51 protein-coding genes and 6 pseudogenes (1 of these 57 cut by a window edge) are annotated in these 57,671 nt (G+C 54.7%); 23 read left to right on the top strand and 34 right to left on the bottom strand.

Annotated features, from left to right (window positions below; genetic code table 11):
* Together narX and narL are read left to right on the top strand one after the other, a co-directional pair.
* A protein-coding gene (gene narX, locus PU683_RS12700; protein ID WP_277171970.1) for a nitrate/nitrite two-component system sensor histidine kinase NarX crosses the window boundary here: on the top strand, nt 1-853 show its 3' portion. The gene continues 950 nt to the left of window position 1, outside the view; 853 of the gene's 1,803 nt are visible here — the last part of the coding sequence; its start codon lies off the left edge, out of view; its stop codon occupies nt 851-853.
* The gene (gene narL, locus PU683_RS12695; RefSeq protein ID WP_277171968.1) at nt 846-1,496 is read left to right on the top strand and encodes a two-component system response regulator NarL; all 651 of its coding nucleotides are present in this window, start codon (nt 846-848) and stop codon (nt 1,494-1,496) included. Before narX ends, narL begins: the two co-directional genes overlap by 8 nt.
* On the opposite strand, the gene PU683_RS12690 is transcribed toward narL, so the two are convergent.
* Complete coding sequence (locus PU683_RS12690) at nt 1,497-2,909, bottom strand: YchO/YchP family invasin (protein WP_277174288.1); 1,413 nt, start codon at nt 2,907-2,909, stop codon at nt 1,497-1,499.
* Nucleotides 2,910-3,104: 195 nt separating this feature from the next.
* Here PU683_RS12690 and PU683_RS12685 point away from each other — a divergent pair, with 195 nt between their 5' ends.
* The 4 genes from PU683_RS12685 to PU683_RS12670 all read left to right on the top strand — a co-directional run bounded on the left by PU683_RS12685 (nt 3,105) and on the right by PU683_RS12670 (nt 6,382).
* Entirely contained in the window at nt 3,105-3,620 is a 516-nt protein-coding gene (locus PU683_RS12685) for a YbhB/YbcL family Raf kinase inhibitor-like protein (protein WP_277174287.1), read from the top strand.
* A 71-nt stretch (nt 3,621-3,691) separates the two neighbouring features.
* Nucleotides 3,692-4,045, top strand: a complete 354-nt coding sequence (locus PU683_RS12680) for a DsrE/DsrF/TusD sulfur relay family protein (protein WP_277171966.1) — start codon at nt 3,692-3,694, stop codon at nt 4,043-4,045.
* A gap of 108 nt (nt 4,046-4,153) precedes the next feature.
* Nucleotides 4,154-5,938: a methyl-accepting chemotaxis protein gene (locus PU683_RS12675; RefSeq protein WP_277171964.1), complete on the top strand. Its 1,785-nt coding sequence runs from the start codon at nt 4,154-4,156 to the stop codon at nt 5,936-5,938.
* Nucleotides 5,939-6,136: 198 nt separating this feature from the next.
* Nucleotides 6,137-6,382, top strand: coding sequence for a DUF1883 domain-containing protein (locus tag PU683_RS12670; RefSeq protein WP_277171962.1), 246 nt, complete (start codon nt 6,137-6,139; stop codon nt 6,380-6,382).
* A gap of 9 nt (nt 6,383-6,391) precedes the next feature.
* On the opposite strand, the gene PU683_RS12665 is transcribed toward PU683_RS12670, so the two are convergent.
* Nucleotides 6,392-7,090, bottom strand: coding sequence for a gamma-glutamylcyclotransferase (locus PU683_RS12665; RefSeq protein ID WP_277171960.1), 699 nt, complete (start codon nt 7,088-7,090; stop codon nt 6,392-6,394).
* A gap of 171 nt (nt 7,091-7,261) precedes the next feature.
* Entirely contained in the window at nt 7,262-7,492 is a 231-nt protein-coding gene (chaB, locus tag PU683_RS12660; RefSeq protein ID WP_277171957.1) for a putative cation transport regulator ChaB, read from the bottom strand.
* Between the two features lie 274 nt (nt 7,493-7,766).
* Between chaB and chaA the strand changes: the two genes are divergently transcribed.
* Entirely contained in the window at nt 7,767-8,861 is a 1,095-nt protein-coding gene (gene chaA / locus PU683_RS12655) for a sodium-potassium/proton antiporter ChaA (RefSeq protein ID WP_277171955.1), read from the top strand.
* A 43-nt stretch (nt 8,862-8,904) separates the two neighbouring features.
* On the opposite strand, the gene kdsA is transcribed toward chaA, so the two are convergent.
* Genes kdsA through hemA form a run of 6 tightly spaced genes read right to left on the bottom strand, consistent with a single transcriptional unit; the run spans nt 8,905 to nt 14,219 of the window.
* On the bottom strand, nt 8,905-9,759 hold the full coding sequence (gene kdsA, locus PU683_RS12650; protein WP_277171953.1) for a 3-deoxy-8-phosphooctulonate synthase: 855 nt from the start codon (nt 9,757-9,759) through the stop codon (nt 8,905-8,907).
* Nucleotides 9,760-9,785: 26 nt separating this feature from the next.
* Complete coding sequence (sirB1, locus tag PU683_RS12645) at nt 9,786-10,595, bottom strand: invasion regulator SirB1 (protein ID WP_277171951.1); 810 nt, start codon at nt 10,593-10,595, stop codon at nt 9,786-9,788.
* 3 nt (nt 10,596-10,598) lie between these two features.
* Nucleotides 10,599-10,991, bottom strand: a complete 393-nt coding sequence (sirB2, locus tag PU683_RS12640; protein ID WP_023478628.1) for an invasion regulator SirB2 — start codon at nt 10,989-10,991, stop codon at nt 10,599-10,601.
* Nucleotides 10,992-11,006: 15 nt separating this feature from the next.
* A complete protein-coding gene (gene prmC / locus PU683_RS12635; protein ID WP_277171949.1) occupies nt 11,007-11,837 on the bottom strand; it encodes a peptide chain release factor N(5)-glutamine methyltransferase in 831 nt (276 codons plus the stop codon).
* On the bottom strand, nt 11,837-12,919 hold the full coding sequence (prfA, locus tag PU683_RS12630; RefSeq protein ID WP_277171947.1) for a peptide chain release factor 1: 1,083 nt from the start codon (nt 12,917-12,919) through the stop codon (nt 11,837-11,839). The genes prmC and prfA overlap by 1 nt, the downstream gene beginning before the upstream one ends.
* Nucleotides 12,920-12,962: 43 nt before the next feature.
* On the bottom strand, nt 12,963-14,219 hold the full coding sequence (hemA, locus tag PU683_RS12625; RefSeq protein ID WP_277174286.1) for a glutamyl-tRNA reductase: 1,257 nt from the start codon (nt 14,217-14,219) through the stop codon (nt 12,963-12,965).
* 200 nt (nt 14,220-14,419) lie between these two features.
* Here hemA and lolB point away from each other — a divergent pair, with 200 nt between their 5' ends.
* From lolB to dauA, 4 genes are all read left to right on the top strand, one after another.
* On the top strand, nt 14,420-15,043 hold the full coding sequence (lolB, locus tag PU683_RS12620) for a lipoprotein insertase outer membrane protein LolB (RefSeq protein WP_277171945.1): 624 nt from the start codon (nt 14,420-14,422) through the stop codon (nt 15,041-15,043).
* A complete protein-coding gene (ispE, locus tag PU683_RS12615) occupies nt 15,040-15,906 on the top strand; it encodes a 4-(cytidine 5'-diphospho)-2-C-methyl-D-erythritol kinase (protein WP_277171943.1) in 867 nt (288 codons plus the stop codon). Before lolB ends, ispE begins: the two co-directional genes overlap by 4 nt.
* Before the next feature lie 123 nt (nt 15,907-16,029).
* Nucleotides 16,030-16,977, top strand: a complete 948-nt coding sequence (gene prs / locus PU683_RS12610) for a ribose-phosphate diphosphokinase (protein WP_007371855.1) — start codon at nt 16,030-16,032, stop codon at nt 16,975-16,977.
* 133 nt (nt 16,978-17,110) lie between these two features.
* Nucleotides 17,111-18,763 (top strand): C4-dicarboxylic acid transporter DauA, encoded by a 1,653-nt coding sequence (dauA, locus tag PU683_RS12605; RefSeq protein WP_277174285.1) that lies wholly within the window; start codon nt 17,111-17,113, stop codon nt 18,761-18,763.
* On the opposite strand, the gene PU683_RS12600 is transcribed toward dauA, so the two are convergent.
* The gene (locus PU683_RS12600) at nt 18,749-19,804 is read right to left on the bottom strand and encodes a MerR family transcriptional regulator (protein WP_277171937.1); all 1,056 of its coding nucleotides are present in this window, start codon (nt 19,802-19,804) and stop codon (nt 18,749-18,751) included. The two genes, dauA and PU683_RS12600, sit on opposite strands and share 15 nt — an antisense overlap.
* Nucleotides 19,805-19,919: 115 nt before the next feature.
* On the bottom strand, nt 19,920-20,195 hold the full coding sequence (gene ychH, locus PU683_RS12595) for a stress-induced protein YchH (protein ID WP_042711688.1): 276 nt from the start codon (nt 20,193-20,195) through the stop codon (nt 19,920-19,922).
* 272 nt (nt 20,196-20,467) lie between these two features.
* Here ychH and pth point away from each other — a divergent pair, with 272 nt between their 5' ends.
* The 3 genes and pseudogenes from pth to PU683_RS22440 form a co-directional block, all read left to right on the top strand.
* The gene (pth, locus tag PU683_RS12590) at nt 20,468-21,052 is read left to right on the top strand and encodes an aminoacyl-tRNA hydrolase (protein WP_023478596.1); all 585 of its coding nucleotides are present in this window, start codon (nt 20,468-20,470) and stop codon (nt 21,050-21,052) included.
* Between the two features lie 125 nt (nt 21,053-21,177).
* Nucleotides 21,178-22,269, top strand: coding sequence for a redox-regulated ATPase YchF (gene ychF / locus PU683_RS12585; protein ID WP_277171934.1), 1,092 nt, complete (start codon nt 21,178-21,180; stop codon nt 22,267-22,269).
* 202 nt (nt 22,270-22,471) lie between these two features.
* Nucleotides 22,472-22,608, top strand: a pseudogene (locus PU683_RS22440) (tyrosine-type recombinase/integrase); the annotation flags it as partial.
* Nucleotides 22,609-22,695: 87 nt separating this feature from the next.
* Here the strand turns inward: PU683_RS22440 and rdrD are convergent.
* From rdrD to rdrA, 3 genes are read right to left on the bottom strand one after another with little or no spacing between them, the layout of a single operon-like run.
* On the bottom strand, nt 22,696-23,433 hold the full coding sequence (gene rdrD / locus PU683_RS12580; protein WP_277171932.1) for an antiviral RADAR system accessory protein RdrD: 738 nt from the start codon (nt 23,431-23,433) through the stop codon (nt 22,696-22,698).
* A gap of 11 nt (nt 23,434-23,444) precedes the next feature.
* Nucleotides 23,445-26,147 (bottom strand): antiviral RADAR system adenosine deaminase RdrB, encoded by a 2,703-nt coding sequence (gene rdrB, locus PU683_RS12575; RefSeq protein ID WP_277171930.1) that lies wholly within the window; start codon nt 26,145-26,147, stop codon nt 23,445-23,447.
* Nucleotides 26,147-28,861, bottom strand: coding sequence for an antiviral RADAR system adenosine triphosphatase RdrA (gene rdrA, locus PU683_RS12570; protein ID WP_277171928.1), 2,715 nt, complete (start codon nt 28,859-28,861; stop codon nt 26,147-26,149). The genes rdrB and rdrA overlap by 1 nt, the downstream gene beginning before the upstream one ends.
* A gap of 578 nt (nt 28,862-29,439) precedes the next feature.
* Between rdrA and PU683_RS12565 the strand changes: the two are divergent.
* Nucleotides 29,440-30,627: pseudogene (locus tag PU683_RS12565) on the top strand (tyrosine-type recombinase/integrase).
* 271 nt (nt 30,628-30,898) lie between these two features.
* Here the strand turns inward: PU683_RS12565 and PU683_RS12560 are convergent.
* The 9 genes and pseudogenes from PU683_RS12560 to PU683_RS12515 all read right to left on the bottom strand — a co-directional run.
* A complete protein-coding gene (locus tag PU683_RS12560) occupies nt 30,899-31,339 on the bottom strand; it encodes a GNAT family N-acetyltransferase (RefSeq protein WP_277171926.1) in 441 nt (146 codons plus the stop codon).
* 201 nt (nt 31,340-31,540) lie between these two features.
* Nucleotides 31,541-31,752: pseudogene (locus PU683_RS22435) on the bottom strand (RHS repeat-associated core domain-containing protein); the annotation flags it as partial.
* A gap of 16 nt (nt 31,753-31,768) precedes the next feature.
* Entirely contained in the window at nt 31,769-32,242 is a 474-nt protein-coding gene (locus tag PU683_RS12550; protein ID WP_277171924.1) for a hypothetical protein, read from the bottom strand.
* A 364-nt stretch (nt 32,243-32,606) separates the two neighbouring features.
* Entirely contained in the window at nt 32,607-33,149 is a 543-nt protein-coding gene (locus PU683_RS12545) for a HEAT repeat domain-containing protein (RefSeq protein ID WP_277171922.1), read from the bottom strand.
* Nucleotides 33,149-33,373: a hypothetical protein gene (locus PU683_RS12540; RefSeq protein ID WP_277171921.1), complete on the bottom strand. Its 225-nt coding sequence runs from the start codon at nt 33,371-33,373 to the stop codon at nt 33,149-33,151. The genes PU683_RS12545 and PU683_RS12540 overlap by 1 nt, the downstream gene beginning before the upstream one ends.
* A 170-nt stretch (nt 33,374-33,543) precedes the next feature.
* A pseudogene (locus tag PU683_RS12535) lies at nt 33,544-34,527 on the bottom strand (RHS repeat-associated core domain-containing protein); the annotation flags it as partial.
* A gap of 235 nt (nt 34,528-34,762) precedes the next feature.
* Nucleotides 34,763-35,437: an SMI1/KNR4 family protein gene (locus tag PU683_RS12525; protein WP_277171915.1), complete on the bottom strand. Its 675-nt coding sequence runs from the start codon at nt 35,435-35,437 to the stop codon at nt 34,763-34,765.
* Between the two features lies 1 nt (nt 35,438).
* Nucleotides 35,439-36,400 (bottom strand): annotated as a pseudogene (locus PU683_RS12520) (type VI secretion system Vgr family protein); the annotation flags it as partial.
* Nucleotides 36,401-36,959: 559 nt separating this feature from the next.
* Nucleotides 36,960-37,115, bottom strand: a pseudogene (locus PU683_RS12515) (IS3 family transposase); the annotation flags it as partial.
* Between the two features lie 537 nt (nt 37,116-37,652).
* On the opposite strand from PU683_RS12515, the gene PU683_RS12510 reads away from it, so the two are divergent.
* Entirely contained in the window at nt 37,653-38,276 is a 624-nt protein-coding gene (locus PU683_RS12510; RefSeq protein WP_277174283.1) for a glutathione S-transferase family protein, read from the top strand.
* Nucleotides 38,277-38,359: 83 nt separating this feature from the next.
* Complete coding sequence (locus PU683_RS12505) at nt 38,360-38,509, top strand: hypothetical protein (RefSeq protein ID WP_277171913.1); 150 nt, start codon at nt 38,360-38,362, stop codon at nt 38,507-38,509.
* A 199-nt stretch (nt 38,510-38,708) separates the two neighbouring features.
* Here the strand turns inward: PU683_RS12505 and PU683_RS12500 are convergent, their stop codons facing one another.
* The gene (locus tag PU683_RS12500; protein ID WP_277171911.1) at nt 38,709-40,142 is read right to left on the bottom strand and encodes a glycoside hydrolase family 32 protein; all 1,434 of its coding nucleotides are present in this window, start codon (nt 40,140-40,142) and stop codon (nt 38,709-38,711) included.
* Between the two features lie 17 nt (nt 40,143-40,159).
* Entirely contained in the window at nt 40,160-41,401 is a 1,242-nt protein-coding gene (locus PU683_RS12495; RefSeq protein ID WP_277171909.1) for an MFS transporter, read from the bottom strand.
* A 224-nt stretch (nt 41,402-41,625) separates the two neighbouring features.
* Here PU683_RS12495 and PU683_RS12490 point away from each other — a divergent pair, with 224 nt between their 5' ends.
* The 3 genes from PU683_RS12490 (at nt 41,626) to PU683_RS12480 (ending at nt 43,735) form a co-directional block, all read left to right on the top strand.
* A complete protein-coding gene (locus tag PU683_RS12490) occupies nt 41,626-42,633 on the top strand; it encodes a LacI family DNA-binding transcriptional regulator (protein WP_277171907.1) in 1,008 nt (335 codons plus the stop codon).
* Between the two features lie 39 nt (nt 42,634-42,672).
* Nucleotides 42,673-43,152: a hypothetical protein gene (locus PU683_RS12485; RefSeq protein ID WP_277171906.1), complete on the top strand. Its 480-nt coding sequence runs from the start codon at nt 42,673-42,675 to the stop codon at nt 43,150-43,152.
* A gap of 61 nt (nt 43,153-43,213) precedes the next feature.
* Complete coding sequence (locus tag PU683_RS12480; protein ID WP_277171904.1) at nt 43,214-43,735, top strand: SMI1/KNR4 family protein; 522 nt, start codon at nt 43,214-43,216, stop codon at nt 43,733-43,735.
* Nucleotides 43,736-43,793: 58 nt separating this feature from the next.
* Here PU683_RS12480 and PU683_RS12475 read toward each other — a convergent pair whose 3' ends face one another.
* The 4 genes from PU683_RS12475 to ycgZ all read right to left on the bottom strand — a co-directional run bounded on the left by PU683_RS12475 (nt 43,794) and on the right by ycgZ (nt 45,244).
* Nucleotides 43,794-44,102, bottom strand: coding sequence for a monooxygenase (locus tag PU683_RS12475; RefSeq protein WP_277171901.1), 309 nt, complete (start codon nt 44,100-44,102; stop codon nt 43,794-43,796).
* Between the two features lie 121 nt (nt 44,103-44,223).
* On the bottom strand, nt 44,224-44,499 hold the full coding sequence (locus PU683_RS12470) for a biofilm development regulator YmgB/AriR family protein (RefSeq protein ID WP_277171900.1): 276 nt from the start codon (nt 44,497-44,499) through the stop codon (nt 44,224-44,226).
* 37 nt (nt 44,500-44,536) lie between these two features.
* Nucleotides 44,537-44,845: a hypothetical protein gene (locus tag PU683_RS12465; protein ID WP_277171898.1), complete on the bottom strand. Its 309-nt coding sequence runs from the start codon at nt 44,843-44,845 to the stop codon at nt 44,537-44,539.
* A 159-nt stretch (nt 44,846-45,004) separates the two neighbouring features.
* Nucleotides 45,005-45,244 carry a regulatory protein YcgZ gene (gene ycgZ / locus PU683_RS12460; protein ID WP_023478790.1) on the bottom strand — a complete coding sequence of 80 codons (240 nt, stop codon included), beginning with the start codon at nt 45,242-45,244 and terminating at the stop codon, nt 45,005-45,007.
* Nucleotides 45,245-45,542: 298 nt separating this feature from the next.
* Between ycgZ and PU683_RS12455 the strand changes: the two genes are divergently transcribed.
* Both PU683_RS12455 and PU683_RS12450 read left to right on the top strand, forming a co-directional pair.
* Nucleotides 45,543-46,763: a diguanylate phosphodiesterase gene (locus tag PU683_RS12455; RefSeq protein ID WP_277171894.1), complete on the top strand. Its 1,221-nt coding sequence runs from the start codon at nt 45,543-45,545 to the stop codon at nt 46,761-46,763.
* 91 nt (nt 46,764-46,854) lie between these two features.
* Nucleotides 46,855-47,589 (top strand): MerR family transcriptional regulator, encoded by a 735-nt coding sequence (locus PU683_RS12450; protein WP_277171892.1) that lies wholly within the window; start codon nt 46,855-46,857, stop codon nt 47,587-47,589.
* Nucleotides 47,590-47,598: 9 nt separating this feature from the next.
* Here PU683_RS12450 and PU683_RS12445 read toward each other — a convergent pair whose 3' ends face one another.
* A complete protein-coding gene (locus tag PU683_RS12445; protein WP_277171890.1) occupies nt 47,599-49,422 on the bottom strand; it encodes a glycoside hydrolase family 15 protein in 1,824 nt (607 codons plus the stop codon).
* Between the two features lie 106 nt (nt 49,423-49,528).
* Here PU683_RS12445 and PU683_RS12440 point away from each other — a divergent pair, with 106 nt between their 5' ends.
* Complete coding sequence (locus PU683_RS12440) at nt 49,529-51,922, top strand: phosphoketolase family protein (RefSeq protein ID WP_277171888.1); 2,394 nt, start codon at nt 49,529-49,531, stop codon at nt 51,920-51,922.
* Nucleotides 51,923-52,459: 537 nt separating this feature from the next.
* Here the strand turns inward: PU683_RS12440 and PU683_RS12435 are convergent.
* The 4 genes from PU683_RS12435 to PU683_RS12420 are packed head-to-tail and all read right to left on the bottom strand — an operon-like array spanning nt 52,460 to nt 56,914.
* A complete protein-coding gene (locus tag PU683_RS12435) occupies nt 52,460-53,695 on the bottom strand; it encodes an MFS transporter (RefSeq protein WP_277171886.1) in 1,236 nt (411 codons plus the stop codon).
* Nucleotides 53,696-53,717: 22 nt separating this feature from the next.
* Nucleotides 53,718-55,253, bottom strand: coding sequence for a DHA2 family efflux MFS transporter permease subunit (locus PU683_RS12430; protein WP_277171884.1), 1,536 nt, complete (start codon nt 55,251-55,253; stop codon nt 53,718-53,720).
* Nucleotides 55,254-55,263: 10 nt separating this feature from the next.
* Nucleotides 55,264-56,436, bottom strand: a complete 1,173-nt coding sequence (locus PU683_RS12425; protein WP_277171882.1) for an HlyD/EmrA/EmrK family protein — start codon at nt 56,434-56,436, stop codon at nt 55,264-55,266.
* Between the two features lie 22 nt (nt 56,437-56,458).
* The gene (locus PU683_RS12420; protein WP_277171880.1) at nt 56,459-56,914 is read right to left on the bottom strand and encodes a MarR family transcriptional regulator; all 456 of its coding nucleotides are present in this window, start codon (nt 56,912-56,914) and stop codon (nt 56,459-56,461) included.
* Nucleotides 56,915-57,671 lie beyond the last annotated feature (757 nt).

Here is a 57,671-nt window from a genome sequence, read left to right as displayed (position 1 = left end):
GCGCGACGGTAAGCTGATTGAATCGACCGGCATTGGCTCGACGCTCAAATGGCGGCTGGCGGATGCCCATATGCAGTATGGTTTGCTGCTGGCGAAGCTGCCGCCGGGTCGCCATTTAAGCCACGATCAGCAGCAGCTGGTTGACACCCTGGTCGAACAGCTCACCGCCACGCTGGCGCTGGATCGGCATCAGGATCGCCAGCAGCAGTTGATGGTAATGGAGGAGCGCGCGACCATTGCCCGCGAGTTGCACGACTCGATTGCCCAGTCCCTCTCCTGCATGAAGATGCAGGTCAGCTGTTTGCAGATGCAGGGTGACGAACTCCCTGAGAGCAGCCGGCAGCTGCTAAGCCAGATTCGTAACGAGCTCAACACCTCCTGGGCGCAGCTGCGCGAGCTTCTGACCACCTTCCGCTTACAGCTGACCGAGCCGGGTCTGCGCCCCGCACTGGAGTCCAGCTGTCAGGAGTACAGCGGGCGTTTTGGTTTCGATGTGCGGCTGGATTATCAGCTTCCGCCCCGCATCGTTCCGGCGCATCAGGCCATCCATCTGCTGCAGATCGCCCGCGAGGCGCTGAGCAATGCCCTGAAACACTCCGGCGCTACCGCGGTCAGCGTCGCCGTGCAGCAACAGGAAAACCGTGTCGTACTGCGCATCAGCGATAACGGGTGCGGTATCCCGAACAATGCGGAGCGGACCAACCATTACGGATTAATTATTATGCGTGACCGCGCGCAAAGCCTGCGCGGCGACTGCCAGGTGCGTCCCGGAGCCTCCGGGGGGACTGACGTTGTCGTGACCTTTATCCCCGAAACGTTTCTCTCATCCATGCAAGGAGATAACCATGAGTAATCAGGATCCGGCAACTATCCTGCTGATCGACGACCATCCGATGCTGCGTACCGGTGTAAAGCAGTTAATTAGCATGGCCCACGACATCACCGTCGTCGGCGAGGCCAGCGACGGGGAGCAAGGTATTGAACTGGCAGAGTCGCTGGACCCGGACCTGATCCTGCTCGATCTCAATATGCCGGGCATGAACGGGCTGGAAACTCTCGACAAGCTGCGTGAGAAAACCCTGTCCGGGCGCATTGTGGTGTTCAGCGTCTCCAACCATGAAGAGGATGTGGTCACTGCCCTGAAGCGCGGCGCTGACGGCTACCTGCTTAAGGATATGGAGCCGGAAGATTTGCTGAAGGCGTTGCAGCAAGCGGCGGCAGGAGAGATGGTGCTGAGCGAGGCGCTGACACCGGTGCTGGCAGCCAGCCTGCGCGCCAACCGGGCGACGACCGATCGCGATATCTCCCAGTTAACACCGCGCGAGCGCGACATCCTGAAGCTGATCGCTCAGGGGCTGCCGAACAAGATGATTGCCCGCCGTCTGGATATCACCGAGAGTACGGTAAAAGTGCACGTTAAACATATGCTGAAAAAGATGAAGCTCAAATCCCGCGTTGAAGCGGCTGTCTGGGTGCACCAGGAGCGGGTTTTCTGATCACTGCACGGCTGGCAGCGACCAGTCCGTACCGCCATCCGTTGCCGGTGGGATCACCGGCGCGGTCAGTTTCAGCACAATCGTGTTGGACTCCACTTTCTGCCCCTTCTCATCCTCCACCAGCACCGAGAGCGCCCAGCTATTGCTCGCCCCTTCGCTGCTGTCCCAGCGCGGCATAATCAACGTCCAGCCATCACCGCTGCGCGCATTCACCGGCGGCGTCAGGCTCAAGGCCTGAGTATCGCCCTGCCAGGTCAAGCTGCGAATACCGTGCGTGCTGTGAATTTGCAGTTTAAGTGCCACCGTCTCGCCCGGTTGCAGATTCCAGGGCGGGGTCGCCAGGAAGACAGAGAGGGTTTTGCGCTGGCGATACTCAAACACCGGCAGATTGTTGCGCGTCGGGCTATCGTAGCGGCTGCCACGCAGTGAGCGGCTGACGGCGACTTCAGAAGGAGAGAGTTGCTTATGCAGCGGCACGCCAAAGCGATAATTGAGTTTTAACCCCAGATCGTTCTGGCTTACCCCGCTCTCCCCCTGGCGATGTTCAGCGGTGATGGTTACCAGTGGCACCGGGGTGTAATTCACCCCCAGTTTGACGGCGACCGGGTTGTGATAGCCGTTGCCGCTATCAAACAGATCGACATTGTCGCCAAAATACTGCTCCACGCTGACACTGGTGTTGACGTATTGATAGAACGGCAGCCGCGCCTGCGCCGTCACATCATAGCCACGCGCCATGCGCTGCTGCTGTGTCGCGCTGTCATAGCGCCAGTGGCTCACCGGCTGGTAGTAGTTGGCCGACAGACGCAGAAACTCTCCCCACGCCTCCGCGCCAAACCCGGCGCGTCCGGTATTCTCTTCCAGCTGGCTGTCGTAAAAGGTGTTGTAGCCGAGCAGCCAGTCGCCAGCGATCCAGCGCTGCCCGAGCCCGACATTGCCAATAAGCCCACTGTCCCGTTGCGTCAGACCCAGCTGGCTCCAGCTCAGATAGCGGTTGTTGTCCTGTAATGGCACAAACCAGTTGCCGTGGCTACCGTTGAACTGCCCTTCATTATCCACTTTCAGATCGACGGTGGCGTTGCCCCACGGCGAAAGCCAGGATTCCACCTGCTGATTGACCTCTCCGCTCACCACATCACGCAGCTGTCCGAAGGCGAACTGGCGCGCCTGCTGACCGGCGCTGAGATCGCTATCGGTCATGCTCGCCTCACCAAACGCTTTCGCCACCTCAGCGAAGTGTTTCTCCTGCGCATCCGTCTCTGGCGCCATACTGAGATCCGGCAGGCCGTCGCCATTGTTGTCGAACGGGTTTTCCGCCTGCTGCACATATTTGCTCTGCAGCGCATGGGCGTCGCCTCCCGCCACTAACAGGGCAAGAAGGGAGAGAAGTGGAGAGGTAAAGGAGCGGCGCATCACGACGTAAATGGGGTTCCTGGGCTGATTTTGTGAAGTAAGTCACTTAGTCTAGCGGTTTTATCCCACGATTACAGCCACCGGCGATATATCAGGAAAATCCCTAATCGACACGCCTCGCTACGGCTACAGTTAATGCATCCTTGTCACGAGAGACGCGTCATGAAAACAAAAATAACGCTGCTGTGCGGCTGGATGCTGCTCTGCGGGGCGCAGGCCAGCGCCACTCCCCTCTTCGCCCTGCAATCTCCCGCCTTTGCCGATAACGCAATGATGGAGAAAAAATTCGCCGGTAACGCCAGCAACAACCCCAACTGCACCGGCGAAAACCTCTCTCCGGCGCTGGTGTGGAATAACGCCCCGCCCACGACCCAGAGTTTTGCACTGATCGTCCATGATCCGGAGGGGGCGCGCGGGCTGGGCGTGACGCACCTGGTGGCCTATAACATCGCACCCTCCAGCGCTGGCTTTGCGCAAAACGATCTGCGCGACGGTAAAGGCTTTACCGGCGGGAAAAACACGCCCGGCAATTTCCGCTGGCATGGCCCCTGCCCACCGCCGGGCAGCGGCGCGCATCACTACACCTTCACCCTGATCGCCACCTCGCTGCCACCCACGTTGGAAGAGGGGCTGACCCGCGAAGAACTCTTCAGCAAGCTCAAAGGCAACACGCTTGCCGCCGCCGGGCTGATTGGCCGCTTCGGGCAGTGATTTTACCTTTGCGCCGCCCGCGCGGCGCAGTAGCATAGCCCTTTTCGCTACGGTTAATCGAAGGAGTGACAATGCAAAAGGTTGTGATCATCGCCAATGGGGCGGCGTACGGAAGTGAATCGCTGTTTAACAGCCTGCGGCTGGCGATTGCGCTGCGCGAGCAGGAGGAGCCAGTGGAACTGAAGCTCTTTTTAATGTCCGATGCGGTAACCGCCGGGCTGCGCGGCCAGAAACCTGCCGAGGGCTACAACATTCAGCAGATGCTGGAGATCCTCACCGCCCAGGGGGTGCCGGTTAAATTATGCAAGACCTGCGCTGACGGCCGCGGCATCAGCGCCCTTCCGCTGGTCGAGGGGGTGGAGATTGGTACCCTTGTCGAGCTGGCGCAGTGGACGCTGGCAGCAGACAAGGTATTAACTTTCTAATGGAACGCCGGGTTTAATACAATTTTCTTATGCATCGCTTTGTGTCATCAAGTTTGCCTGCTGTGTTGCCGATAGCCCCTTAAGACAAACACAGCAGGTACAATAAAAATGTTCACATCGATTAAAGCCCGGATTATGGCGGCGACGGCAGGTTGTCTTACTGTCGCTTTGCTGCTTAACACCATCATCAACTACCAGGTTACGCGCCAGCACAACCAGCAAACCCAGCAGGATATTCTCTCCAGCACCCGCGACAGCCACGGCATTGCCATTGCCGACTGGGTCGCCAGCAAAACCGCGATGATCGCCTCCCTGCAAAGCGTAGCGTTAACGGACGATCCGGTGCCGGTATTTACGCAAATCGCCCGCGCCGGCGGGTTTATCAACGTCTATGTTGGCTACGCCAGCAAAACCGCCAAATTCTCCGATCCCGGCGGCGTACCGGCGGATTACGATCCGACCATTCGCCCGTGGTATCAGCAAGCGGTGAAAGCCGATGCGCCGGTCGTTACCGCTCCCTATGTTGATGCCAGCACCGGACAACTGGTGGTGACCTTCGCCGTGCCGGTGAAAGAGAACGGCACGCTGAAAGGGGTGGTCGCCGGGGATGTCTCGATGGCGAGTGTCGTCGCTAACGTGCGCGGCATCAGCCCGACACCGCACAGCAGCGGTATGCTGCTTGCCAGTGATGGCTCGGTCATTGCCGCTGCCGACGAAAAGCTGACGATGAAACCCTTCTCTGACGCCATCCACGGCGTCTCCTTTGCGGAACTGAATAGCGGAAAAACCGTCTCTGGCGAGTATGCCGGTGATGAGAAGTCGCTGTTAGCCAGCCGGGTGAAAGGAACCGACTGGCTGCTGGTGGTCGCTCTCGACGGGGATGACGCCACCGCCGGTCTGCGCGCGCAGTTAAAAGCCTCCGCCGTCTCGCTGATTGTGCTAGTGATAATTGCCGGGGCATTGATGCAGTGGATGGTCGCAGCCCTGCTGAAACGTCTTTTGGTGATCCGTGATGCGATGAACGCTATCAGCAGCGGCACTAACGACCTCTCCCAGCGTTTGCCGGAGAGCGGCAACGATGAAGTGGCGCAGATCGCCCATGCCTTTAACGCCTTCAGCGACAAGCTGGCGGTGGTGATGGTGAAACTGCGCGACTCCACCCACTCGGTGCAGCTGGCAGCGCAGGAGATTGCCGCAGGCAACCAGGATCTCTCCGGGCGCACCGAGCAGGCGGCATCCAGCCTGCGTGAAACGGCCAGCGCCGTAGAGCAGATCACCGCATCGGTTGCCCAATCGACCGATGCCGCAGCGCAGGCCAATAGCCAGGCGCACGTCGCATCGCAAGCCGCTTCGCGCGGCGGCCAGGTGGTGACGCAGGCTATCAACACCATGCAGTCGATAGAAGTCGCTTCGGCGAAGATTGGCGATATCACCAGCGTCATTGATGCCATCGCCTTTCAGACCAATATCCTGGCGCTTAACGCCTCGGTGGAAGCGGCGCGCGCCGGTGAACAGGGGCGCGGCTTTGCGGTGGTCGCGGGTGAAGTACGTAATCTCGCCAGCCGCAGCGCGCAGGCGGCGAAGGAGATTAAGACATTGATTGACTCCACCACCGACAGCGTCGCCACCGGCTCGCGCTATGTACGGCTGGCGGGCGACAGCATGACTGATATCGTCACCAGCATCGACAGCGTGTCGGTGATCATGCGTGAGATCACTGTCGCCACCAGCGAGCAGATGAAAGGGATTCAGGAGATCAATCATGCGGTGATTAATCTCGATCGTATGGTGCAGCAGAACGCCGAACTGGTCGTCGAGTCGACCGCCGCGGCCGGGGCGCTGCGCGCGCAGGCGGGTGAGCTTGCTGACACCGCCGAACATTTCCGCATTTAATCTTTTACCGGCGCGTGAAGACCACGGTTTCTCGCGCCGGATCTCCCCCCTCGCCGCAGATTGTTATTTTTGTTTAATCCTTACTTCTTTTGTTGATCAAAATCAGCATCTGGCCGACGGTCGTTTGGTGTGATGCACGGAGTGTTTTGTGAACAACATCACGCAGGGATGGCGTTATTCAAATGACGGGGTTAAAAAATGGCGGTAGTAAAAGCAAGTTTAAAACTGTTTGGCGGGGATACGGTGGTGGTTCGCTGTTCTGAAAACTGTCATATCCATCTGATGTGTGAGAAGAGCCGCAGGCCGGATGCGCAGGCGGATATTCTGAGCGTGCAGAACCGCGCCAGTGCCTATCTTTCGGTGCCTTATAGCGGCATCTGGAGCGTGCTGATCGACAGTCACAGCCAGTCGCTGGAGCACTCGATCAGCTACGTTGCGGCGTAAACAATAATCTCAGCAGGCAAAACCAGGCACCATTTCCGGGCCTGGTTTATCTCCCTCCAGCAGCATACGCACTCTTCCCACCAGTTCATTCAGGCAGTCATCATGCATACCGAGCTTAATCAGCTCCTGTTCAAGCGAGAAGAGGTACTGGGCATTAGTGCCAAGCGGGCCGCTGGCGGCAGCGATCAGCGGAGCGATGGTTTGCGCGCGGGTATCGGGCTCATAGAGCGGGTGGCGCGGATCCATAGTAAACACCAGCGCATTAACCACACGGCCATCATCAAGCGAGAGCTTGCACCAGCTCGGCAGATAGCAACCGGTGATCATCTCCCGCTTCCACAGCAGCGTGAGATCGTCGTGCAGGGTCTCTTGCGAGAGTCGGTAAGCCACGCCGGTGGTGCGCCCGCCCTCTTTCAGTGCAAGCATACGCCCGGGCTGGCACGCGGTACCGCGTCCGGCGGTCAGGCGCAAACAGAACGCACGATGCCAGCCGGCCAGCGTACCCGGGCAGGATTCATCAAACTCCAGCGCCGGGTTCCACATCAGCGAACCGTAGCCAAAAATCCACACCGGACCATCATCAGGCCGACAGGCCAGCGTCGCCGCCAGCGAGGACGCCCGCTGTTCAGCTGACCACAACAACGACTCTTCTATGTCGCCAAATGCCGTTTTGCAATCGGCCGTTCGCAAGAAATCACGCGTTAACATCTTCTACCTCCGCCACTGCCTGCGTCCTTGCGACTGCTTTACTGCTGCCTTCCCGACATACGCCGTCGCGTCAACGCAGCGCCATATGACGATATGCAATTCACGCGCCGCATGCAACAGCATCAATCCATCGAATAAAGCTATAAATGGCGAAGGTGGCGCCGCGACGCGCTATTTCTTCTTATGCCACTTCTCATCCTCTCCCTTTTCATACTCATTTTTGACCGCTGCCCAGGCGACGCGGTGCGCCGTCTCTTCGCGGCTGGCATCACCGCGGCGGTCATCTTTATCTTTATATTGTTCCCAGGCGCTGTTAAACGCCTCTTTATAGATCTCCTGCGCGTGGGCCGGAAGAACGTGCTGCACGCTGTCTGGCAGGTCGGATTTCGATTTATATGGCATTTGCTGCTCCTTTTCTGGCTAAAGGGTTAAGTCTGGTTGACAACACGCCTCTGCGCCAGGCATACAGGATAAATGACTTTTTAAATAAACTATCCTTATGTTTATATTGCACTATTACCAAGAAACAGCCATTTTTACGCCCTTTAAATAAAAAATTTTTCACTGCCGTAAAAATAGGTAAAAAGAACCGCGATAACGTCACTTTTTTGCTATTTTAATAACCTTTCGTTCTTTATCTATACTTCAACACACCTGCCCTCTGAGGAGAATCATAATGACAACAACCCACGAGGCGGTTAAAACCCGCCACAAGGAGACCACCCTCATTTTCCCGGTGCTGGCGCTGGCCGTGCTGCTCTTCTGGGGAAGCTCGCAGTCGCTGCCGGCGATAGTCGGTATCAATGTGCTGGCACTGGTCGGCATTTTAGCCAGCGCCTTTAGCGTGGTACGCCACGCTGATGTGCTTGCCCACCGCCTGGGCGAACCCTTCGGCTCGTTAATTCTGAGCCTCTCCGTTGTTATCCTCGAAGTGAGCCTCATCTCGGCGCTGATGGCGACCGGCGATGCCGCGCCGACGCTGATGCGCGATACGCTCTACTCCATCATCATGATTGTGACCGGTGGGCTGGTGGGTTTCTCGCTGCTGTTGGGGGGGCGTAAATTCGCCACGCAGTATGTCAATCTCTTCGGTATCAAGCAGTATCTGATCGCCCTCTTTCCGCTGGCGATTATTGTGCTGGTCTTCCCGATGGCGCTGCCGGAAGCCAACTTCACCACCGGCCAGGCGCTGCTGGTGGCGCTTATTTCGGCGGCGATGTATGGCGTGTTTCTGCTGATCCAGACCAAAACCCATCAGAGCCTGTTTGTCTATGAGCATGAGGATGACGGCGACGACCCGCACCACGGTAAGCCATCGGCGCACGGCAACCTGTGGCACACCGCGTGGCTGATTATGCATCTGATTGCGGTGATTGCAGTGACCAAGATGAACGCGCAGCCGCTGGAAGCGCTGCTGACGGAGGTGAACGCACCGGTGGCCTTTACCGGCTTCCTCGTCGCGCTGCTGATCCTCTCGCCGGAAGGACTGGGCGCATTAAAAGCGGTGCTGAACAATCAGGTGCAGCGCGCGATGAACCTCTTTTTCGGTTCGGTGCTGGCAACCATCTCGCTGACCGTACCGGTGGTCACGCTGATTGCCTGGATCACCGGCAATAAGCTGGTGTTCGGCCTCGATGCGCCGGAGATGATTGTGATGGTGGCATCACTGATGCTGTGCCAGATCTCCTTCTCGACCGGGCGCACCAATGTGCTTAACGGCGCAGCGCATCTGGCGCTGTTTGCCGCCTACCTGATGACCATCTTTGCCTGAGTGATGCAGAGACAAAAAACCCCGCTTTCGCGGGGTTTTGTTTTTACGCTTCGGTGTTGAGTTCGTCGAAGCTTTTCACCAGATCGTCAATCGCTTTGATCTGCTGCAGGAACGGCTCCAGCTTCGCCAGCGGCAGCGCAGACGGGCCATCGCACTTAGCGTTATCCGGGTCCGGGTGCGCTTCAATAAACAGACCGGCAAGACCGGTTGCCATGCCCGCACGCGCCAGCTCTGTTACCTGGCCACGACGGCCACCGGAAGCGGCGCCAAACGGGTCGCGGCACTGCAGCGCGTGGGTGACGTCAAAGATCACCGGCGAGTTGTTGGAGACTTTTTTCATCACGCTGAAGCCGAGCATGTCGACCACCAGGTTGTCATAACCGAAGTTCGCGCCGCGATCGCAGAGGATAACTTTGTCGTTACCGCCCTCGATAAATTTGTCGACGATATTCCCCATCTGGCCCGGGCTTACGAACTGCGGTTTTTTGACGTTAATGACCGCGCCAGTTTTCGCCATCGCTTCCACCAAGTCGGTCTGGCGGGCAAGGAACGCCGGAAGCTGGATCACATCCACCACTTCGGAGACCGGATGCGCCTGGCTCGCTTCGTGCACGTCGGTGATCAGTTTGACGCCGAAGGTCTGCTTCAGCTCCTGGAAAATCTTCATGCCCTCTTCCAGACCCGGTCCGCGATAGGACTTGATGGAAGAGCGGTTGGCTTTATCGAAAGAGGCTTTGAACACGTACGGGATGCCCAGCTTCTGGGTCACGGTCACGTAGTGCTCACAAATGCGCATGGCTAAATCGCGGGATTCCAGCACGTTCATGCCGCCGAACAGCACGAACGGCAGGTCGTTCGCCACGTTGATGTCGCCAATGCTGACCACTTTTTGTTTCATAAAATCGCCTTATCGAGTGTGAATGCTTAATGCAGGGTAATCTGTTTATGGGAAATCGTGTTGATCTGCGCGCGGATCATTTCGCTGATGGGATCTTCCGGGCACTGCTCGACAAAATAGCTTAAGTCATGCAGCGCCACGTGGTCGCAATCCAGCTGCGCATAAATCAGCCCGCGATCGCGGATCTCATACGGATCTTCCGGATTGAACTGCAGTAACGCTTCGCTGGCGCGCAGAGCCAGCTCCATCTGCTGCTCTTCCATTAACGCCGACTTCAGGGTATCCAGCAGTTTGCGGATCACTTCAGCGTTGTCTGCCTCATCAAGGTCTTCGTTAAACAGCTCGGCTACCGGGCTGATATTGCCCTTCAGCCAAACTTCCAGCGTATGTTCGTCCAGCGTGTCGCCATTAAACGGGTTAATCAGCCACATCTCGCCATCCAGCCATTCGCCGCGCAGAATCAGCTGCGTCGGGAAGATGACCGGGGTCAGCGGAATATTGAGCCGCCCGGCGACCCACAGCAGAATCGCCCCCAGCGACACCGCGCTGCCCTGACGGTTCTGCAACACTTTATCCAGCCACAGCGCATCGGACAGACGGTAGACGCCGCGGGTATCTTTGAAGCCCCATTCGCCGTAAAACAGCGCAAGGAGTTCCTCCAGTTGATGCTCCTGAGGCTTTGCCTGACTGATCTCTTCACGGGCAAGTGCGAGCAGTTGCTCCAGTTCGTCCTGTACGTATTGTGAAGGAAAATCATCGCGTATCAGCGCGGAAACAAGGATCATCCCATCGCATAATGGCGCTTTGTTAAATTCGAAATCAGCTAACGACCTCATGTCTTACCCCAGTATCGGTACTTTTGTGGCGGCGAGTTTAATGATGATGTACAGCACCACCAGCCCCAGCATAAAGGCGATAAAACCTGCCTGCTGGCCGCGCGGACGATGCCGCCCGAGCGCAATAAAACCCAAAACGATATAGATGATAACGCCAAACAGCTTTTCCGTCAGCCATGCGCCTTTAACAGTAAAAGGCAAATAGCCGGTCAGGGCTATCAAGCCCACGCCGCTGAGCAGTAAAACGCTGTCGACAATATGCGGTAACACCCGCACCCAGCGCGCCTGAAAGCGGGGATTGTTGCTCCAGCGCCACCAGTAACGCAGGGTGAACAGGCTAATGGTCAGCGCCACCGACGTCAAATGTAACGTAATCAGGATGTTAAAGAGGCACACGCCCTGTTGCTCCCGTTACGGCCGTCGTCCCAGCGTCAGCCGTTCGTTATCACCATAATCCCGGCAGGTTTCCACCTGCTGCCAGCCGTAGCGGGCAAAAATCTCGCGCACAGCGCCACCCTGCTGCCAGCCATGCTCCAGCAGCAGCCAGCCCTGCGGCAGTAAGTAGCGCGGCGCGTCCTTAATCAGCGTATGCAGATCCGCAAGGCCATTATCTGCCGCCACCAGCGCGCTGAGCGGTTCAAAGCGCACATCGCCCTGCGCCAGATGGGGATCCTGCGCGTCAATATAGGGCGGATTGCTGACGATAAGCGAAAAGCGCTGCCCCTCAAGGGCGCTAAACCAGCGGCTCTGCACAATCTCAATATTACGGATGCCGAGATGATCGGCGTTACGCTGCGCCAGCGCGACCGCGTCAGGGATGAGATCGACTGCCGTCACCTGGCAATCTGGCCGCTCGCTGGCCAGCGCCAGCGCAATCGCGCCGGTGCCGGTACCCAAATCGAGGATGCGGCACGGCCCGGCGGGAAGCCGGGCGAGCGCCTGCTCAACCAGACACTCGGTATCGGGGCGCGGGATAAGCGTTGCGGGCGAGACAAAGAGCGGCAGCGACCAGAATTCGCGCTCGCCAATCAGATGCGCGACCGGCTCGCCGCGCACGCGTCGGGCCAGCAGCATGGCAAGCTGCTCTTGCTGCTCATCAGTAAGCGGCGTTTCACCGAAGGCGAGAATAAAGGTGCGCGCTTTGCCGGTGACAAAGCCGAGCAGAATCTCGGCATCGCGCCGCGGGCTTTCACTGGCCTGCAGCTGGCTCACGGCCTCGCGCAACCACTGTTGATACTCCATCAATCCTGCTCGGAGAGTGCCGCCAGCTGGTCGGCCTGGTACTCCTGCACGATCGGTTCGATCAGCGCATCAAGCTTGCCTTCCATCACCTCATCCAGACGGTAGAGCGTCAGGTTGATGCGGTGATCGGTCACACGACCCTGCGGGAAGTTATAGGTGCGGTTGCGGTCGCTGCGATCGCCGCTGCCGAGCAGGTTACGGCGCGTGGAGGCCTCCGTCTGCTGGCGTTTCGCCACTTCGGCAGCGCGAATGCGCGCGCCGAGCACCGAGAGCGCTTTGGCTTTATTTTTATGCTGCGAACGCTCATCCTGGCACTCCACCACAATCCCGGTCGGCAAGTGAGTAATACGGATCGCCGAATCGGTGGTGTTAACGTGCTGGCCGCCCGCGCCGGAGGAGCGGAAGGTGTCGATACGCAGATCTGCCGGGTTGATATCCGGCAGCTCCGCTTCCGGCAATTCCGGCATTACCGCAACGGTACAGGCGGAGGTGTGAATACGCCCCTGCGATTCGGTGGCCGGCACGCGCTGCACGCGGTGTCCGCCCGATTCAAACTTCAGACGGCCATATACGCCGTCGCCGCTGATTTTGGCAATCACCTCTTTATAACCACCATGCTCGCCTTCGCTGGCGCTCATGATCTCGACGCGCCAGCGGCGAGCCTCGGCATAGCGGCTGTACATACGGAAGAGATCCCCGGCAAACAGCGCGGCTTCATCCCCGCCGGTACCGGCGCGGACTTCGACAAACGCGTTGCGCTCATCGTCGGGATCTTTCGGCAGCAGCAGAACCTGTAAATGCTGTTCAAGCTGCTCGCTTTTCTCTTTCGCGTCGCGTAACTCCTCCTGCGCCATTTCGCGCATTTCGGGGTCCTCGAGCATCATCTGCGCGGTCTCGATATCGTCCTGCGTCTGTCGCCAGTCGGTAAAACAGCGTGAAACGTCGCTCAGCTGCGCATATTCGCGCGACAGGGCGCGAAAGCGATCCTGATCGGCGATGGTTTGCGCGTCGCCCAATAGCGCCTGAACTTCTTCATGGCGTTCATACAGGGCTTCCAGTTTGGCAACGATAGAAGGCTTCATAGGCGTAAAGGCACCTTTTAGTAATTATCAGGAGTGTGGTGTGCTAATCCAGCCCGAGGCTGTTGCGCAGAATATGCAGGCGATCGTCATCCCCGTCACGGGCGGCCTGCTGAAGAGATTTGGTTGGGGCGTGGATTAAGCGGTTGGTCAGCTTCCACGCCAGGTCCTGCATAATGGTGTGCGGATCGCCGCCCTGCTCCAGCGCAGCGAGCGCTTTCGCCGTCAGCTCATCACGAACCTGTTCTGACTGGCTGCGATAGTCGCGAATCGTCTCGCTGGCGCTTTGCGCGCGCAGCCAGGCCATAAACTCGCAGGTCTCCTGGGCGACGATAGTCTCCGCCTGCACCGCCGCGGCTTTACGCTGCGCCAGGTTGTGCTGAATGATGCTTTGCAGATCGTCGACGCTGTAGAGATAGGCGTTGGCAATTTCCCCCACTTCCGGCTCGACATCGCGCGGAACGGCGATATCCACCAGCAGCATCGGCTTATTGCGGCGCGCCTTCATCGCCCGCTCGACCATCCCTTTACCGATAATCGGCAGCGGGCTGGCGGTCGAACTGATGACGATATCGGCATCTTTCAGGCGCTCATCGATTTCGCTTAAAGCGATCACTTCCGCCCCGACTTCATTCGCCAGCAGCTCTGCGCGCTCGCGGGTGCGGTTGGCGATGATCATATTCTGCACTTTGTGCTCGCGCAGATGGCGGGCTACCAGCTCAATGGTTTCGCCCGCGCCGACCAGCAGCACGGTGACCGTTGAAAGGGATTCAAAGATCTGTCGCGCCAGGGTACAGGCAGCGAAAGCGACCGAAACGGCGCTGGCGCCAATGTCGGTTTCCGTGCGCACGCGCTTGGCGACAGAGAAGGATTTCTGGAACATGCGTTCCAGCTCGCTGGCATTTCCGTGGCCGCGGTGGGAGTCGGCATAGGCTTTTTTCACCTGGCCGAGGATCTGCGGCTCGCCGAGTACCAGCGAATCGAGCCCGCTTGCCACGCGCATTAGATGGCTGACGGCGTCATTATCTTCGTGCCAGTAGAGGCTCTGGCGCACTTCCTCTTCCCGCAGATGGTGATAGTCGCACAGCCAGCGCACCAGCGCTTCCTGTAAGTTCTCCCGCTCTTCGACGCTCAGATAGAGCTCAGTGCGGTTACAGGTTGAGAGCACCACGCCCCCCTGCACCATCGGCTGCGCCAACAGGCTTTCCAGCGCCTGGTCAAGCGTTTCCGGCGAAAACGCAATACGTTCTCGCAACGCAACAGGTGCTGTTTTGTGGTTGATGCCGAGTGCTAAAAGGGTCATGGGCGCGGGAATAGTACCAACGTTGATAAGGTTAGACTGCACGCATCATACAGGATGAGCGGAGTCAATAAAAGGGAGACTATCCTTTCGGAGTAATTGGTCTTTTTATGATTTAAGACAACGTGAACGTAGACGCTCTTTCTGTGCGGCGCTAGCATTAAGCTTCTGCCTGTAAACTGTTACAAGGATTTGTCATCGTTATGATTCTGTCGGATTTCCGCCTCATTCGCCTGCTACCGCTGGCAAGCCTCGTGCTCACCGCCTGTACCCTGACCGCGCCGAAAGGGCCGGGAAAAAGTCCCGATGCGCCGCAGTGGCGTCAGCATCAGCAGCAGGTACGCGATCTCCACCAGTACCAGACGCGCGGCGCATTTGCTTATCTCTCGGATGAGCAAAAAGTTTATGCCCGTTTCTTCTGGCAGCAGACCGGCCAGGATCGCTACCGCTTACTGCTTACCAACCCGCTGGGCAGCACCGAGCTTGAACTGAACGCGCAGCCGGGCAGTGTTGAGCTGGTGGATAATAAAGGGAAGCACTACACCGCCGACGACGCGGAGGAGATGATTGGCAAGCTGACCGGCATGCCGATTCCGCTTAACAGCCTGCGCCAGTGGATCCTCGGTCTGCCGGGCGACGCCACCGATTATAAGCTCGACGACCAGTATCGCCTCAGCCAGGTCAACTACAGCCAGGACGGCAAGAGCTGGAAAGTGGTGTATGGCGGCTATGACAGCAAAACGCAGCCAGCCCTGCCTTCCAATATGGAGCTGAGCGACGGCAAGCAGCGCATCAAGTTAAAGATGGATAACTGGATCGTTAAATGATGACCTGGCCTGCTCCGGCAAAACTGAATCTCTTTTTATACATTACTGGCCAGCGTGCGGATGGGTACCACACGCTGCAGACGCTGTTCCAGTTTCTCGATTATGGCGACACGTTGACCATCGAGCCGCGCAAGGATGGCAAAATCTGCCTGCTGACGCTGGTGGAGGGCGTGCCCGATGAAGAGAATCTGATCGTGCGCGCGGCACGTTTGTTGATGAAACGTGCCGCCGAGACCGATCGCCTGGCCGCAGGTTGCGGCGCGGATATCGCCATTAATAAACGCCTGCCGATGGGTGGCGGGCTGGGCGGCGGCTCGTCGAATGCGGCGACGGTGCTGGTCGCTCTTAATCATCTCTGGCAGTGCGGCCTGAGCGTGGATGAACTGGCGCAGCTGGGTTTGACCCTTGGTGCCGATGTGCCGGTGTTTGTGCGCGGCCATGCGGCGTTTGCCGAAGGGGTCGGCGAGCTGCTTACCCCGGTCGACCCGCCGGAAAAATGGTACCTGGTTGCCCACCCCGGCGTCAGCATTCCGACGCCACTCATCTTTGGCGATCCGGAGTTGCCGCGCAATACGCCCGTCAGGTCAATCAATACGTTACTGAATTGTGAATTCGGCAACGATTGCGAGGTTATCGCAAGAAAACGTTTTCGTGAGGTTGATGCGGCGCTTTCCTGGCTGTTAGAATACGCGCCGTCGCGCCTGACTGGCACAGGAGCCTGTGTCTTTGCCGAATTTGACACCGAATCCTCCGCTCGTCAGGTGCTTGAGCAAGCCCCGGAATGGCTGAACGGTTTTGTCGCGCGAGGCGTCAACCTCTCGCCGCTAGCACAAACCATCGCCGGGCAAGCTGAGTCACGGTGACAACGTCACTTGTTCCAGACGTTGCACCGCGCTCTTTAATACACCGCATGGATAGTTTTTCGCCCTGACCGCACATTTTGGCGTATCCTATCCACCACTGGACGCATGCCTGAGGTTCTTCTCGTGCCTGATATGAAGCTTTTTGCTGGTAACGCCACCCCGGAACTAGCACAACGTATTGCCAACCGCCTGTACACTTCTCTCGGCGACGCCGCCGTAGGTCGCTTTAGCGACGGCGAAGTCAGCGTACAAATCAATGAAAACGTACGCGGTGGTGATATTTTCATCATCCAGTCCACTTGTGCTCCTACAAACGATAACCTGATGGAATTGGTTGTCATGGTCGATGCCCTGCGCCGTGCTTCCGCAGGCCGTATCACCGCCGTTATCCCCTACTTTGGTTACGCCCGTCAGGATCGCCGCGTCCGCTCCGCTCGCGTACCGATTACCGCAAAAGTCGTTGCCGATTTCCTCTCAAGCGTTGGCGTTGACCGCGTCCTCACCGTAGACCTGCATGCTGAACAGATTCAGGGCTTCTTTGATGTACCGGTTGATAACGTTTTCGGCAGCCCGATCCTGCTCGAAGATATGCTGCAGCTGAACCTCGACAACCCGATTGTGGTTTCGCCGGATATCGGCGGTGTGGTTCGCGCACGTGCCATCGCCAAACTGCTGAACGATACCGACATGGCGATCATTGATAAGCGCCGTCCGCGCGCCAACGTTTCGCAGGTGATGCACATCATCGGTGACGTGGCGAACCGCGACTGCGTGCTGGTTGACGATATGATCGATACCGGCGGTACGCTGTGCAAAGCAGCTGAAGCCCTGAAAGAGCGCGGCGCAAAGCGCGTCTTTGCTTACGCCACGCACCCGATTTTCTCCGGTAATGCGGTGAATAACCTGCGCAACTCCGTGATTGACGAAGTGGTTGTCTGCGACACCATTCCGCTGAGCGAAGAGATTAAAGCGCTGCCGAACGTACGTACGCTGACGCTCTCTGGCATGCTGGCCGAAGCTATCCGTCGTATCAGCAATGAAGAGTCGATCTCTGCAATGTTCGAACATTAATCGATGCTGCATACCAAACCCGCTCCGGCGGGTTTTTTTAACCCTCTTTTTTATTTGTATGATTTATTAATTAGTTACGACTACGCTTCGCAAAAGAGTGACTCCTGTGAAAACGTTACTTTCTCCCCACATCATGCCTTTTCGCGCGCTGATTGATGCCTGCTGGAAAGAAAAATATACCGCCACCCGCTTTACCCGCGATCTGATCGCCGGGGTCACCGTCGGCATCATCGCCATTCCGCTGGCGATGGCACTGGCGATTGGCAGCGGCGTCGCGCCGCAATACGGTTTATACACTGCAGCTGTCGCCGGTATTGTGATTGCGCTGAGCGGCGGGTCGCGCTATAGCGTCTCCGGCCCGACGGCGGCCTTTGTGGTGATCCTCTATCCGGTTTCGCAACAGTTTGGCCTTGGCGGTCTGCTGGTGGCGACGCTGATGTCCGGCCTCTTCTTGATTCTCTTCGGCCTGGCGCGCTTTGGTCGGCTGATTGAGTACATCCCGCTCTCCGTGACGCTTGGCTTTACCTCCGGGATTGGCATTACCATCGGCACCATGCAGATCAAAGACTTCCTCGGCCTGCAGATGGCCCATGTGCCGGAGCATTACCTGCAAAAAGTGGGCGTGCTGGTGATGGCGTTGCCGACCATTAACCCCGGCGATGCCGCCATCGGTGTGGTGACGCTCGGCACGCTGATCCTCTGGCCGCGTCTGCGTTTGCGCGTGCCAGGGCATCTCCCGGCGCTGCTGGCCGGTTGTGCGGTGATGGGCGTGGTTAACCTGCTCGGCGGGCATGTCGCGACCATCGGTTCGCAGTTTCACTATCTGCTGGCTGACGGCAGCCAGGGCAACGGCATCCCGCAGCTGCTGCCGCAACTGGTGCTGCCGTGGGATCTTCCCGGTTCAACTTTCACCCTCAGCTGGGATTCCCTGCGCGCCCTGCTGCCAGCGGCGTTTTCCATGGCGATGCTCGGCGCGATTGAATCCCTGCTCTGCGCCGTGGTGCTCGACGGCATGACCGGCACCAAGCACAAAGCCAACAGTGAACTGATTGGTCAGGGGCTGGGCAATATTGTCGCGCCCTTCTTTGGCGGCATTACGGCGACCGCAGCGATTGCCCGCTCGGCGGCAAACGTGCGCGCCGGTGCCACGTCGCCCGTTTCGGCGGTGATCCACTCCCTGCTGGTGATTATGGCGCTGCTGGTACTGGCGCCTCTGCTCTCCTGGCTGCCGCTCTCGGCGATGGCCGCGCTTCTGTTGATGGTGGCGTGGAATATGAGTGAAGCGCATAAGGTGGTCGATCTGCTGCGCCGTGCGCCGGCCGATGACATTGTAGTCATGCTGATCTGCATGTCACTGACGGTGCTCTTCGATATGGTGATTGCCATCAGCGTCGGGATTGTCCTCGCCTCGCTGCTGTTTATGCGCCGCATCGCGCGTATGACGCGTCTTGCGGCGGTGAATGTCAGCGTGCCGGATGATGTGCTGGTGCTCAGGGTGATCGGCCCGCTCTTTTTCGCGGCGGCAGAGGGGCTGTTCAGCGATCTGGAGACGCGCATCGCCGGAAAACGCATTGTGGTGCTGAAGTGGGATGCCGTGCCGGTGCTGGACGCCGGTGGGCTTGATGCCTTCCGCCGTTTCGTCAGCCGCCTGCCGGAGGGGACAGAGCTGCGCGTCAGCAACCTGGAGTTTCAGCCGCTGCGCACCTTTGCCCGCGCCGGTATTCAACCGATCCCCGGCAGGCTGGCCTTCTTCCCGAACCGCGACGCGGCGTTAGCCGATGTGTGAACCCGGCGCGCCGTAGCGGTTGCGCATCATCACCTCAATGGCCCGCTGGAGCCACTGCAGCACAGCGGGCGTCATCCACGTGCCCTTCATCAGATGCGGCTCCTGCTCCATCGCCGTGCGGAACTTCTGCTGCGTTTGCGGATCGCGTCCGGCATAGGACTGAAACAGATCCAGCCAGTTTGCCGCCAGCGCCTGCGCCTCATCACTGTGTGGTTCCAGCTCGCGGCGGCTGGCATCGTGCAGTTTTGCCACCAGCGCAGGCCACTCCATCATGCGGTCAAAGTAGTGCGCGCGAGTGAAGGCCATCTCCTGCGGCGTTAAGTAGCGCTGCCAGATTGCCAGCTTGCTCTCGGCAAAACTGCGGGTGATGTACTCCGTCATGGCCGGCGTAATGCCGGTCTGCTCACGCATCTGCGGTTCAGCGCTGTGCATCTCATTCAGGCGCGTTAAAAATTCCGGCTTGTTGGCCGTGTCCTGCTCAAGGCGCGTCATCCAGCGAGTCGCCAGATCCATTGCCTGTTCATCATCCGCTGCCACGTTATTCGCCATCAGCGTTTGTGCTTCGCCAACCAGTGCTGCCCAGACGCGATCGCGCGCGTCATCGCGAGCGGCAAACGGTAACTCATTCAACTCTTGTGGCGTAAACCAACGATCGTACATTTTCATCAACTCCAGTGTCTGTAGCCAGGACTCCAGGTCGGGCTCCGCGCCGCGGGTAAGATCGTCCCGTAAATCGACAAGCCGATCGCGCAGGGTCACGATATCGCGCACCTGCCTGTCGAGCCGGGTAATCTGATCATTTAACAGCTCCGCCAGCGGGCGCGTTTCCCGCGCCAGGTAGTCGCCAATTGCCGCCAGTTCCATCCCCGATTTCGCCAGCGCCTGGATCATCTGCAGGCGTTTCACATCAGCGAGGTTATAGAGCCGGTAACCGGCGGCGCTTCGGGCAGAAGGCAGCAGCAGGCCAATATGCTCATAATGATGAAGAGTGCGAACGCTAATGCCCGCGCGTCGCGCCAGCTCACCTACCTGAATTAACATAACTGCTCCTTTCGTGCTCCACAGACGTCACTTTCGTGCCTCACGTTACGTGAGGGTCAAGCAAAAGACCAAAAAAAACGGCTCCCGCAGGAGCCGTTATCGAAATCAGTGCTGATTAGCCGTGGTTTTGCCGGTCACGACGGCAGCGTTTGTCATAGTGACGCACCCACCAGTATTTGTCGCACACCTCTTCATGACCGCTGACGCGCGCGCCAGCCAGCCAGAGCACCGCGCCAAGGAAGATGCTGAGCACCGCGCCATGGGCGAAAAACTGTGGCAGGTTAATCTGCGGAAGCTGGTTAAGAACCGAATAACCGACGCCGACAACCATCACAATTAACCCCAACCCCATGAGCGCATTGCCGAGTAACGACGCGTTTCTACGTTTCATGTGTCACCTCCGAACAGTGGGTTGGATGGGATATCCCCAATCCTTGTGTGCAAAGTATAGGCAGCGCCCTTTTTACCGGTTGCGGGCAGGATCACAATTACACATATCCGCCTAACATAAATTTACACATAACCTCATGAACTAGTTGAAATTCGAATGATTGACCTGAGTAATTACTTTCATGTAATGCGTGAGCAGATGTGAGAATTTTGTCATCGCGCGCCGCTCGACGTAAACTACGCGCCGGACATTGACCTGGTCAGGAAAAGAAAGTGACGATAAAACTGATTGTCGGGCTGGCAAACCCCGGCGCGGAGTATGCCGCGACACGCCATAACGCTGGCGCATGGTATGTGGATTTACTGGCGGAGCGCGCCCGCGCGCCGTTACGCGATGAGCCGAAGTTCTTTGGTTTTACCTCGCGCATTCAGCTGGCGGGTGAAGATGTGCGCCTGCTGGTGCCCACGACATTTATGAACCTGAGCGGTAAAGCCGTGGCGGCAATGGCGACTTTTTACCGTATCAACCCTGATGAGATCCTTGTGGCGCACGATGAACTCGATCTGCCGCCTGGGGTGGCAAAGTTCAAGCTCGGCGGCGGCCACGGCGGCCATAACGGCCTGAAAGATATCATCAGCAAGCTGGGCAATAACCCCAACTTTCACCGCTTACGCATTGGAATTGGCCATCCGGGCGATAAAAACAAAGTTGTCGGTTTTGTGCTGGGTAAACCGCCGGTTTCAGAACAGACGCTTATCGACGATGCGGTAGACGAAGCGGCGCGTTGCACCGAAGTGTGGCTGAAAGAGGGGCTGACCAAAGCCACCAATCGCCTGCACGCTTTTAAGGCGCAGTAAGCGCGCTGAGCGCCTTTTTTGCCGCGCGTGACATTGGTTATGTGTATACTAGGCGAAGTTTTTCACTTTTCGACAATCCGTTTTCCATAACGGGTTGATTATCAAGAGATTAAGGTAATTACATCATGGGATTCAAATGCGGTATCGTTGGTCTGCCTAACGTAGGTAAATCCACCCTGTTCAACGCGCTCACCAAAGCGGGTATCGAAGCGGCGAACTTCCCCTTCTGTACTATTGAGCCGAACACCGGTGTCGTACCGATGCCCGATCCGCGTCTCGATAAGCTGGCGGAAATTGTTAAACCGCAGCGCGTCCTGCCGACCACCATGGAGTTCGTTGATATCGCAGGCCTGGTAAAAGGCGCGTCCAAAGGCGAAGGCCTCGGCAACCAGTTCCTGACCAACATCCGTGAAACCGAAGCTATCGGCCACGTAGTGCGCTGCTTCGAGAATGACAACATCATTCACGTCAACAACAAGGTCGATCCGGCTGAAGATATTGACGTTATCAACACCGAGCTGGCGCTGGCGGATCTGGATACCTGCGAACGCGCGATCCATCGCGTGCAGAAGAAAGCCAAAGGCGGCGACAAAGATGCGAAAGCCGAGCTCTCCGCGCTGGAAAAATGCCTGCCGCAGCTGGAAAACGCCGGTATGCTGCGCTCGCTGGATCTCTCTGCTGAAGAGAAAGCGGCTATCCGCTACCTGAGCTTCCTGACGCTGAAACCGACCATGTACATTGCTAACGTCAACGAAGATGGCTTCGAGAACAACCCGTACCTTGACACCGTGCGCGAAATCGCCGCGAAAGAGGGTTCCGTGGTGGTTGCCGTTTGCGCCGCCGTTGAGTCTGATATCGCCGAACTGGAAGATGCTGACCGCGATGAGTTTATGGCTGAACTGGGCCTGGAAGAGCCGGGCCTGAACCGCGTGATCCGCGCCGGTTATGAGTTGCTGAACCTGCAAACCTACTTCACCGCTGGCGTGAAAGAGGTGCGCGCATGGACCATTCCTGTCGGTGCCACCGCTCCGCAGGCGGCCGGTAAAATCCACACCGACTTCGAGAAAGGCTTTATCCGTGCGCAGACCATCGCCTATGAAGATTTCATCACCTACAAAGGCGAGCAAGGCGCGAAAGAGGCCGGTAAGATGCGTTCAGAAGGCAAAGAGTACATCGTGAAAGATGGCGATGTGATGAACTTCCTGTTTAACGTCTAAATAAAATTTGTTGTCTCGTGAGGCTTCATAACACCTCATGAAGCTCACAAAACTCTCTAAAATCCACGCACTTGCGTGGATTTTTCATTCCACATTGTCTCATGTGATCACATGGAAGCGCAGTCTGAAATGAGTACAATCCGTTTCCATTATCATTTTTGGTGAGTGCAGTAGCGGTATAAAAAATAGTCAAGCACCCGCTATGCTCACTAATACGCAATGCCGCACTGCCAGGCCAAAAGAAAAACGCTATCGACTCAATGGCTTTAATGGTCTCTACTTCGAAGTGAAATCCAATGGCAAAAGGCGTGACGCTATGGGTTTGGACTCAACGGTAAACTTCTGCTTTAGGGTAAAATTACCCTTATGCCATATAAAAACCCATGCAATTGCGTGGATATTTATATGGCATGAATTTAAAATCGATTACGCTTTTAGTTTATTTTCAATCAATGTCATAAAATAAGATGTATCGCTAACCGTATCTTGGTTCTTACTGTGATCGGCTTCATCAACAAGCTTTATATACTCGATGAAATGGGACTCTTCGAATTTTATATTTATTTTATCACGAAAGACATTCAATTCATTGAGACGTTCTAACCTTCTGATATAAAGTTTGAAACGCTCATTTTTCCGAGTTAATCCTAAAGTACGATCAATAAGTAAAGGGCAAAGTGTTAGAGCCAGAAATGTGAGAAAACCATAGTATAATTTATATTCACACCCATAGACAGACAAAAATAAAATTATAAAACCCATGAACAAGATAACGTGTGCAAAATTTTTATAACCTGCTCTAGACATTTTTTTTATGCTATTAGTAGCCTGCGAGCAAAATTTACGATTAAACATTAACCACTGTATTGACAATACCAAAATAATAATAGCGACTCCCCAAAACAGACTATTCCATGAGGGTAAATTTAGGACATCTATCATCGCACTCACTTTCTCCAACCCTACTTGTTTCGTCAAACTTAAACAAAAGAAAAAAGTAAAGAACATGAGAAACGGAATAGCATAAAGCGAAATTCTACGAATTAGAAAACGAGGCCAATACGACTTGCACTCTTTTTCCCGTAAATTTTTCAACTCTTCTTTGAGCTTAACTTGTAACCCATTGGCATCCGTATATTTAAAACCAGGCAATGTACTACTCAAGATAAAATCCTCTAGTCAATAATTTCAAATACATTTAAATGATTACGCTGAAACTGCTCCAGCCCGTACAGGCGAAGCCTCTCCAGCCAATATTCTGCCATCGTACGGCTGACACCACGCTCAATAGCAGCCTCTCGCAGTAGTAAAAATTCCGTCCGTAATGTCGTAGGCATTATCCCAGGATCGTCAGTATTGATCAGAACCCTGACAGGTCCACGTCGCAATCCATAGCGATTGAATTCAGCACCAGGTTTCAAAAGTTCTTCATCCGGAGGATTCCAACGAAAAATAGGATGCTCTACGTGCTTTTTAAATCGCGCGATATATACGTTTGATGTTGGGTTAGTTTCGATAATTAACCCTTTGCGATCATAGCGATCAAGCAAATAATCCTGCAATGCATGCATAAACTGTAGTTCTACTGGTGTATCAATATCCTGGATAATGTCTTTAACGCTACTCATCCGCTGACGCAGTTTGCCGGGAGTTCCCAGGCCAATCAACTCCTGTGTACTCCATTCATCCGCGACCCGCACTACCACCAGTTGTGGAGGGAGATCGTCAAGCAGTCTGGAGTGTCGTTGCTGATAAAGTTGCGCCGCCACACTGTCTTTATCACTTAACGTTGACCAGTCTGGTAGTGCGCATTTCTCCTGCGAGGTTAACGGCGCTCCACCGTGGAGTTGTCGGAGACGATACGAGCAATTACGCCGCAGAAGCCAAGCCCGGTAGAGTGTATCAGGCGTGATATTTTTTAGAGATGGTTCATCACCGTTAGCTCGTTTATCCGCCACGCTACAATCTATTTGAGGTAGTCTCTCCTTGCACCAATCACAACGCGCGACAAAACGTGCAATGCGCCGCTCAAGCAGCGGTAATACCGCCTGTGCAAGTGGCAATGAACCCGACAAAACCGTGGCATAGTGCCACTGCCAGACAAGATTATCTAAATGCTCATCCAGCGGAAGTATCATCTCTCCATGCCGCTTCGCCCAGAGCGCAGGTTCAATTCCCAACGCGAGCGCATGGCCCAATCGGTCCCCCTCTCGCATCTCACAAAAGCGCACCGTTTCATCGATATGACGCAACCCCGACGCTGGATGCGCATAATCCTCCCCGGCATGGATGCTGAAATGAAAGCTCTTACTGGCGCGAAGCCCATCGGGCACCGGATAAAGCCCGCTGCGCAGCCATCGTAGCATCGGTGCAAAACCCGCAATTTTCAGGGCATTTTCATCCCCTGCAATATCCAGACCCCGAAACCAGTTCGACGGCTGAAAATGAAAGTGCGGGTTGCGTTTCCCTCCTAAAAATATCGGATGATTCCAGCCATTGTGGCTGTAGAGCTTCTGCAGCAATCGCTCTGCCTCCTTCCAGTTGGCCTGCAAATCAGCCTTTGGTCGCTTACCGCGGCCTGCCGTTTTAGAGCGTGAAAAATGCCCACAAAACTGCCAGCGCTCAAGCACTTCAATGTAGCGCAGCGCGCGTTCGTCTGGCTTAATCTCATGTTCACCAAAAACATAAGGTGGAGAAACGAGCGGTACACCAAGGGTCTTGAGCAGCGACGAGGAAAAACCTGCCACCATTTCATGGCCAAAAGCAGTCGGGGATGCCTTCACTTCGGCCATATCGTCTTTGCCGGCAAACAGATAACGCATATTGCTGCTGTCAGTTTTCTTGCCCGAGCGCAGCGCACCGCCGAAATAGCGTTCGGTAAAACGCGTAAGCCCCTGCCCGTCCATAATAATGCGACGTCGAAGCGCATTAACCGTAAGCCAAAAGCAGAGTATGGCAGTGCGTTCAAGCGGATGGGTGTCTTTCAGCTGGTAAGTGTGGCAAAGATAAAGCTGAAGCCACAGCCAGCGTGAAGGATGCTTTCGGTCAGAGGCATGCGCCAGCTGGCCTAACAGCCAGCCGGGACTGACGTTTTCTGTTCCTCGATTCTTTTTAGCGAGGATTAGCCAGTCTGGGAGACTCAGGCTTTTCGTCATCGGGTTACTCAAGGTTGCATACTTCTTGAAAACCGTTTCAAACCGATCGGAGAGTAATAAGGAAAGCAGTGACTTTGCCCGAACCAACAGCGGCGTTAAATCATCGCGCTCTTCAAGTGCCCACAGCGATGCTTTCTTGCTTTTTGGCAGTTCAAGATCTTCAAAAAGATAACCATCCAGGATGGTATCTCCCGCCGTCACCCCGCCCAGATGGACGTGCCCCTCCGCAAAAGGTTTGCCCGCGCTGGCAGGCGGTGCGAAGAACGGATTCTGCGCCATCACCACCCGGGTGATGTCTGACAATCGCGGAGGAGGACTTTGCTGTAGCCAGTTGCCAAGACACCAGCCCGCAAGCAGAGCCGGGTCCAGTTCTGCCGCTATCCGCACATAGTCTTGTACCTTATTCTCGCGGTAGTAGAGTAAATCACCATTACGTAGCAGCAGTTGTTCTGCAATGACATCCAGCCAAGGCAGTGCCGGGCTGGTCAACAAGCCATCATCACAGATATTCCCCATTAGCTGGCGCACGTCGGTCAACCGATAAGTGCGCGGATAACGGTTATCAATACTCTCAACGAGCAGTTGGTAGCACTCCTCCTGCAATGACGACCACGTCGTAAAATCATCCGGTGGCGATAACAGGATCGCCCAAAAGCGCTTTGACAGGCGCTCGTCGGTGAAGAAACACCCTGTTGCATGTTCACTCAACGACCGGGTTAACATTATTTGTCACCACTTAGGTTAATTTCACTGTATGCCTCTAACAGAATTTTCACTGCTGGATCGCTAGGAGAGAACTCACTGATTACAGAATTGATAAATTGATCGGCTTCTTTTAGAGGTTTGTACAATGCCGTTAGCCGCTCTTTAATGATTTTTTTTGTTAACTTTTCATTCTCATCGATGCCTAATCTGTCAATAATGAATCGCCGAGCTTTCGTCAGTTTTCTCTGATTTATTATTTTTCTCGTATCATCCTGATTTTTTGATGGATGTTTTAAATCTGCTAATAATACTTCATCGATCCATCTTTTGAGAGGATGTGAACTCAGAACATAACTGACTGTTCTACTCATCTGACCAAAAGCTTGTCGATTCATAGCACTGCGACTTGACGGTCCTTGCTGTAGATTCTGTTCAGGGGTAAATGGTCCGAGGTTGGTACGGAAATTAGCATGTTGATAGAAATTTTTTGAGGAGTTAATATTAGTCGTCACTACCACGTCTGGTAACCCGAACAACTCGCCTTTTTCAAAACTACCAAATGCCGACCAAGTTGAATAAAATACTCGACCTACAATATTAATTGCCTTAGTAATATCCTGCATACCCTTTTGGTCAATAGCATTACTTGCGACCTGACTGTATACTTTGTTAAAAACCTTATATACCATCCAAGGTGATATTTTTAATCTATCAACATTATTTTCTTTTCGCCATAGTTTAATATCTTCATACAAACACTCCAATGAATTTTCTAATCTATCTTCACGATCATAGGATTCTTCTTTTTCGAGATCATCCACATTCCCTCCAGAATCTTCACCCTCAGCCTCATTAATTTTTAATTTTTTAGTTGGCGCAAGAGCGCTGGCAGAATAAAATGGTGAGCGTTGTAAGATTCGTTGCAGATCTGATAACTCCAGATCTGAGATCAAGCTGGCAATGATAATTTCAAAAATTCGACCAATATTAAGAACAATCGACTGCTTTGCATTTGTATAAAAATTCCTTTGTGTTAAAGCACTAATAAGAAAAATTGCCTTATCATTCAATTCTTCACTAGCGTTATTGCTCTCAACGTCCTCCCAATACTTCCATCTCAACCCCGAGTTAATACCTGTTTCTGCAATAGGATAAGGCAAAATTGTCATTTTCCCCTTGATTACCGAAAGCCAGCCTTCTGGTAAGCTTTTAGATAATTGCGACTCCCAATCGGTCAAGCTTTCTCCTGCATTAAAAATGACGTATTCAGGGCGATCCTGAAGCAAGGGCTGGAAAAGTACGGTATCAAATATCGAATTGTTACGATTCTTACTATTTTTCCATTCAGCCCAATTTAGCTGAGCTTTAAGGGTTAAATAGACGGCGCCAGCTTTTGGTTCGAACTGAAAATAACTCAGCAACTTGTTGATCCAACACATATCATCAACTAATTTACCGTTTTCGTTATTTTTCATTCCTACTGGAGAATGTTGATAATTCCATGCTAGATATTTTTCATTGAAGACTTTATAGGCATCAGCATACTCCCGCTTAGCTTCTTTACTGAGCTCCCGGTGTTTCAACGCAAAAGCTTCAACTACTGGGCGTGGAACATCAGGCATCTGCCACCAACGGCGAACAGTAAGAGGAGTATCCATACTTTTAAGTTCTGGTGGAAGTTCTATTATTAAATCACCACAGTGATTTATAAACTGCGTTAGGGCACGAATCGATGGAATCGGTAGCGGTAAATCGCTACCCTCAAGACCGTTCACCGGGCCGGTGATAAATATCTTCAGCCAAGCCATAAAGTTGCGCAACGGGATACCGTCTTTGTCCAAGGTAACATCCATACCGTCTTGCTGCCAGTAATCACTCACGGCGGGCATACTTAATCTACGCGGCAGTGGTAATATTTTACGTTGGTACTCAATTGCCAATTCCTTAGCTATATCATAAGACTTCTTACGTTCATAAGATGAGTCTTTATTCAACCGTCCATGAAAATCTCGCCAGCATACTTCGTCATACAGGCGACGATCGCCACTTACAATCGGCAATACGTACGGAGATGTAAGATAACGACGCAATATTTCCAGATTTTCAAACGCTCGGTTAAGCGAAGTGTCCACATCATCAATCGGCAGTATTAATAATTTTCTCCCAATTAAATCCAGGGTGGATTTTAAAAATGCTTCAACGCAATTTGCCAGATGCTTGCTGCCATAGAGGGAACGGATTTTATCCATCCCTCGCTGACTGTGTTGCAGGTCAATGGATTCAAGGCCATTGGCTAAATTTTCAAGTTTCTGGATAAAGAGTCTCGATTTATCAAGGTCTTTACTTTGCGCCTCTTTAATTTTTTTATCCTGAAGTACTGCAGCAACAATGATATGTAAAAACAGCGATTCACCATCTTCAAGCAGAGTCGGGTCGATGGGATCGAGAATATGAATATCTCCCGCAAACTCTTTATGATTACTTTCCAGGTAATCTCTTAAATTCACTAGTACCGATGTTTTACCCGTTCCTCTTTCACCGTCAATCGATATTGCCTTATGACTGCGCGTTTCGTTAAACGATTCTGAATTTTTCGGTACTTCATCAACATCCTTAACAGCCTTTTCAATGAACTGGGCAAGCTGTTCATAAATTTTACGAGGAAGTAAGGTATCTGGATCCTTGAGGACCGCAGACTCTCCGCTGTCTAATGGTATGTATATCGTGTTCACAGTAATCCCTTTACGGTCGTTTTTGATGGGTAACAGAAGGTGAAACTGTGAATTTTGATGCAAAAATAAATAAAATCAAGATGGCAATTAGAATAATCTCAAAATAATTCAAATTCTAATTATCTTAGTCCGTAACAATATTCTGCTAAAGAAGAGTGAATTTGGCCTGCTCTCCTGCAATTGACATATCACCATTAACAAACAAAAAAATAGTGCAACCACTCCTAGTGGATAAAAATTGTTCGGAGTTGATGTAACTAGCCCCAGATATCAACATCAATATAAATGAATACTTTTATGAGTATAAAAACATCAAATAAAAATTAAAGCCTTAAATAACATATAATTAGCTTGTTAATCACAGCTCAACGTCTAAATAAAATGTGTTGTCTCATGAGGTGTCAGAGCATCTCATGAAGATCAAAAAAGCCTATAAAATCCACGCACTTGCGTGGATTTTTCATTCCACATTGTCTCATGTAATCTCGTGTAAGCGCAGTCTGAAATGAGTACAATCCGTTTCCATTATCATTTTTGGTGAGTGCAGTAGCGGTATAAAAAATAGTCAAGCACCCGCTATGCTCACTAATACGCAATGCCGCACTGCCAGGCCGAAAGAAAAACTCTATCGACTCAATGACTTTAATGGTCTCTCCCTCGAAGTGAAACCCAATGGCAAAAAGGCGTGGCGCTATGGGTTTGAACTCAACGGAAAATCAAGCATGTTTGCGTTGGGTGAGTATCCAGCGATAAAGCTCGCCGAAGCTCGAGAGAAATGCGAGCAAGCGCGTAAGCAAGTCGCAGATGGAGTTAGCCCGACACAGGCTCGTCAGTTAGATAAGATCCGCAAGGTCAATGACGCTTCTGACACCTTTGAGCTGATCGCCAAAGCGTGGTTGCAGATGAAAGACTGGGCCGAAATTACCAAAACACGCCGACTGGATAGGCTTGAACGTGTGGTTTTCCCCGCAATCGGCAAACTTCCTATCAGGGAAATCACCCCGCACCACATTCTTAAAATTCTTCAGGAAACGGCTAAGCGCGGCGCTCCGACAGTTGCCGCAGAAGCCCGTCGCACCGTTTCATCAATTTTCGAGTTGGCAGTCGCGACGCTTAGAGCAGATAGCGATCCTGTATGGCCTGTGCGCAAGGCCCTTCCGGCGAATAAGACACAGCACACAGGTAATGAATCCTCAGCAAATCGGGAAGCTATTAAGCTGTTTTGATAACAGTCGCGGCTCATATCAGGTAACTATTGCATGTGGCTAATGTGGTGGACGCTGGCGCGGCCAGCCGAAGTCACCGAGGCAGAATGGTCAGAATTCGATCTCGATCATGTACTATGAACCATTCCGGCAACGCGCATCAAAGCTCGCAGAAAGCATGTTATTTCCCTTCCCTCCCAGGCCGTCAACATGCTCAAAACGCTACAGGGATTAACCGGGCATCGATACCATACATTTCCGGGCCGTGGTAACCCGCGTGGCCCGATGACATCACACTCGCTGCGTCAGCTACTTAAAAGCCCCGGCTGGGGAACTTACAGCCCACATGCAACCCGAACAACAGGCAGCACATGGTTAAACGAGCTGGGCTATCGCCCTGATGCTATCGAAGCTCAGCTTGCGCACGCTGATACTAACAACGTTCGCCGCACGTACAACCATGCAACTTATATCGATGAGCGAAAAGCGATGATGCAGGAATGGGCTGATAAGCTTGATGGATGGGTAAGCAGCACTGACATCAGTGTTGATGTTTCATAAACGCTGATGCATTGGTGTTTTATTCTTGACTAAGATATATTTATTAAAATTTAATTCCAAACCACAATCCAACCGACAGTCTATATAAACAGGGAACGACAGATGCTTATAGTTTTCGGTTTTTGTTGATCACGAGTTGCCTGAGAGTTACAAGCCCTGCTGCCCTCCCTTCCCACTTCATGCCCTTCCAAAAGTTTTCTATGTACAGCATGTAGATGTTACAAACGTCTGCTGAGTGCCAGAAGCGGACATTTACGAAAGGTTTTTTTGCTTAAACGCAGCGAAGTTTTTCTAATCTAATATCGGATTCGCTCACATTTTCTTTCTCAACCCAGCCCAGCCGCCCGTAAAATTCTGCCGCACGACTGTTTTTGTCGGTTTCAAGCCAGGCAACCTCATGATGTTTGAATAATTCCTGCTCTGCGAGTTCAACAAGGCTGCGACCTACACCTCTGCCTTCATATTCAGGAAGAACAAAGGCCGCAAAAAGAGAACCTTCATCAAGTATAATCATCGAAAAACCAATCACTTTGCCGTCATCTACGGCAACCCATGCGCAACGACTTTTTTCAATCATATCGCTGACGCTGCTCTCGGTAATTCCCATCAGTTCCATTTCTTCTCGACTGAGATAATTTTCTTTAACCGAAGTCCTGACGTCAAAAATATCTTCTATATCAGAGGGTACAGCTAATCTTGTCCTGATATTCATTTGTTTTTCTCCATTCATGAGACAGTATAATTTTGAGGATTAATGAGTGATTTTCTTTAAGGATATAGAATCTTTTGCGAAATTGCCGCGAACTTCCGCTTCTGGCTCATAGCGGACGTTCATCATCTGCAAACACTACACGTCTTTGAAACACCCTCTTTGGTTGACATCAAATACAAATGCTCACCCGTTGCGACGCTATTCCGTGCAGTTGCCTGCGGCGTCCCAGAAGAAGCGCTCTTCTTTCTGCGGTTCGACGGCCTTCGTCACCTGCCCTGCGGCGTCGTAGCCCCACTGGTACTGGCTGTACACTTTTCGCCGGAAGTTGTCTGCGTCGCGTCGGTGTGTATCTGCTGGACTATCTGATCGGTGCGGCCCCAGCGGTAGCGGCGCTAGAACACCAGTTTGCGGCGCATTCCGCCAGGGGTGTTAGTAAATTATTAGCTCGCCCTGGGGCCACAGACCGGCCCAGCCACAGGGCATATGACCTTGCTCATAAATAGAAATAAGATTCATAAAAAAAAGTGGCTTATTTAAAAGGGGACTATAAGCATCCTCTAAAAAATAATTTAATAAATCCCACTTTATATTACTAAGCAAAACCTTTTGATCCCCTCCTATAAGAGGGATTTGTGGAACAACTTTACTTTCAATGATAACAGCAGCAGCATCTGCGAGCTTGTTCCATTCAAGAAAAGCATTCACATGTTTTTTTGCCAACCAACCTGTGATATTATTTCGGGCTTCTAAAGTAACATTTTCCCACTCTTCACTTTCTAGATTAAGTTGAAAAGCATTTATATTTTTAACGCGTATAGTGTTAGGAATAGAGCTATCTTTTCCTGCATTTGAAAGCCAATTGATTCTTAATAACTTTTCGATCGATGCCTGGTTTATATTCATAAGTTCATCTGATTTCTTCTACTGGAATTATTGGGACACTCAAGCCACCGAGAGCGTCATACTGAATCCTGCTCTGGATATCATACCTTACAGCTTGGTTAACTTGGTGCGCATGTAAGCTCTTCAAAGATATTATAAATGCTCCAAAGACTTTTTAGTTTCACAAACCAAAAAATCTGCAAAAGTCTTAACCACGATTTTTTTACTGCCATCTCTCTTGAATGATAAATCTGGTAACCAGCCTTGTCAAAAAGATAAAAGGGTGTATTGAAGCTGCGGACATACATTTAGCAATTCCGCCTATCCCTCAAGAACGGCTTTATAAACATTAACCCGAAAACCGGCTTAAATAAAAATTTATTTCTTAATCTAAAACACCGTAAGATTTTCCAACCTGCACTGCTTTGCTCTTTATTTCAGGGGTGGAACCTCTTGACAATGCCTTTAATTTCTCAACAGCATATTTTGAACCTATTTTCGCTAAAGCATATATACAGTTCCATGCCAACATGTAATTACCATCCTCTCTGTCATCAGCCAAATAATCATATTCAGACAAAGCACAGTTATATAGGGCATTTACTGCATCATCGCTTTTAGTCTTTATTTTAGCTAAGGCCCGCACAACATCATCATGTTTATAATGAAAATCACCCCCCAAAAGATGTATCAAGATATCTTCATGCTTGCGTGTAAATCCAAAATGAAAGCCAATATATAAAGCGTATTCAACTTCTTTCAGGTCTTTAGAAGAATGCGCATTTTTTAAGATGTCATCTATAAAATTCTCAACATTTTCCTGAGTACATGGAAAAAGTTTTAGAAATTCTTCATCGGTTATTTTTCCATCCCGGAGTGGCTTATTATTAACCACAGAAAGCACTAAGTTCTTTTGCTTTGAATTCATTATTGCCTCAACACATTAAAAGAATCGATACCATCGTTAAAAATTTTTAACGCAGCGCCCTCTTCCCTACCAGGACCAATATTTATCTGGTCATCTTCGCCTTTAAATCCAACAATGTTCAACCTCCATCTTTTTGATTTTATTAGACTTGACATATCAGGATGGGTTACAGCAGCCAGATCAGACTTATCTCTAATGCCAATACCTTCTAATTGTACTCGCATACCTGGTTTTAGATTAAATTGTACCAATATCCCGTCATAGTCTTCTGAAAACTTACGGGTAGGAGATATGGTTGTTTCGGTTGTACCTGGCATCCGTCCTGTTTTTGTAAAACAGCAAAATCTTCTTTTAACATGGTCCTGTAAAAAACTTTCTCATGCGGTGGCTTATAACATGCAACCAACCTCAACGGATCCACCCACACCAGCGGATCCCCCACATAGCTGTAGGTATTCAGCCCGCCCGCTAGCCCTATCGGGTCCATCTGGGTGTAACGCCCGGCGACCGGGTCGTAGTAGCAGAACAGGTCGTAGTGCAGCCCGGTTTTGCGGTCAAGGTACTGGCCCTGGAAGCGTAAGTTCTGCGGCACCTGCCACGGCGGTACGCTGAGTTCGCGCTCCGTTTTGCCCCAGGTGCTGAACTGCCCGCGCCAGACGGTCTGGCCGTCAGCGTCCGTTACCCGTTCTGGCAGGCCGTTCAGTTCGGTGTGGTACCAGTAAATTTCGCAGTCGTCGAAGACGCTGTCGGCGCGCGCCAGCGGCTCGTAGCTGCCCTCGATATAAACGTACTGAACGTAGTGGTCCGGCTCCCGATCGCTCTGTTCACCTGCCAGCTGTAACCCCTGCCAGTCGAAGCGGATGGTTTCCGGATCTTTCTCACCGTAGTGCCAGAGAATCTTGTGAGTATGTCGGCCAAGCGGGTCGTAGCGGTATTCGACTTTACTGTATTCAGCATGACCGGTGAAGGTTATTTCCTTCACCCGCTGCTCATCGTCATACGTGAAATGCTGGGTAATACCAGACCTGTCCCGCCGCTGAACAAGCCGCCCGAACCCGTCATAATCGAGCTTCAGCCCGTCGAGGCGCAGCAGCAGGTTGTGCCACACCGGGTTACGGTGTTCTTCGGTGCGGTTGCCCGCCGGGTCCTAGAAGAAGCGCTCTTCTTTCTGCGGCTCGACGGCTTTCGTCACCTGGCCCGCGGCGTCGTAGCCCCACAGGTACTGGCTGTATTTTTCGCCGGGAGTTGTCGGTGTCGCGTCGGTGTGTATCTGCTGGACTATCTGGTCGGTGCGGTCCCAGCGGTAGCGGCGTTCGAACACCAGCTCCCGGCGCGCGTCCAGCACCGTACGCTGTGTGACGCGCCCCACGGTGTCGTGGAACTCCTGATGCTGGCCCGGAAAACCACCTTAAAGTAGTTTCGGTATTAAAAATAAATTCATGCAAATCAAAACTGGAATACTCTTGATTAACTCTCTTAAGCTAATCATTTTAATCAGGCACACCTTTTCATCCTACATTTTTAATAAAATCAAAGTGCATACTAAAAAAGGTTGACGTTAATAAGAGGCACTATCAGTCTAATAAAATGCGACACATACCTCTTCAAAGGAGTTATAAATCTTCCAAAGATCCTTTAACTTCAAGCATCAAAAAATTCGCAAAAGTCTTGGCCACGATTTTTTTACTGCCATCTCTCTTGAATGATAAGTCTGTTTCCACAACTGCTGCCTCGCCATCACTTTGAACAGATACGTCAATAGAAAATAGCGGGCCATAACCAGAGGATTTTATCAAAATCATATTGTTATCAATATCGCCAAGTTCCCTGGCCTTAAGGGTTGTATACCTGACATCAGGTGCAGATTGTGCGGCCAAGCCTAACTTTGAGATGCCATAAAATGACTCTCCATTAAATGAAAGCGTCCCATATTTCTCTAAAAAAAACTTATATGTGGAAGGGAATTTAACCTTAAGCTCTTTCTCATAAAGCTCAATTACATCCTCAGTGGCGGGACCACTTCCTCGCGCTTCTTCACCACTTGCACTAATTAAAGCATCAAGTTCTTTATAAATATCAGTCATTTTAGTCTCCTGAAAGCCCAGTGCTCGTGCTTTCCAATATTTTTTCTTCCAGCGATTAAATGGCCGTCTATTCATAGAAGGCAGTACACTTCTATAGGTTCGATGGATACCATCAGGACCAACCCACGTTCTATCCCACTGGTTAGAATACATATGCAACACGCGGTCATCCTTGCTGTGATAACTGCTTAATATATCAACCATCGCGGTTCTCCTCGAAGTGGTATTGCGCCGCCGTGGTGAGGTATTCCCCGTTGTCACCGAAGAACGGGGCGTTGCGCAGCACGAACGTGTGCCCCGGCGCGATGCCGAGCGCTGCCGCTGTGCCCCGCGTCTGGCGGTGCTCCACCTGCCATCTCTCCTGGCGGATGCGGGCATAGAACTCCCCGTGACTGTGGTCCACAAACCGGCCCGGCCAGTCATAGACGTCAATGCTCTCTGGCTGCGGGGATTTCGAGTTCTGCCGCGCCTGGAATAGCCACGCGTTCGGCTTGCGGAAGTCGTAGTCGTCGAGGCTGTAGATGCCCGGTGGCACGTTATCCTGCAGCGCCCACTGGCTGATGCCCTCTTCATCCGTTGTACCGCCACGTGGTACGGAATAGCCTCGTAGCCGGGAAAAGGCTTGTACTGGCCGGGGGCATCAGTAAGCACCAGCGTGTGGCGGTCCTGCTCGTAGCGGAAGTGATAGGTGATGCCCTCCAGCTCCAGCAGGCGGCTCATGAAGTCGAGGCTACTCTCCTGGTACTGCACGCAGTACTCCCACACCCGGTAGCTGCCCGACAGCCGCTCCTCGACATTCACCTGGCTCTCGCCCAGCAGCGTTTTCACTATCTGCGGCACCGTCTGGCCCTGGAAGATACGCAGATTGCGGTCGCGCTGCATCGGCCATACGTCCGGCTCCACCGTCAACTCATACGCCGCATAACGGGTGCCGGACATCTCCACAGCGCTCACCGCCACCCGGGTCACCTTGCCGTTGAGGTAGCGTGGCGTCATCAGGGCCTGAGTCGGGATGGTCACCGTCACCGGCAGGCCCAGCAGCGCGCTGCGGTCGGTACGCGCGTCAGTCCCAAGCAGCGCCAGGGTAAACATGACCGGCTCCGACAGCGACTCGCGCCCGGAAAGCTTCCAGAAAAGTAGCCCCTCGACCGGGAGCTGAACGGTGATTCAGTTACGCATAACTTCCATCCCTATGTGTATATGCGCTACAAACCAGAGCCGGAGAGATCCATCTGGCTATGCCCCGTAGATCACAGCACAGCAGTAAATGACGCATACTTTCACGCTTCTGGCCGCACAGCAGAAACTCATTGCAGTTTTCGTTAATTTCATATTGCAGGAGTGAAATTTCATAATATGGCTACCGCCGGCGAAGCCTCAGCAGAGGTTAAGCCCTATCAGGAAATGTCAGGTAGCGAAGCAGCAATAAAGGCCATATACAAACGACGTGCGCGCGCGGTGTAAATATACCAATAAGAGACTTCTCGGAAAACCACCATTATTCTGGATATACAGATCATTCTGATTCCAGTACGGATAAGGATTGATAGCTGGCATAATTTCCGGAGAACAGCAGCCTGTTTTTATGGAATAAGTCACTAATAACGCATGAAATATTCATGAAACAAAGAGGGTTTTCTTTTACTGGCCGCGCTGAGAAAGCGCTTTTATATGAAAGGATAATATTTAGCTTAAGGTTGACCTGCCCCAGGATTAGATACAACGCTCATTTAATAATGTCGGTTTGTTTACCTTCTAATTTTCTATTTCTCCAGCTTGCTGTAAATTCAGCCGGCGTCTGGTAATTCAGCGATGAATGAGGTCCGGACTCGTTATCGTCCTGTCGTTGACCAGACAGCACTTTGAGTTGCTGTACGATTTCCTGCGCTTGGGTAGCTAGAATTACCAGGTAGTATCCAGGCTTATCGACCATGATGCTGGCCCTGGTTGGGCTTTGGGGTCGCGGTTTAGCATCTGTAACCGTGAGCTCACGGGCCTTGCGGTTATATGCGAGCCATCCGGTCACTCCCTACGGCGCGGCACGTTCATTACTCTCCCTTTTTCTGCAGCGGCGATGGAAATAGTGGGCGCTGATGGCGAGGTGACGGCTAGCGATGATGCTTAGATCGTGGCTTGTCCGCTGACGAATGAAAATGCACGCTCTGCGCGAAGCGCAACGTTGACGACCCGCCGGGCGTGATGGCTTTGGTGCCGCGCATTCTATGAGCAAAATGTCAGCCATTAAAAGCCGTGAGAGAGGCCTGCGATTGCTGGCCTTTTGTGCTAAATCTGTTCGCAACGCAAGAGGGGCGTTGTCCTGCATCATGGTTGTAGTGAGTGATCCCGCCACGACCTCTTGCGGACGCGTAAACAGCACCATGATTTTGCCCGCTATCCTCCTCTGAAGGAAAAGATGAGTATGTTGAAAGTCCTCGGTAAAAAGTCATCCATCAATGTGCGTAAGGTGCTCTGGACATGCGAAGAGGCCGGTATCGACTATCTGCTGGAAGAGTACGGAAGCGGCTTCGCCCCAACGGAGACGCCAGCGTTCAGAGCCATGAATCCTAACGCGCTGGTGCCGGTGTTGCTTGATGACGGGTTCGTATTATGGGAGTCGAATTCGATCTGTCGCTACCTGGCGCGCAAAGCTGGACGAGAGGATCTTCTCCCCGGCGAGCCGCAGGCCGCCGCCCGCGTTGAGCAGTGGATGGACTGGCAGGCGACGGAATTCAATAACGCCTGGCGCTACGCCTTCCCTGCCCTTGCCCGCAAGAACCCTGCCTATAACGACGAAAATGCGATCGTCCGGGGTATCCTCGAGTGGAACCGCTGTATTGCAATCGTTGAACAGCAGCTTCAGCGCACCGGTGCCTGGGCGGCGGGAGAGAGCTTTAGCCTGGCGGATATCGTGCTCGGTCTCTCGGTAAACCGCTGGAAGATGACGCCACTGCCTCATCCGGACGTGCCGGCGATCGATACTTGGTTTGCGAGGCTGAACAGTCGCCCGGCCTTTTTGCGCCATGGCAATAACGGTATGGTTTAACTCTACCGATCTTCGTCTCTGATGAACCGTGTCGAGCCGAGGATAAACGCCCCACTCGTTACACAAAAAAGAGGACGCCCGGAATGAGTAGTCATGACGCGGATAAGGTCCATCTCTGGATTGGCAGCAATCATGATTCAGAGGAGCAATATCGTCACTATTTTGCCCTGGATTACTCCACTGAAGGCGATGTTGACGATCCCGCCTATAAGGTCTGTCCGTTTTGTCACTAACACGGTATCCAATGGTACGACGACGATTTCATTAGCATTATCCCAGGAGAAGCTGAGGATGTTGCACTTGACGACACTCTTCAACACGAGGCAGATATCGTGGCGGCTCACGAGAGTGTTACTCACAGTAAAAAGCGACAACGCTGCAATGCCGCCTTCTCCAGGAGTCCACGCGCGGGCGTGGACTCCTGGCTATCTCTTACGCCAGCGGCCAGGCCCCGGCTTCTGTCACCTGCGCCGAACCGCTCCACGCAAACAGCGCAAGCGCCCGCTTATCAGCGTCGGGATAGATGCGGCTGCTCAGGCACGCCTCACCGTCGTTAACAAACACCTCTACCGATGAGCTGTCGAAGAAGAGGCGCAGCGCCAGCGGCGCGTTGATATCAACCGGCACGCTGCGCATACCGCACAGCCCATAGTGCGGATAGTGGCGCGCCAGCACCAGGCGCTGCATCTGCGCATCAACGTAGACGCGCAGCCCATCGCCGAGGCTTACGCCATACTGCTCCGCGCTGCTGTTGCCGCACGCCCAGCGCAGAAGCACCTCCAGCGCCTCGCCGTTCTCCGGCAGCGTGATTTGCTGATTCTCAAGTGTCGTCACCGGCCATGGCTCCCACGCGCCGCGCAACGCTTCCACCTCTCTTGCCGGGCGCATCTGCACGCGGTTATCCGCACTCAGGCTCACTTCACGCGGCAGCGACAGCATGCCGGCCCAGCCATCCTGCTGCTCCGGTAGCGGCGATTCCCACATATCCAGCCAGCCAATAACAATCCGCCGGCCATCAGGGGTCAGCAGGCTTTGCGGGGCATAAAAGTCATGGCCGTGATCCAGCTCGATAAACTCGCTTTCGCGCACAAAAGGCTGACCTGGCTGCCACTGGCCGAGAAGATACCCACTCTGGAAGAGATTACGGTTGTTGTAGCCCTGCGCAGCAATCCCTTGCGGCGAGAACATCAGCACCCGTTTGTCACCGAGGGTGAAAAAATCCGGGCACTCCCACATAAAGCCGAGCGCTTTTTCCGCTTCATCCAGCACGCCGGCGTCCTGCCACTCGCGCAGATCGGCGGAGCGATAGAGCCGAACTTGTCCCGTTTCGCCATTGCGGGCACCAACGACCATGTACCACGCGTCCCCCTCGCGCCACACTTTCGGATCGCGAAAGTGGTGCAGCCCCGGCGGCGTATCGAGCACCCTTCCCTGGCGCTGGAAATGGATGCCGTCGCAACTGGTTGCCAGGCACTGCACCTGATACAGATTGGCCTCATCCGTGGGATCGCCGTGAAATTTATGCCCGGTGTAAATCAGCGCCAGCGTGTCGCCATCGACCACCGCCGAGCCGGAAAAGCAGCCATCTTTATCTGCCGGGCCTTCCGGTGCCAGCGCCACGGGCAGATGTTCCCAGCGCAGCAGATCTTTACTGCGCGCATGCCCCCAGTGCATCGGCCCCCACTGCGTGGAATAAGGGTGATGCTGATAAAAGGCGTGGTACCAGCCATCAAACCAGACCAGCCCGTTCGGGTCATTCATCCATCCGGCGCGCGCCGCGAGGTGGTAGCGCGGATACCAGCGCAGATTCAAAGTATCTCGTTTGGCCACAAGCGCCTGTTCAGCGTTGGCAAGTGAATATGTCATAGTCCCTACTCTTTCGGTTAAATGGTGGAGGGTTGCGGCATCAGCGGGTCAGAGGATGACTTACCGGAACGCAACAGGAAGATGGAGATAAAGGTGGTGGCGAAGACCAGCAGCCCCATGATCAGATAGGATTGTGCAAAGCCATACTTCTCATAGCTGTAGCCCGCCAGCGGCGAGAGCACCGAGGCGATCACCGAGCTGGTGCAGGCGAAGCCCACCAGGTAGAGCGTCGAGGAGAGCCGTTTGTCGAAGTGCAGGCTGTTGTACTTGAAGATGGCCACCAGCAGGATCGGCAGCTCGACCGCATGCAGCAGTTTGGTGATGGAGATCAGCAGCGGCCCCTCCACCAGCCCGGAGGCGATCATGCGCATTGCCATCACCATGCCTGCGAAAATCAGGCCATTTTTCGCGCCAATCCTGTTCACCAGCCACGGGGCGCAGAACATGCCCGCCGCTTCAAGAAACACCTGGAACGAATTGAGATAGCCATACATGGCGTTGCCCTCCTGCAGGGTCGTAAACTGCGAAGAGAAGTAGACCGGGAACTGCTGGTCGTAGACGCCGTAAATACAGGTGCCAATCACGAACAGCACCAGCGCCCAGAAACGCGGCAGTGCGAGTAAACCCATGGCATCGGCAAGCGTCACCTTCCCGCCGCTCACCGCTTCCTGCATCGCGTGCGGCGCAGAGGAGACTTTTAAGCGCGCCAGCAGCACAAAGAAGAGCAGCCCGGACGCGCTCGCTACCGCGAAGTTAAGTTTCGGGTTGATGTTAAACAGCAGGCCGGCAAAAAAAGTCGCCACCGCCCAGCCAAGGGATCCCCACATCCGCGCTTTACCAAATTCAAACTGGCTCTGGCGCGCAACGCGCTCGGTGTAGGACTCCAGCACGCCGATGCCGCCGTTAAAGGTTAAGCCGATATAGATGCCGCCAAAGACGCTGCCGAGCAGGATGTTGATCTGGAGCAGGTAGCCAAACAGCAAGAAGGCCGGGCCGGAGAGCGCCAGCATGGCGGTCAGATACCAGAGCAGGTTTTTGCGCAGGCCGAGCTTGTCCTGAATAAAGCCATAACAGATTTGCGCAAACAGCGCGGAGACAGAGAGCACGGCGTAGATGATCCCGGTATCACCCGCTTTCAGCCCCACCTCCTGATGGAGCCAGATGGAGAGCAGCGAGCCCGAAGCGGACCAGGTCACGAAAAAGAAGAACAGTAAGGCACTGAGCAGTGGATAGCTGTGAGCGTGATGGGCTTTCATCATGACAGTCTCATGTTGGAGTCGTGCAGCGATGATAACGTTAACATATTGCGTTGCTCATGGTGTTCTGCTGAGATTCATGATGTTAATCACAAGAGTTAACGTTAACATAGCAGGAGTGAGAGGGCGATCAAACTTCGCGCCTGTGACGAAACCATAAATACGTTACGATGACGCCCTCTCTGGCCGCACTCATTAAGTCACAAAGCCCGCATGGAGTAACAGATATGGCGTCTCTCAAGGATGTAGCAAAACTGGCGAACGTCTCGCTGATGACGGTTTCACGCGCGCTGAACAGCCCGCAACGCCTCAAGCCGGAGACGCTGGCGCGGGTACAGGCGGCGATTGAGCAGACCAATTATGTCCCGGATCTCTCGGCGAAAAAGATCCGCGGCGCGCACGCCTCGCCGAAAACCATCGGTGTGCTGGCGCTTGATACAGTGACCACGCCCTTTTCCGTGGAGATGACGTTATCGATTGAAGAGACCGCTCGAGCACACGGCTGGAACAGCTTCGTGATGAATATGTTCACCGACGACAATCCGGATGCGATTGTTGATCTGCTGCTCTCCCACCGGCCGGATGGCATTATCTACACCACCATGGGGCTGCGCCAGGTGCCGCTGCCCGCCAAGCTCCTTACCCTGCCCTGCGTGCTTGCCAACTGCGAAAGCCTGCACGATCCGGTCGCCAGCTATATACCCGATGATGAACAGGGCCAGTACAGCGCGGTAAAGGCGCTGCTGGAGGCAGGTTATCGCCAGCCGCTCTGTCTGCATCTGCCGGAAAAGTTGCTCGCCACCGCGCGTCGGCGCACGGGACTTGAGCGCGCCTGTCGTGAAGCCGGGGTTAACCCGAAGACGCTTACCCACATCTATATGGCGCCGAGCGACGAGCACTACCGCGATATTCCGGCGCAGGTGCTGGCGCATATCCGTGCGCAAAAGCCGCAGTTCGATTCGGTGATTTGCGGCAACGATCGTATCGCCTTTATGGTCTACCAGACGCTACTGGCGCAGGGGCTGCGCATTCCGCAGGATGTAGCGGTTGTCGGCTATGACAATATGGTGGGTATCGGCGAGCTGTTTCTCCCCTCCCTTGCAACGGTGCAGCTGCCGCATTATGAGATTGGACGTCTGAGCGCCCTGCATATTATTAATGGGACTGAACACAAGCAGACCACACGGGTTGCCAGCCCGTTTCTGCCGCGTGATTCGCTCATACCGCTAAGTTAAGCACCGCCCTGTTCACCCAATTTTGCAGCCGGGGACGCCATGTTTAGACAGCTCCACAACGTTACTCTCCATCGCCTTCACCCGGCGACACCTTCAAGGCCCGCCGCCCATGAACTAGCGATTGATGGCCGCGCAACTGGTCTTACGGTACCCGCACAGGTGATTGAAGCGGCTATCGAGGTAGATAAATCCCGGTTATTACTACTTCTGACCGACGATGTCCCGTTTGAAGAGGTACTCCTTATCGTCTTAATCGATCGCCAGTTGGGCGTGCAAGAGATGCTGACGCTGGGCGGTGCGTATACCACTGGCAGCTTTGCAGGCTTACACCTGTTTGCAGGGGCGGTTGAATTTAGCTTCATCGGTGATACAACATGGCGTGTCGAAGTCGCTGAGCGCCCCTTCTTCAGGTTCCCCTTTACGGGCGATCCGCGCGGTATCTGGCGCCCTGTTGCGCTTAAACACTACCTCCTTGTCTCAGCCGATCCGCCACCGGCACGCATGGATGGCAGCCGCTAACAGCGCCACACACTGGACGTAAAGGCCTAAAAACTCTACAGAACCCATACCAGGAGCAACAATGCCTGTCTCATACGGAAAACCGGTAGCAAAAAGCGCGATTTTGCCTCTGTTGGCAGCTTTTGACTTTAGTGCGCCCGAAGCATATGTGGATTTTCTTCAACAAAAAAATGGTCTGGTGATCAAGAGCCCCGATTACTGCAACTTCCCTTATTGCGGTGTCGATGAAGGTAAAGTGGCATTTTCAGCCCTGTTTGGCATTAATACACGTAACGAGTACTACGACCTGAAATACAACAACGATGAGTGTCTGGATGAACTCGACTTTCTGTCAGATGCGTTGCTGATTGGTGATGATCCGGGCGGTAACTACTTCGTGTTGATGAACGGGGATGGCCGCGAAGGCGTTTACTACTGGGACAGAACGCATTTGCATGCCGAAGATGACATTCAGCAATTTGATATTGCTGAGCAGCAGGAGAGTGGCAACCTCTACCAAGTGGCACCTGATTTCACAACCTTCTATCAGATGATCCTCCAGCACGCCTGCACGCAAGGCGAAATCTGCCTTGATGACCTCTGAACTCCACCAGCAGCTTAAACTGCGCACGGGCAGAAAACCTGCCTGCGCGCAACACCAGTTACCCCAGCTGGCCGTGGTTCAGGCGTGTCAGGGGTTCATTGACATCAAACAGTTTGACGGTGATGTTGGTTGCACCGAACTGCTTTAACCGCGCCATGTGCTTATTCATATAGCCCTGTGCATTCGCTTCGCTGTCGAAGAGATAAATCCCGCCCGCCTCCAAGGCCTGCGCATTCTCAGTCCACACTTTCCAGCGAAAACCCGGCTCCTGATTGATCGACTCTGCCAGCGCCACCAGCTGCCGCGACATCTCATCGCCGAACGGACCCGTAAAATTGAAGTGAATCTGCAGTAACGTATTGGCCATACTATCCTCCGTGATGGCATGTAAATGTGCCCGTTGACCCTATGTCATCGCGTACGGAATAGCAAAAAAAAATCCACGCCGAAGCGTGGATTTTGTCTCAGAGCAGGTGAAACCAGAGCGGTTAAATATCATCCGTTGTATGGTGTACAACGATTTCCAGGGTGTGGCGTACAATATCGCTTTTCACCACATCCTCTGTGGTCTCGATCATCTTGATCAACTCCAGGATCAAGGCTTTATGGGTAATACGTTGACCGGCTGCCATCACACCACGAATTGCTGCGCCCAGTACTACGGACTCCTCTGCCAGCGTCTCGCCGCCGCTGCGAAAATACTCAACCAGCGTGAGATCAGGCAAATGTTCATATTCGTGTGAATCCAGCAAAACCTGGCTCATCGTTTACCCCATTTTTTATTGATAATAACCGTGTCTGTTAATGTTTTTTCGCGCTGTTGGCACTCTTGTCGCCAAACAGCTGAAAAACGTTATCATTGCCCTGCTCATCCCACTCATCGCGCTCACTTCCTGTATCACGCTTCAGAGAGGCAAAATTATTGTTGCTGATTTCAGCAATAATTCGGCCCAGCATCTGCCGCCGCTGGCTGTCCTGCTCGCTGGCCTCCATCGACCGGAGCCTGTTGATCAGCGCACGGGTGCTAATGGGTGAGTTATCTTTCAGAAGTGACAATACTGCCACTCCGATAAGTTCGTCTGTCAGTTGCTCTATTTCACTACTATTCATAACTGCATCTCGGGTTGCCGCTACTTGCCGAACTGCAATCGCGGCATGAAGCCAATTCTCCCTTGGGGACGATTAACTTTTCTGCACGCGCATGAAGCGCTTCATCACCCCGCGAGAATTGACTCAAAAGCCAAAAGTATTGCCGTTGGTCAGACTCTGTTAGCGATCAAAAAGCAGGCCAATCAGCGTGTGATAGTGGCTCTCCTCTTCCGGACCAGAAGCCTGCTCCAGACGGCTCAGCAATTTAGTACAGATTGCCTTGCGGTTCAGGTTGCGTCCTTCGCTCAGGATCTCAACGGCAATCTGTCCCAGCGTCTGCTGCTGAGTCGGGAGGGATGCCTTGTTGAAATAGCGGGTAATGGCATTAGCTGTGTTCGGAAAATAACCGTTCTGCTGCATATGTCACTCCTCAAATAATCCATTAACTTGTTAAAGTAAGGTTAAAGTTATACAAAAAACGGCGGTTTGTACATAGTAATTGTACAAGTTTGTTAGCCATCTAATGAATATTTAAGAATGTTGTTATTAATCAGGTGATTATAAATAAGATTTTTTTTACAGCGTTGACCAAGGTTGTACAAGCTGAAAAGCGGCGTTAGCAAGCGGCACAAACAGTATAATTCTCTATGAAATCAAGGGAGACGAGGCACATATCATCTGCTAGTGTGAGCGTTCATTTATCCTTTTCGGAACGCTTATGCTCACCACCATCATTTACCGCAGCCACTTTCGCGACAACGTATCGTTTTCGATGCTTGAAGGTATGGTCGAAGCGGCCAATCTGAAAAACAGCCAGGCCAACGTCACAGGCATTTTGCTGTTTAATGGCACCCACTTCTTCCAGCTGCTTGAAGGGCCGGAAGAGACGCTGGATCCGATTTACGATGCGATCTGCAGCGATGAGCGCCACTTTAACGTTGTTGAGCTGCTGCGCGACTATGCGCCGTCGCGACGGTTTGGTAAAGCCGGGATGGAGCTATTTGATCTGCGCGCCTATGATCGTGAAGAGGTGCTGCAAACCGTGCTGGATAAAGGCACCTCGAAATACCAGCTTATTTATGACGACCGCGCGCTACAGTTCTTTCAAACCTTTGTCGAAGAGGGCGAGAAAGAGAACTACTTTGAGATCCCGGTCGACGACGAGTGGGAGTTCGTTCCCGACGGCAGCGCCATTACCCTGCCAACCTCTGTCGCGGCCACCAGTACTGACTGCCGCTTTGCCTTCCAGCCGCTAATCGACCCCTTCGCCCGTAAAGTGGTGGCGGTTGAAGCGCTGCTGCGTACCCCTTCCGGGGATGCACCGCAGGCGTATTTTGAGGGGCTGACGGGCGATGCTCTCTATAAAGCTGACCTTGAAAGTAAGAAGGTGGCGTTTGCGATGGCCACCGCGCTTGATATTGGCGCGCAGACCCTCTCGGTGAACCTGCTGCCGATGACGCTGGTCGAAGTGCCCGGTGCAGTCGAGTTTATCCTGCGCGAGATTGAGGCAAATGGCCTGGTGCCGGAGCAGATCATTGTTGAGTTCACCGAGAGCGAAATCATTTCGCGCCTCGAAGAGTTCACCGAAGCGGTGAAGTTGCTGAAAGGCGCGGGCATCCGCGTGGCGATCGACCACTTTGGCGCCGGCTTCGCAGGCCTGCTGTTGCTGGCACAGTTCCAGCCGGATCGCATTAAAATTAACCGCGATCTGATTAAAGATGTGCATAAGAGCGGTTCACGACAGGCGATTGTGCAGGCCATCATCAAATGTTGTACCTCCCTTGAAATTCAGATCTCTGCCGTGGGTGTAGAGAAGGCAGAGGAGTGGATGTGGCTGGAGTCAGCGGGGATCTCTCAGTTCCAGGGTTACCTCTTCGCCCGTCCGGACATGGACGGTATTCCAGCCATCTGCTGGCCAGAGAAACAGGACGATGCTTAATCGCTCCTGAAGTAAAGCTGTACAAAGTACTTGTACAGCCTGCAAGGGTTAACTAGTCTTTGCGGGTGTATATCGGCGTTACGAGGAAGTCATGGCGTTTTACAGTATTGGCGAAGTGGCTGAACGGTGTGGAATCAACCCCGTTACACTTCGCGCATGGCAACGCCGTTATGGTTTGCTAAAGCCCCAGCGCAGCGAAGGGGGCCATCGTCAATTTGACGAGTCGGACATTCTGCGCATTGAAGCTATTAAGCGTTTTATCGAAAGCGGCATCTCGGTCAGTAAAGTGAAAGCGTTGCTGGACGAGACGCCCGGCGATGCAGGGCAAGGCTGGGCGAAAGTGCAGGAAGATCTGCTGGCTACCCTGCGCCAGGTGAACCCGTCGCGGCTGCGCGCCATGGTGCTTGAACTGGGTCGCAAATACAGCGTTGATCAGTTTATCGATGAGGTGGTGATGCCGGTGCGCCTGCTGCTGGCGCGCGATCAGAACACCGCACGGGTAATTTTAAGCCTGTTTGACGGCGTGCTGATCGACTTTGCCGTCACCCGGCTGGCGCTTAATCGCCAGCCGGGGAGTAAAGAGGCGCTTTTTATCGCCTGGAACAATGACGATCGCACCCGCCTGTGGCTGGAAGCCTGGCGGCTCTCGCAGCAGGGCTGGTCTCTGGATGTGCTGGCCGATCCACTTGACTCACCGCACCCGGAGTTTTTCCCGGGCAAGCAACTGGTCGTCTGGACGGGAAAAGCGCTGACCCAGCGCCAGGCGCAGCAGTTTACCCACTGGCAGGAGCAGGGCTTCGCCCTCACCTTTCACGGTCCACAATAAACCGCAGCCTTACGGCTGCCAGGTTTGTTGATTCCCGGACATCTTTTTATCCAGGTAGAACGCGGCGCTGATCAGCGCCAGGTGCGTCAGCGCCTGCGGGAAGTTGCCGAGCGGAAAGCCGCGCTCATCAAACTCCTCGGCATACAGGCCAAGATGGTTGGCGTAGTGCAGCAGCTTCTCAAACTCAATACGCGCTTCTTCGACAAAATCGGCCCGCGCCAGGCACTCGACATACCAGAAGGAGCATGGCGCAAAATAGCCCTCCTCCCCCTGCAGCGAATCTGCCGGGGTCTCCTCCTGCAAATAGCGCCGCACCATACCGTCACGCATTAACTTGCTGCGGATCGCAGCGAGCGTCGCCAGCCAGTCGGGATCTTTTGCGCCGATAAAACGAAACAGCGGCATCAGCAGCATTGAGCCATCGACATCGCTGCCGTTGCGCGTGGAGGTGAAGTGGCCGAGCTTCTCATTCCAGAAGTTATGCCAGATATCATCGCGGATCTTCTGCCGCGTCGCCTCCCAGCGGGCAAAGGGCATCGAGAGCGAACGCTTGGCCCCCAGGCGCAGGGCGCGGTCGAGCGCCACCCAGCACATCAGTCGCGAGTAAAGAAAGTTTTCCGGCTCGCCGCGCATCTCCCAGATCCCGGCATCAGGTGAATCCCAGATTTCGCATACATAATCCACCAGCCGCATCACATGCCCCCAGGCGCGGTGGGAGATGTTGTCGCCATATTTTGTTGTCAGATAGACGGCATCCATCAATTCGCCGTAGATATCGAGCTGGAGCTGTTTATAGGCTTCGTTGCCTTTGCGCACCGGTCTGGAGTTGAGGTAGCCGGCAAGGTGCGGCAGCGCCTCTTCGGTTAAATCCGTTCCGCTGTCGAGACGGTACATCACCTGTAACTTTTTCGGGTCGAATTTGCTGTTCTCCATACAGCTGCCGATCCACGCGCCGAAGGCTTTTGCTTCTTCGACGTAGCCTAAGCGAATTAATGCATAGCAGCTAAAAGAGGCGTCGCGCAGCCAGGTGGCGCGGTAATCCCAGTTACGCTCACCGCCGGGCAGCTCCGGCAGGCCAAAGGTCGCCGCCGCGGCAATGGAGCCGTAGCGCTGGGAGGTGAGCAGCTTCAGCACCAGTGAAGAGCGCGTTACCGCTTCGCGCCAGCGGCCGCTGTACTTGCTCTGCGCCACCCAGCTTTGCCAGTAGTTGAGCGTGCGCTGGCGCATCGCCGCCACCTGTTTCAGCGTGGCGTGCTTTACCTTGCTGTCGCCGAGCACAAAGGTCGCTGTTTCGCCTTCACGCAGGCTGAACTCCCCTTCGGTTAGCCCTTTTTTCACCTTCAGCGCCACAGAGGAGGCCAGCGTCAGCGCCGCCCCTTTTTTGCCCCTGAAGTGATAGACCCGTTTATCCTCTTTCACATCCGGCACGTCTGTGGCGTAGTCAAAGCGTGGCGAGCAGTGCAGCTTGATTGTCGCCTCGCCGTAGATCAGGGTGATTTGCCGCACGATCAGCGGGTTGGCTTCGTCATCATTGTTGATGGCGATAAAGTCCGTCAGTTCCACCATCGTCTCATTTGAGAGCCAGCGCGTTTGCAGCACGTTGGTATCCGGCAGGTAGTGCTGAATGGCGCGCCAGCCCTCCCCCAAAGGCGCCACGGCAAAGTAACCGCCGCGCTTAGCGTCGAGCAGCGAGCTAAAAACGGAGGGGCTGTCGAGATTAGGCCAGCAGAGAAAATCCATTGCCCCTTCAACGGTCACCAGCGCGCAGGTCCGCAGGTTGCCGATAATCCCGTGCTTATCAATCACGGCGGTGGTCTGAGTGTCGGTTTTCATTCGAATCCTTATGCGTGCGGTTACGCTTTAAGCGTAGGTGAAGCCAAGGTTTCCCGCATCTGTGCCAGGCTTAACAGGAACTCATTTCACTGACGCGGAGAAACGCATGACGCAATACGCCTCACTTCCCGATGATCAACTGCAGCTGCTCGACCGCTACTGGCGCGCGGCAAACTACCTCTCAGTCGGGCAGATCTATCTGATGGATAACCCGCTGCTGCGCGAGCCGCTTAAGCCTGAACACATCAAACCGCGCCTGCTCGGTCACTGGGGTACCACGCCGGGGCTAAACTTTATCTACGCCCATCTCAACCGGGCTATTCGCCAGCACGATCTGGATATGATCTACATCTGCGGCCCCGGACACGGCGGGCCGGGCATGGTGGCAAACACCTGGCTTGAGGGGAGCTACAGCGAAATCTACCCGCAGGTGAGCCAGGACGCGCAGGGGATGAAGACCCTCTTTCGCCAGTTCTCCTTTCCGGGCGGTATTCCGAGCCACGCCGCACCGGAAACGCCGGGGTCGATTAACGAAGGCGGCGAGCTGGGTTACTCCCTCTCCCACGCCTTTGGCGCGGTGTTTGATAACCCGTCGCTGATTGCTGCCTGCGTGATTGGCGACGGCGAAGCGGAGACCGGCCCGCTGGCGTCGAGCTGGTTCGGTATCAAATTCCTCAACGCCGCGCGCGACGGCGCCGTGCTGCCGATCCTGCATCTCAACGGTTATAAAATCGCTAACCCGACTATTCTCGGGCGCAGCAGCGATGAGGATCTGCTGCATCTGTTTCGCGGCTACGGCTACGAGCCGCTGATTGTCAGCGGTCATGAGCCGCAACAGATGCACCGCCAGATGGCGCAGACGCTGGAACAAGCCCTGGAGCGTATTCGCCACTATCAGCAGCAGGCGCGCAGCGGTGAAGAGGCGGAAGCGTTACCGCGCTGGCCGATGATTATTATGCGCAGCCCAAAAGGGTGGACCGGGCCGCAGACGGTGGATGGCAAAAAAGTGGAAGACTTCTGGCGCGCGCACCAGGTGCCGGTCTCCTCCTGCCGGGAAGATGAGGGCCACCGGCAGATCCTTGAGGCGTGGATGCGCAGCTATCAGCCCGATGAGCTGTTTGACGAGCAGGGGCGGCTACGCCCGGAGCTGGCTGCGCTGGCACCTGAGGGCGACAAACGCATGGGCGCAACCCCGTGGGCCAACGGCGGTCGTCTGCGCCGCGAGCTTAACACGCCGGCGATTGCCGATTACGCGGTGGATGTCACCTCGCCCGGTGAGACGCAGGCGGAATCCACCGCCGCGCTTGGTGCCTACCTGGCGGGCATCTTCCAGCGCAACCGGGACAACTTCCGCCTGTTTGGCCCGGATGAGACCGCCTCCAATCGCCTGAGCAAAGTGTTCGATGTCACCAGCCGCACCTGGCAGGAGCCGGTCAAGCCCTACGACGAGCAACTGGCTGCCGATGGTCGGGTGATGGAGATCCTCAGCGAGCACCAGTGTCAGGGCTGGCTTGAGGGCTACCTGCTTACCGGGCGCCACGGTCTGTTTAACTGCTATGAAGCCTTTATCCACATTGTCGATTCGATGTTTAACCAGCACGCCAAGTGGCTGAAGGTGACACGCAAATTGCCGTGGCGCGAGCCGATCTCATCCCTTAACTACTTGCTCTCCTCCCACGTCTGGCGTCAGGATCACAACGGTTACAGCCATCAGGACCCCGGCTTTATTGACCATGTCGTGAATAAGAAGGCTGATATCGTGCGTGTCTATCTGCCACCCGATGCCAACACCCTGCTCTGCGTGGCGGATCACTGCCTGAAAACCTGGGATCGCATTAATGTGATTGTCGCTGGCAAGCAGCCTGCGCCGCAGTGGCTCAACCTTGAAGAGGCGCAGAAACACTGCGCGGCGGGCATGGGCATCTGGCACTGGGCGGGCACCGTCGGTGAAGGTGAAGCCGCGGATGTGGTGATGGCCTGTGCCGGTGATGTGCCAACGATGGAGACGCTGGCCGCGGTCGATCTGCTGCGCAACTACTTCCCCGATCTGCGCATTCAGGTGGTGAATGTCGTCGATTTAATGGCGCTGCAAACGGCAGAGCAGCATCCGCACGGCCTGAGCGACGAGGCGTTTGACGCCCTCTTTACGGCGGATAAACCGGTCATTTTCGCCTTCCACGGCTACCCGAGCCTGATCCATCGCCTCACTTATCCGCGTAATAACCACCGCAACTTCCACGTGCGCGGTTTTATGGAGGAAGGCACCACCACTACCCCGTTTGATATGACAGTGATGAATGAGCTGGACCGCTTCCACCTGGCGCAGGAGGCGATTGTGCGTACCCCCTGCCTGCAAGGCAAAGCGGACGCCGTGCTGGATGAGCTGGCGGAGAAGATCGCCGAACATCACCGCTACGTGCGCGAACACGGGGAAGATTTACCGGAAGTGCGCGGCTGGAAATGGCCCTCCGCACAGGGCAACGGCGGTGCCCCCGAGTAACACGCAACCACGCCGCTGAAACCGCCTATGCCGGATAAGCGTTTAGGCGCCATCCGGCATTATCCCCCACCGCACCACCGCCGGATGGCGGCTGCGCCTTATCCGGCCTACAAAAACGAGCCCACAGCGACACCGACTTTGTTTTTATCTGCAATATGACAGCGAGGTGTTGTGTCCCCGCTGAAATCGGCGAACCGAAGCGGGAATGACAAGGTCTGGACGCCATGGATGGCGGACAGAGGCGAACCGAGACAGGGAGCGAGTTCCAGAATGGAACGAGTAAGTCGAGTCGAGCCGGCCGCAGTCAGGCACGCGGGAGGTGAGCGCAGTGCGCAGCACCGATTTCCTTGCGGGGCCGCGGGGATTGATAAGGGGAGCGCGGCCGCTTCCCTTATCCCGTTCACCGCAGAAGAGATGAATAAAACCCCCCAACGCAAGGTGAACGGAACCATTCCACCCATCAGGCATGAGTGCCAACCCCATCGCCGGATGGCGCGTAAACGCTTATCCGGCTTACACCCTCACCAGCAAGACACGTCATCCCACATCACTCTCCAGCCTCTGCCGATGCCGCAATCCCGGAAACCAGCGCATCCACAGCGCTACCACAATCAGCGTTCCCACCCCACCAATCGCCGCGGCGGGCACCGCCCCCAGCCACGCGGCGAGCATGCCGGACTCAAACTCCCCAAGCTGGTTGGAGGTATTAATAAAGATTGAGTTCACCGCATTGACCCGCCCGCGCATCTCATCCGGCGTATCAAGCTGCACCAGCGAGCCGCGGATCACCATGCTGATCATGTCAAACCCGCCCAGCGCAAACAGCGCCAGCAGCGAGAGCCACATCCAGCTTGAGAAGGCAAAGACCAGCGTCGCCACGCCAAAGCCCGCGACCGACATAAACATGATGATGCCGACGCGACGCGTCAGCGCACGGTGGCTCAGCCAGAAGCCGACCAGCAGCGCACCCACTGCTGGCGCACTGCGCAAAAGCCCCAGCCCGAGCGGGCCGGTATGGAGTACATCGTGGGCGAAAATCGGCAGCAGCGCCGTCGCGCCGCCAAGCAGCACGGCGAAGAGATCGAGGGAGATCACCCCCAGCACATCCGGCCGGTTCCGGATAAAGCGCACCCCGGCAAAGAGCGAAGAGAGCGTGGCGGGGGTGCGTTTTGGCTGCGCCTGCTCATAGCGCAGGGTGGCCACCAGCAGCAGCGAGAGCAGATAGAGCCCTGCCGTCACGCTGTAGACCACATCTGCGCCTGCGGCGTAGAGAAAGCCGCCCAGCGCCGGGCCAACGATCTGCGCCGCCTGGCCGGAGACCGCATTCGCCGCCGTCGCGCGCGGCAGAATCGAGGCGGGAACCAGCGCCGGTAGCATTGAGATCATCGAGGGTGACTCAACGGTTTTGGCACAGGAGATAACAAAAATCAGCGCCAGGATGACACCGACGCTGGCATCCCCCTGCCAGGTGAGCCAGGCTAGCGCGACAATCGCCACCCACTCGCACACCTGCGACAGCAGCACCACCCGACGGCGGTCAAACTGGTCAGCGATATGCCCGGCGGGCAGCGCCAGCGTCAGCGAGGGGATAAACTGCACCAGGCCAATCATCCCCAGCCAGAAGGCGCTCTGCGTCTGGGAGTAGATCTGCCAGCCGACAATAATCGACAACATCTGAAAGCCAAAACTGGAGCTGGTGCGCGCCAGCCAGAAGGCAACAAAAGAGCGGTGCTGCAATAAACGGCCATCGCTGGCGGATAACAGGGGTGCCATAACGTCTCTCTGTAAGGGGTTGTTAATGCCCGGCCGATGGTGCACCGGGCGCGCCGCTGCGGACAAACGGCGGGCGGGCAAACCAGATAACGATCATCAATGCTAAAAAGAGCCAGCCCAGCAGCCAGAAGTAGTCGATAGTCGAGAGCATATAGGCCTGCTGCTCAAGGGTTTTATCCACCGCCGCGAGGTGCTGCTGCGTCGCGCCGCCTATCTTATGCAGATAGTCCGTAGCCGCCGGATTCCACTGCGAGACGCTTTCGCTGAGGGTGGCATGGTGATAAATCTCGCGCCGCGACCAGAGCCAGGTGGTGAGCGAAGAGGCAAACGAGCCGCCCAGCACGCGGAAAAAGGTCGCCAGACCGGAGCCTTCCGCCACCGCCTGGCCATGCAGGTTGGAGAGCACAATGGTGGTGATGAGCATAAAGAAGAAGGCGACGCCAATCCCCATAAACATCTGCACTTCGGCAATGGTACGGAAATCGACCCCGGTATTGAACTGCGCGCGCAGCAGGCAGGAAGCGCCCATAGTCAGGAACGACAGTGTCGCCAGGATGCGCAGGTCAACTTTATTCGCGTAGCGCCCGATAAATGGCGTCAGCAGCAGCGGCAGAAAACCCATCGGCGCGGCAGCCAGCCCGGCCCAGATGGCGGTGTACCCCATCTGGGTTTGCAGCCACTGCGGCAAAATAATGTTGATGGCGAAAAAGGCCGCATAGCCGAGGGTAAGCGTCGCGGTGCCGATGGCGAAGTTGCGATCCTTAAACAGCCGCAGGTTGACAATCGGGTGCTGCTCGCCCAACTCCCAGATAACAAACGACACCAGCGCAATTGCCGAGAGCACCGACATCACCACAATTTCGTCAGAGGCGAACCAGTCAAGATCGTTGCCCTTATCCAGCACCACTTGCAGCAGGCCGACACCGAGCACCAGCAGCGCAATGCCGATGTAATCGATCGGCGAGGTGGTGGTCTCCTCCTCCCGCGCGCGCAGCTGCATCCAGACGACAATAGCTGCGAAGATACCGATCGGCACGTTGATGTAGAAGATCCACGGCCAGGCGTAGTTATCGGTGATCCAGCCGCCGATGATCGGCCCGACAATCGGCGCCACCACCGTCACCATCGAGAGCAGCGCCAGCGCCATACTGCGTTTGCTGGTGGGGAAGATGACCAGCAGCAGCGTCTGACACATTGGAAACATCGGGCCGGCGAAAAAGCCCTGTAACGCGCGAAAGAGGATCAGCTCCGTCATGCTGTGGGCGAAGCCGCAGAGAAATGAGGAGAGCGTAAAGAGCGCCACCGAGCCCACAAACAGCCGCAGCTGGCCGAAGCGGCGGGTAAACCAGCCGGTGAGCGGCAGCGCAATGGCATTACAGACCGCAAACGAGGTGATCACCCAGGTCCCCTGATCGGCGCTGACACCAAGATTCCCGGCGATGGTCGGCAGCGCCACGTTGGCGATGGTGGTGTCCAGCACCTGCATAAAGGTCGCCAGCGACAGCGCAATCGTCGCCAGCAGCAGGCTGGGCGGCGTAAATGCCGATTTATCTTGCATCGCGTCTCTCTTAGCGGGCGGCTACCGGCTGACCATTATCATGTAGGATCTGCGCCACCAGCGCGTCGGCTTTATCCAGCGCATTCTGGTAGACGTCGGTTGCGAAACGCGGCTGCGCGACGCTCTGCTGCGGCAGCAGGTGCCCCTCTGTATCGCGGATATCGACGCGGGCGGTCATCGACAAGCCGACGCGCAGCGGATGCTTCTGCATATCATGTGGATCGAGGGTTATGCGCACCGGCAGGCGCTGGACAATCTTGATCCAGTTGCCGCTGGCGTTCTGTGCCGGTAGCAGGGAGAAGGCGCTGCCGGTGCCAATACCGAGGCTCTCAATCGTGCCGTGATACTCCACCTCATCGCCATAGAGATCGGCGGTGAGGGTCACTTTCTGCCCGAGACGCATGGTGCTCATCTGGCTCTCTTTGAAGTTGGCATCCACCCATACCTGATCGAGCGGCACAATTGACAGCAGCGTGGTGCCGGAGTCGACGCGCATACCAAGCTGTACCGCACGTCTCGCCACATAGCCGCTGACTGGCGCAACAATGGTGCTGCGGGCATTATCCAGAAAGCGCTGACGCAGGGTAGCGATGGCGCTTTTGATCTCCGGATGGCTGTCGATCACGGTGTCATCGACCATGGCCAGGTTGGTGTTGAGCGCCTGCTGCGCGGCCAGCAGATCACTTTTCGCACGGGTGACGTTGTCACGGTAATGGGCCAAATCCTCTGCGGTCACCGCCCCAGTGGCGAAAATCTTCTGCCGACGCGCGTAGTCACTCTGCGCCGTTTGCAGCGCGACTTTTTTTGCCGCTACCTGGGCACGGTAGTTATCTGCGGTGCTGTATAGCCCGCGCACCTGGCGCACGGTGCTGGCGAGGTTGGCCTGCGCCTGTTGCAGCGCAATGTCGGTATCGGCCGGGTCAAGCAGTACCAGCGGCTGCCCTTTTTGCACAAAGTCGCCCTCATCGACGGCGACCTGGGTGACGGTGCCGCCAATTTGCGGCGTCAGCGTCACCTGGTTGGCGCTGACATAGGCGTCATCGGTGGTTTCGTAATAGCGGCCATAGAGCAGATACCAGGCCAGGCAGCCGACGGCGATAATCACCACCAGCACAAACAGAATGGCGAAGTTGCGCTTACGTTTGCCCGGCGCGCGTGCAGGAAGGGTTGATGAATCGGTCATCGTTATCACCTTTCAGGAAAACTTAGCGATAGGGTTGGGTTGCGCCGTCAGGCAGCATTTTGATCATCAGCGTCATCAGCTGTTGCGCTTCGTCCCTGGTGAGGCGTTCGGTGAGCGAGGCGAGTATCGACGCCAGCGCCTCATTCTGGAAGCGATCGCAAATCGCCCGCCCCTTCTCCGTCAGGCCGAGGATCACCTGCCGTTTATCGTCGGGGTTGGTGGTGCGCACCACCAGGTCGCGCTTCACCATGCGCTCCAGCATGCGGCTCATGGCGCCGGCATCCATCAGCAGGTTTTTGCTCACTTCGACCGGGCTGGTGAAGCCTTTATAGATGCTGATCAGCACTTTGAACTGCGCAGCGGTGATATCCGCTGGCGAAAAGTAGTGGCTGATAAGCTGGTCTTTGAACTGGTTTGCCAGGTGGATCAGCAAGCCGAGATGCAGCGTCGGGTTAGGGTTATCCGCAGAGTTTGTCATGATATTTGCCTGATCAATAATTACAAATGAAATTACTGACCAGGCAGATAAGTGTCAATGAATTGTCAAGATAAGCGCACATTTTGTCAGTTTCCGGCCACCGCCCCGCACCCCGTAGGTCCGATAAGCGCAGCGCCATCAGGCAATCCGGTAATGCCGGATGGCGGCTTGCGCCTTATCCGGCCTACAAAAGCGCATTGCATCACTCCCCGTAGGCCTGATAAGCGCAGCGCCATCAGGCAATTCCGCAATGCCGGATGGCGGCTTGCGCCTTATCCGGCCTACAAAAGTGCACCGCATCACTCCCCGCAGACCCGATAAGCGCAGCGCCATCAGGCAATTCCGCCACGCCGGATGGCGGCTTGCGCCTTATCCGGCCTACAGAAGCACACCGCATCACTCCCCGCAGGCCCGATAAGCGCAGCGCCATCAGGCAATTCCGCCACGCCGGATGGCGGCTTGCGCCTTATCCGGCCTGCAAAAGCACACCGCATCACTCCCCGTAGGCCTGATAAGCGCAGCGCCATCAGGCAACTCCGCAATGCCGGATGGCGGCTTGCGCCTTATCCGGCCTACAAAAGTGCACCGTATCACTCCCCGTAGGCCTGATAAGCGCAGCGCCATCAGGCAATTCCGCCACGCCGGATGGCGGCTTGCGCCTTATCCGGCCTACAAAAGTGCACCGCATCACTCCCCGTAGGCCTGATAAGCGCAGCGCCATCAGGCAACTCCGCAATGCCGGATGGCGGCTTGCGCC

The organism is Candidatus Kosakonia sp. 282A-S69 (assembly GCF_029433855.1).
GTDB classification, from domain to species: domain Bacteria; phylum Pseudomonadota; class Gammaproteobacteria; order Enterobacterales; family Enterobacteriaceae; genus Kosakonia; species Kosakonia cowanii_A.
This window is presented reverse-complemented; position numbering and strand designations above follow the sequence as displayed.

Bases quoted from the DNA above. Each gene is read 5' to 3' on its own strand.
- narL (WP_277171968.1), top strand. From the start codon at position 846: ATGAGTAATCAGGATCCGGCAACTATCCTGCTGATCGACGACCATCCG.
- PU683_RS12690 (WP_277174288.1), bottom strand. From the start codon at position 2,909: ATGCGCCGCTCCTTTACCTCTCCACTTCTCTCCCTTCTTGCCCTGTTA.
- PU683_RS12685 (WP_277174287.1), top strand. From the start codon at position 3,105: ATGCTGCTCTGCGGGGCGCAGGCCAGCGCCACTCCCCTCTTCGCCCTG.
- PU683_RS12680 (WP_277171966.1), top strand. From the start codon at position 3,692: ATGCAAAAGGTTGTGATCATCGCCAATGGGGCGGCGTACGGAAGTGAA.
- PU683_RS12675 (WP_277171964.1), top strand. From the start codon at position 4,154: ATGTTCACATCGATTAAAGCCCGGATTATGGCGGCGACGGCAGGTTGT.
- PU683_RS12670 (WP_277171962.1), top strand. From the start codon at position 6,137: ATGGCGGTAGTAAAAGCAAGTTTAAAACTGTTTGGCGGGGATACGGTG.
- PU683_RS12665 (WP_277171960.1), bottom strand. From the start codon at position 7,090: ATGTTAACGCGTGATTTCTTGCGAACGGCCGATTGCAAAACGGCATTT.
- chaB (WP_277171957.1), bottom strand. From the start codon at position 7,492: ATGCCATATAAATCGAAATCCGACCTGCCAGACAGCGTGCAGCACGTT.
- chaA (WP_277171955.1), top strand. From the start codon at position 7,767: ATGACAACAACCCACGAGGCGGTTAAAACCCGCCACAAGGAGACCACC.
- kdsA (WP_277171953.1), bottom strand. From the start codon at position 9,759: ATGAAACAAAAAGTGGTCAGCATTGGCGACATCAACGTGGCGAACGAC.
- sirB1 (WP_277171951.1), bottom strand. From the start codon at position 10,595: ATGAGGTCGTTAGCTGATTTCGAATTTAACAAAGCGCCATTATGCGAT.
- prmC (WP_277171949.1), bottom strand. From the start codon at position 11,837: ATGGAGTATCAACAGTGGTTGCGCGAGGCCGTGAGCCAGCTGCAGGCC.
- prfA (WP_277171947.1), bottom strand. From the start codon at position 12,919: ATGAAGCCTTCTATCGTTGCCAAACTGGAAGCCCTGTATGAACGCCAT.
- hemA (WP_277174286.1), bottom strand. From the start codon at position 14,219: ATGACCCTTTTAGCACTCGGCATCAACCACAAAACAGCACCTGTTGCG.
- lolB (WP_277171945.1), top strand. From the start codon at position 14,420: ATGATTCTGTCGGATTTCCGCCTCATTCGCCTGCTACCGCTGGCAAGC.
- ispE (WP_277171943.1), top strand. From the start codon at position 15,040: ATGATGACCTGGCCTGCTCCGGCAAAACTGAATCTCTTTTTATACATT.
- dauA (WP_277174285.1), top strand. From the start codon at position 17,111: ATGCCTTTTCGCGCGCTGATTGATGCCTGCTGGAAAGAAAAATATACC.
- PU683_RS12600 (WP_277171937.1), bottom strand. From the start codon at position 19,804: ATGTTAATTCAGGTAGGTGAGCTGGCGCGACGCGCGGGCATTAGCGTT.
- ychH (WP_042711688.1), bottom strand. From the start codon at position 20,195: ATGAAACGTAGAAACGCGTCGTTACTCGGCAATGCGCTCATGGGGTTG.
- ychF (WP_277171934.1), top strand. From the start codon at position 21,178: ATGGGATTCAAATGCGGTATCGTTGGTCTGCCTAACGTAGGTAAATCC.
- rdrB (WP_277171930.1), bottom strand. From the start codon at position 26,147: ATGTTAACCCGGTCGTTGAGTGAACATGCAACAGGGTGTTTCTTCACC.
- PU683_RS12560 (WP_277171926.1), bottom strand. From the start codon at position 31,339: ATGAATATCAGGACAAGATTAGCTGTACCCTCTGATATAGAAGATATT.
- PU683_RS12550 (WP_277171924.1), bottom strand. From the start codon at position 32,242: ATGAATATAAACCAGGCATCGATCGAAAAGTTATTAAGAATCAATTGG.
- PU683_RS12545 (WP_277171922.1), bottom strand. From the start codon at position 33,149: ATGAATTCAAAGCAAAAGAACTTAGTGCTTTCTGTGGTTAATAATAAG.
- PU683_RS12540 (WP_277171921.1), bottom strand. From the start codon at position 33,373: ATGCGAGTACAATTAGAAGGTATTGGCATTAGAGATAAGTCTGATCTG.
- PU683_RS12525 (WP_277171915.1), bottom strand. From the start codon at position 35,437: ATGGTTGATATATTAAGCAGTTATCACAGCAAGGATGACCGCGTGTTG.
- PU683_RS12510 (WP_277174283.1), top strand. From the start codon at position 37,653: ATGTTGAAAGTCCTCGGTAAAAAGTCATCCATCAATGTGCGTAAGGTG.
- PU683_RS12505 (WP_277171913.1), top strand. From the start codon at position 38,360: ATGAGTAGTCATGACGCGGATAAGGTCCATCTCTGGATTGGCAGCAAT.
- PU683_RS12500 (WP_277171911.1), bottom strand. From the start codon at position 40,142: ATGACATATTCACTTGCCAACGCTGAACAGGCGCTTGTGGCCAAACGA.
- PU683_RS12495 (WP_277171909.1), bottom strand. From the start codon at position 41,401: ATGATGAAAGCCCATCACGCTCACAGCTATCCACTGCTCAGTGCCTTA.
- PU683_RS12490 (WP_277171907.1), top strand. From the start codon at position 41,626: ATGGCGTCTCTCAAGGATGTAGCAAAACTGGCGAACGTCTCGCTGATG.
- PU683_RS12485 (WP_277171906.1), top strand. From the start codon at position 42,673: ATGTTTAGACAGCTCCACAACGTTACTCTCCATCGCCTTCACCCGGCG.
- PU683_RS12480 (WP_277171904.1), top strand. From the start codon at position 43,214: ATGCCTGTCTCATACGGAAAACCGGTAGCAAAAAGCGCGATTTTGCCT.
- PU683_RS12475 (WP_277171901.1), bottom strand. From the start codon at position 44,102: ATGGCCAATACGTTACTGCAGATTCACTTCAATTTTACGGGTCCGTTC.
- PU683_RS12470 (WP_277171900.1), bottom strand. From the start codon at position 44,499: ATGAGCCAGGTTTTGCTGGATTCACACGAATATGAACATTTGCCTGAT.
- PU683_RS12465 (WP_277171898.1), bottom strand. From the start codon at position 44,845: ATGAATAGTAGTGAAATAGAGCAACTGACAGACGAACTTATCGGAGTG.
- ycgZ (WP_023478790.1), bottom strand. From the start codon at position 45,244: ATGCAGCAGAACGGTTATTTTCCGAACACAGCTAATGCCATTACCCGC.
- PU683_RS12455 (WP_277171894.1), top strand. From the start codon at position 45,543: ATGCTCACCACCATCATTTACCGCAGCCACTTTCGCGACAACGTATCG.
- PU683_RS12450 (WP_277171892.1), top strand. From the start codon at position 46,855: ATGGCGTTTTACAGTATTGGCGAAGTGGCTGAACGGTGTGGAATCAAC.
- PU683_RS12445 (WP_277171890.1), bottom strand. From the start codon at position 49,422: ATGAAAACCGACACTCAGACCACCGCCGTGATTGATAAGCACGGGATT.
- PU683_RS12440 (WP_277171888.1), top strand. From the start codon at position 49,529: ATGACGCAATACGCCTCACTTCCCGATGATCAACTGCAGCTGCTCGAC.
- PU683_RS12435 (WP_277171886.1), bottom strand. From the start codon at position 53,695: ATGGCACCCCTGTTATCCGCCAGCGATGGCCGTTTATTGCAGCACCGC.
- PU683_RS12430 (WP_277171884.1), bottom strand. From the start codon at position 55,253: ATGCAAGATAAATCGGCATTTACGCCGCCCAGCCTGCTGCTGGCGACG.
- PU683_RS12425 (WP_277171882.1), bottom strand. From the start codon at position 56,436: ATGACCGATTCATCAACCCTTCCTGCACGCGCGCCGGGCAAACGTAAG.
- PU683_RS12420 (WP_277171880.1), bottom strand. From the start codon at position 56,914: ATGACAAACTCTGCGGATAACCCTAACCCGACGCTGCATCTCGGCTTG.